Raw genomic sequence first — 53,850 nt, 5'->3', positions numbered from 1 at the left:
GATGCTTGAGTATCTGCTCTTTTCGGTCTCGGCTGGGGTTGTGATGGTGTCGACCAATCTCGACAATCTGGCCGTGTTGTTGGGGCTGATGCTGGTGATGGATCACCGCCGCTCGCTTATGGGGTTTGCCGTCGCGCATGGGCTTGTCCTGTGCCTGTCCTTGGCCGTCGCGACAGGTTTAAGCCAGAGCGGACTGCCGGAGTGGATCGGGTATCTTGGGATCGTTCCGCTGGCGCTTGGCCTGCGCGGTATCTGGCAGCAGATTTCAGGAGTTGAGCAGACAGACGACACGCCAAAGGGCGCTGTGACCTCGGTCGTGACACTGTTTCTCAGCCTATCGGTCGATACATTCGCCGTGATGACGCCTTTGCTGGCAGATTCCAGTCCCGCATACCGGCTAGCAGCACTGATTGGCGCGGCTTGTGCTTCGGCAAGTTTGGCAGCCGTTGCTGCATGGGGGGCGCCTCATGCGCAGAAACTAGGCCCGCGCGTCAACCGGCTAGAGAGGATCGCACCCTATATCATGGTCTGTGTCGGGCTCTACATTCTGCTGAACTCGCCGACCGATATACTCTGATCTGTTTCGGTGTTGTGAACGAAGTGGCGTTGCAGTTGGACCTGCAGCTTGCGATATCCGGCGGCAAAAAGGAGAGCCGCAATGACCCGTATTCCCGCCTTGACTGACGATGACATGACACCGGCCGCGCGTGCGGCGCATGCGGAATTGGGCGCCTATGGGCCGTTCGACAATTGGGCGCGGGTGGCGGCGCATTGCCCTCCGGTTCTGGAACATGTCAGCGGGATGCTCACCACCTTGCGCGCGCAGGCAACCCTTCCGCGCCGCGCGTTGGAGCTGGCGATGGTCACGGTCTCAAAGCTGAACGCCTGTGACTATTGCGTGTCGCATCACACGCCCTTGCTGACCGTTGCGGGTCTCAGCGCAGAAGGCGTGGCGCGGCTGCCGGAGGTCGAGGATCACCCCGAGCTGGACGCTTGTGACAGGGCGGTGGTCCGCTATGCCGAAGCAGTGACCACCCGATCAGGCAGGATGCGCGACGCCGAGATCTCGGACCTGAAAGAGTGGTTTACTGACGCGCAGATCGTTGAACTGACATGGCGCATTGCCCTTTGCGGGGCGTTCAACCGGTTCAACGACGCCCTTCAGATCCAGATCGAACCCGAGGTCACGCCGGTCTCGGCCTAGTAGCCGCGCCAAATCCAGCCGCCGCCAAAAATGCGACTGCTGTTTGGGTCGTAGAACACGCAGGCCTGACCGGGCGAAATGCCTTCCTCGGGTGTCAGCAATTCAACTTCGGCTGTAGTTTCAGACAATGATCGAATTATCGCCTCGCGCGGGGGGCGGGTCGAGCGGACTTTGACCGAAACATGCCATTCGTCGCGTGACGTGAAGGGTTCATCGCCTAGCCAGTTGATCTCGCGCACGGGAACAGTTCGCGTGGCCAGCATCTCTTTCGGGCCGACGACGACCTGCTTCTTGTCGACATCGAGTTTCACCACATAAAGCGGCTCGCTCAGGCCTCCGATACCCAGCCCGCGGCGCTGTCCGATCGTGTAGTGGATCACGCCGTTATGCTGCGCTAGAACGCGGCCATCGGCATGGACAATCTCACCCGGTTCAGCTGCACCGGGGCGCAGCTTTTCGATGACGCTGGCATAGTTGCCGTTGGGCACAAAGCAGATGTCCTGACTGTCGGGCTTGTCCGCCACCGCCAGCCCGTATTGCGCTGCCATTTCGCGGGTCGCATCCTTCGAGGGCAGGTGGCCCAGAGGGAAGCGCAGGAAATCCAGCTGCTCGGGCGTGGTCGAGAACAGGAAATAAGACTGATCGCGGTTCGCATCCTCGGCGCTGTGCAGCTCCGGCCCGTTGGGTCCCATCTTCCGCTGGATGTAGTGCCCGGTCGCCATGCAATCAGCTTCTAGGTCTTTGGCCGTTTCCAGCAGGTCTTTGAACTTCACCCGCTCATTGCAGCGAATGCAGGGCACAGGTGTCGCGCCCGCCAGATAACTGTCGGCGAATTCGTCAATCACCGCGTCCTTGAAGATGTTCTCATAGTCCAGAACGTAGTGCGGGAAACCACGCTCTTCGGCCACACGGCGCGCGTCGTGAATGTCGATCCCGGCACAGCAAGCGCCTTTCTTGGCCAGCGCCGCGCCATGGTCATAGAGCTGCAGCGTGACGCCCACCACGTCATAGCCCTGATCCGCCAGATAGGCGGCCACGACTGAGCTGTCGACGCCGCCCGACATGGCAACAACCACCCGCGTTTCCGAGGGCGGTTTGGCAAAGCCAAGCGAATTGAGTTGGGTCTCGGCGGCGAGGGCCATGGCGATTCCAGTCCGGGTTAAGAAAGACCGGCAGAATATAAGAAAATTCTAGACACTCTCAAGGGGCGGTTTCACGCAGCATTAAGTAGGCTGGTGTCAGCTTTGTCGCAGCAGAAAAGGGTTGAGAGATGTATTTGCACAAAGTTGAAGGTCCGCGGTCTGTAACCCTGCCGGATGGCACGATTTTGTCGCAGGCCGATCTGCCGCCGCCGGACACGCGGCGTTGGGTGGCGTCGCGCAAGATCCTGGTCGTGCGCGGGGTGTTGTATGGCCTGATCACCTTGTCCGAGGCCAAGAAACGCTACGGCATCAGCGATGAGGAATTCAACATCTGGGTCTCTGCCGTGGCAGAGCATGGCGTTGATGCTCTGAAAGTTACCGCGCTAAAAAATTATCGACAACCTAAAGGCGAAAGTGAATAAATGATTCAACGGTAACGCAAGATTAACCATTCTTGGTCAGGTGTATTTTTAATTGGAAGTTTTGACCCGAATTGGAGCAGTGAAATGAGAATACTTCTTGTCGAGGATGATCCTACCACGTCCAAAAGCATTGAATTGATGCTGACGCATGCCAATCTGAATGTGTATGCGACGGACCTTGGGGAAGAAGGGATCGACCTAGCGAAACTCTATGATTACGATCTCATTCTCTTGGACCTGAACCTGCCGGATATGAACGGCCATGAGGTTTTGCGCCAACTGCGTATCGCTCGGGTGGAAACGCCGATTTTGATCCTGTCCGGTGCCGATGACACCGAAAGCAAAATCAAGGGATTCGGGTTTGGGGCAGACGATTATCTGACCAAACCGTTCCACCGCGAAGAACTTGTGGCCCGTATTCACGCCATCATTCGCCGCTCTAAGGGCCATTCGCAATCAGTGATTCATACCGGTCGGGTGGCGGTCAATCTGGATGCGAAAACTGTCGAGGTTGATGGTCAGACGGTGCATCTGACCGGCAAGGAATACCAGATGCTCGAACTGTTGAGCTTGCGAAAGGGCACAACCCTTACGAAAGAGATGTTCCTCAACCACCTCTATGGCGGCATGGACGAACCTGAATTGAAGATCATCGACGTGTTTATTTGCAAGCTGCGCAAGAAGCTGAGCAACGCGACAGGCGGTGACAACTACATCGAAACCGTATGGGGACGCGGCTATGTGTTGCGGGACCCGCAAAGCAACTCCCTCAATGAGACGCGGATGGCGGTCAACGCCTGACGTTCGAAGACACTTGCCCCCTATGGTCCAGAGGGTCGCATTTCCACTCACGGCTCAGCACGTCTGGACCTAGCCATGACCTCGCCCTATCACTGAGGTCCAGAATAAAGTGACAGGGCGAGGCCATGAGCAATTCCATCTCGATAGCAGACCTGACAGAGGATGAGGCACGCGCCGAACTCGCGCGTCTTGCAGACCTGCTGTCGCGGGCCAACAGGCTGTATCACGGGGAAGACGCGCCCGAGATTTCGGATGCCGAATACGATGCGCTGAAACGGCGAAATGTCGAAATAGAAGAGAAGTTTCCGTATCTAAAACGCTCTGACAGTCCAAGTGATCAAGTTGGCGCGCGGCCAGCGGACGGGTTCTCCAAAGTCACGCATGCACAGCGCATGATGTCTTTGGGCAATGCCTTTGACGATGAGGATGTCGCGGATTTTGACCGCTCGATTCGGAAGTATTTGGGCCTGTCTGCAGATGCGCCTTTGGCCTATACGGCTGAGCCCAAGATCGATGGGCTTTCATTGTCCCTGCGGTATGAGCAGGGAAAACTGGTCCAAGCCGCCACACGGGGCGATGGAGAAGTGGGAGAGAACGTGACGGCGAATGCCCGAACGATCTCTGATATTCCGCACACAATCGAAGGAGCCCCCGATATTCTAGAAGTGCGCGGCGAGGTCTACATGTCTCACGCGGATTTCGAAGCGCTTAATGAACGTCAGGCAGAGGCTGGCGGCAAACACTTTGCCAACCCCAGAAATGCTGCGGCCGGTTCGTTGCGACAACTGGATGCCGAAATCACCCGCGCGCGACCGTTGAAGTTCTTTGCCTACGCGTGGGGAGAGCTGTCGGCCCCTCTGGCTGAGACGCAAGATGGGGCGATTGAGCGACTGAAAAGCTTAGGATTCTCGACCAATCCGCTGACACGTTTGTGCAAATCAACTCAGGACATGTTGGCGCACTACCGGTCGATCGAAGAACAGCGCGCGACGCTGGGTTATGATATCGACGGTGTGGTCTACAAAGTGGATGACCTTGGCCTGCAAGCCCGTCTCGGGTTTCGATCAACGACGCCCAGATGGGCCATCGCGCATAAATTCCCCGCCGAACTGGCTTGGACCCGGCTTGAAGCGATTGACATTCAGGTCGGCCGCACCGGCGCGCTCAGCCCTGTTGCGCGCTTGCATCCGGTCACAGTTGGCGGAGTTGTCGTGTCGAATGCAACGCTGCACAACGAAGACTATATCGCCGGGCGCGATGCCAAGGGTGGCACCATCCGGGATGGCAAGGACATCCGAGAGGGGGACTGGGTACAGGTCTACCGCGCCGGGGATGTGATCCCCAAGATTGCGGATGTCGACCTGTCGAAACGGCCCGAAGATGCAGTTCCTTATGAGTTCCCGCGTACGTGTGGGAAGTGTGGAAGTGCGGCGGTGCGCGAAGAAGGTGACGCGGTACGACGCTGTACGGGTGGCATGATCTGCCCGGCGCAAGCTGTTGAGAAGTTAAAGCATTTCGTATCTCGCAAGGCCTTCGATATCGAAGGCTTGGGCGCAAAACAGATCGAGATGTTCTATGAAGATCCGGTCCTGCCGATCAAAACGCCTGCTGATATTTTCGATCTGCAAGACCGGGACTCAAGCGCTCTGTCCCGTTTGACAAATCGCGAAGGATGGGGGGACACCTCAGCCAGTAATCTGTTTGCGGCCATTGATGAGAAACGGACTATTCCCTTTGCTCGCTTGCTGTTTGGCCTTGGCATCCGCCATGTAGGTGAGGTCGTCGCGCGTGATCTTGCGCTGCATTACCGCGACTGGGAGGCAATGTCCCAAGCTGTCGATGCCGCGCGCCCGGCGGCGCTTGCGTATCGAGCCGCGGATCAAGCGGAAGAGGCTGAACGGTTGGCCGCAGCCTCTCAAGGGCGTCGGGCGCGGATCAAGGAAAGCCGCACCGCCGCCATTGTGGAATTGTCCGTGCCCGAGGAGGCCTCGGCCGCGTGGTCGGATCTGATTGCGGTTGACGGGATCGGCGCGACGGTTGGTTTGGCTTTGTCCGACGCCTTCGCCAATGTTGAGGAACGACAGGCGTTTGATGCGCTCAAGGCGCATTTGACTGTCGTGCCACCAGATGCGCCGGCCTCAGAAAGCCCGGTGGCGGGCAAGACCGTGGTTTTCACAGGCACGCTGGAAAAGATGACACGCGCCGAAGCCAAGGCGCGGGCCGAGGCGTTGGGGGCCAAAGTCTCAGGGTCGGTCAGTAAGAAGACCGATATTCTTGTTGCGGGGCCGGGTGCTGGTTCCAAGGCTAAAAAGGCGGCAGAGCTGGGGATCGAAACCCTGGATGAGGATGGCTGGTTGCAGCTGATCGACGGCGCATGAGCGGACGGCCAGAATCCTTGTTTCCCCTGTTCGCAGGGGTTGAAACCTTGGAGGGGGTCGGCCCGAAGACCGCTCAGGCGATGGCGCAGGCCGGGATGGAAAGCCCGCGCGACGTTCTGTTTGGCTTGCCCTATGCCGTGATTGATCGACGCAGGCGTGACACGATCCAAGGGGTTGATCTGCCGTCGACGTTGACGGTTGAGGTGACGGTTGGCCCGCATCGCCCATCTCGGAATAGGGGCGGCGCGTATCGCGTTCATGTCGAGGACAGTCAGGCCGATTTCCAACTGGTGTTCTTTCACGCGCGTGGCGATTACCTGAAGAAAGTCCTGCCGGAGGGATCGCGCCGTGTGATCTCGGGCAAGTTGGAGCTGTTCGACGGCATGGCGCAGATGGTGCATCCCGATCACATGCTGCCGGTGGATCAGGCCTCGGACATTCCTGAATTCGAGCCGGTCTATCATCTGACGCAGGGGATCACGCAGAAGACCATGTTCAAGGCCGTCCGCAGCGCTTTGACGCGCGCACCGGTCCTGGCCGAATGGGCTGATCCGGCGCAGATCAGCAGTCAAAACTGGCCTTCATGGCACGCGGCAATTCAGGCCGCACATAATCCACAAGGTGCGGATGACGTGGCCTCATTCGCCCCGGCGCGAGAGCGTTTGGCCTATGATGAGCTGCTGGCGCATCAGTTGACGCTGGCTCTGGCGCGGCAGCGGGAACGCAAAGCACGCGGGATTGTCAGTGTTGGCACAGGCGCGTTGCAATCGAAGGTTCTGGCGAGCCTGCCTTATCGGCCAACTGGTGCGCAGACACGGGCGATAGATGAAATCGCGGGCGATATGGCCTCGGAGTCGCGCATGAACCGGTTGCTTCAGGGTGACGTGGGCGCAGGCAAAACTCTGGTGGCGTTTATGGCTCTGCTGGTCGCGGTCGAGGCCGGAGGGCAGGGGGTCATGATGGCTCCGACTGAGATTCTGGCGCGCCAGCATCTCGAGGGATTGCGTCCCTTGGCGGAAGAGGCTGGCGTCGTGTTGGAAATCCTGACCGGACGCGACAAGGGGGCAGAGCGGCGGGCCAAGCTGGCTGCTTTGGAGGCTGGCGATATTCAGATTCTCGTGGGTACCCATGCAGTGTTCCAGGGTGATGTGGCATTCAAGGCCTTGCGTTTGGCGATTGTCGACGAACAGCATCGCTTTGGCGTACGCCAACGGATGGAGCTTTCGGAAAAAGGGCAGGGTGCCGATGTTCTGGTCATGACGGCCACGCCGATTCCGCGCAGTCTCGCTTTGGCGCAATATGGCGATATGGATGTCTCGGTTCTGGACGAAAAACCGCCGGGGCGAAAACCGATCAAGACCGCGATTGTAAGCACGGGACGGATGGAAGAAGTCGTCGCCCATCTGCGCCGCGCCATTGAGGAAGGGCGGCAGTGTTACTGGGTCTGTCCGCTGGTCGACGAATCCGAGGTCTCCGACCTGACAGCGGCGGAAGAGCGGTTCAAACGGCTGCGCGCTATCTTGAGCGAGGGCACCGTTGGTTTGGTCCACGGGCAGATGCCGCCTGCCGAAAAAGATGCCGCCATGACCGCTTTCCAGACAGGTGAAACCAAGGTTCTGGTGGCGACGACTGTGATCGAGGTCGGCGTAAACGTCCCCAATGCCTCGATCATGGTGATCGAACGGGCTGAGATTTTTGGTCTGGCTCAACTGCACCAGTTGCGCGGACGCGTTGGCCGAGGGGATGCGGATTCGACCTGTCTTCTGATGTATCAGGCACCTCTCAGTGAGGGCGGCCGCAAACGGTTGGAGGTCCTGCGTGAGACCGAGGATGGCTTTCGCATTTCTGAGACCGATCTACAGATGCGCGGTGCGGGAGATCTGATTGGAACCGCCCAGTCGGGCCTGCCGAAGTTTCGTATTGCGGATCTGGAACGGCAGGCAGGATTGATGGCCGTGGCCCAGACCGATGCGCGGGCCTTGCTGAATACCGATCCCAAACTGACCTCGGACCGGGGAAAGGCCGCGCGTGTTCTGCTTTGGCTGATGAAACAGGATCAGGCGATCCGTTTGATTTCAGTAGGTTAGTACCAAAGTATCCATAAAGTTCGCAAATGTTCTCAAAAAGTTCTTTACCGACTCGGGGAAATATGAGAACAAAAGGTCAACAAAGGATTAAATCCCTGACCCGGAGGTGACCCATGCTGACCCAGATCAAGACCGTAATCACGCGCTCGCACTCGACCATCCTGCAGGATGCTGCGGGTGTTGCGTCTCTGGTCGTTATGCTGATGGTGGCTCTTCACCTTCCGGTTGGTTTCTAACCCTTTTTTGCCTGCGATCTCGTGCCGAATAGCCCGCGCCTGTCATCCCCAGTGAAATCAAGGGTGACCTGCCTGTCCCAAACCCCTTGAGGGGCCATGCCTCGGCCCCGCGCGGTGTCCCGGACCCCACACGAGAAACGCATTGCCTGCCGCCGCCCTTCCCGCCCGGAAGGAGCGGCGGTTTTTTTATAGCTGACCGGTTTTGATGATTTCCAACATGGCCGACAGAACGGAATTCACCGCGACCGAGGCCAGGATCATCCCCATCACCCGGCTGATGATTGCCGCGCCGGAATGGCCGATCAGGCGTATGATCGGTTCAGCCAACAGCATCAGAATAAAGGCGATAAGCACGACCGACAGCATGACCAACGCAGTAATCCCCTGGTCGGCGGCGCTGTAGCGGTGGTTGTCGGTCAGGATCACGATCGCTAGCATCGCACCGGGTGACGCCAGGGATGGTACAGCCAGAGGGAAGATCGCTGGGTTGTGCTTATGGACCTTATCTTCCTTGTCGTCTTCGGCGGCGCGTTGTTCGATCTCCTGTTTACTTTCGCCAAAGATCATTGTCAGCGCGAACAGGAACAGGATGATCCCTCCGGCAACCTGGAATGAGTTCAACCCGATATCCAGCGCCTCGATGAGCAATTGTCCGAAGACGAGGAAGAACAGCAGCACGCCGGCACTGATCAACGACGCGAGCATCGCCGTTTTGCGCCGTGCAGCGGCTTCGAGGCCCGCAGTGACGGCGATGAAAACAGGAATTGTGCCGATCGGGTCAATGACAACCCACAACGTCACGAAGTGTTCGAGCAGGTTGTTCAAGCCCATTCCTCCACCGAAGTTTGGGTGAAATTAAACAGGTTTGGTTTAGAACGCCAAGCTTAGGCGCAGTTCGACTGTTCGGCTTGTTCCATCGCTTCAGCTGTTGCCTCAAGCGCCAGCATGATTGAGGCATGGCGGTTTTTGTATTCACGGGCGGGGATCAGAACCTCAAGCCCGTCAAACGGGGCATCCGGGGCGGGGCCATCCTTTTTTAGCATGGTCTTCAGCTGATCGCGGGCGGTTTCAACTTGCGCCCGCGTGGCCCCAACCACGGCGTCACCCACCACCGAAGCGGCCGCTTGACCGAGGGCGCAGGCTTTGACGTCCTGCCCAAATTCAACAACGCGACCGTCTTTCATCGTCACGTCGACGGTTACAGTCGACCCGCAAAGGGGCGAGCGTTTCTTGACCGTCGCATCGGGCTGATCCAGCCGATCCAGATGCGGGATATCAGCCGCCAGCGCCAGAATGCGCCCGGAGTACAGCTTAATCAGGTCGTTCTCGCCGCTCATGACTTTCCCTCGTTCCGTGTTCCCCATACATAGTGGTCAGCCCTCGGGATGCAAAAGGTTTTTGTCATGTCTGACACAGTCACGTTCGATCCATCCAATCTCAAATATAACGAAGCCGGGCTGATCCCCGCCATCGCGCAGGATCACGCCTCGGGTGAGGTCCTGATGATGGCTTGGATGAATCAGCAAGCGGTTGAGCGCACGTTGGAGACGCGGCGCGTCACCTATTGGTCGCGCTCGCGCCAGGCGTTCTGGATCAAGGGCGAGACGTCCGGGCATATTCAGGAGCTGGTCGATTTCCGCTTTGATTGCGACCGGGATTGCATCTTGGTCGTGATCCGTCAGACTGGCGCGGCGTGTCACACAAATCGCCGGTCGTGCTTCTACACGGCCGCGCGCGACGGTGAAGAAGTCGAGTTGATGAAACCGATGGAGTGAGTGGCGCAGATGTCGCTACCTTCGGTTTGAGTATTTTTGAAACGACAAAGCGGTGTCAAAGGCCGACCATGGCGCGGATGTCCTGAGGGGTTGCGCCTTCGACCCTGTATTTTGCGATGGCGCGAGCGTCGTCTCGTTTGGCGAGGCGTTTGCCGTTCGGGTCGCGGATCAAGCGGTGGTGCAGGTATTCGGGCGTGGGTAAGCCCAGCAGAGCCTGCAACAGGACGTGGATACGCGTTGCCTCAAACAGATCCTGACCGCGAATGACATGGGTCACACCCTGCGCCGCATCGTCGAGGACGACGGACAGGTGGTAGGAGGTGCCCATACCTCGGCGGGAAAGGACGACATCACCGATCGTTGTTTCCAGTTCGGCCTTGTCGAAGGAAATCCGTCCAGTTTCCCCATTTGGTCCAGTGCCTAGCTCGAGAAAACTGCCGCTCCCATGTGACAGAACGGATTGTGCCGCCATAGCCATATCAAGCCTGAGGGGCGTGTCTTTAGGTCGTTCTACGCTGTTTCGGCTCGCTTTGTGCCGACAGGTGCCGGGATAGATGATCCCATCCGGCCCGTGCAGAGGTGCACCTTCCTGAGGGGCGCTGGCCGCTGCGGCGATATCCTTGCGATTGCAGGTGCAAGGGTACAAAAGACCTTTCAACCACAGGGTATCGAGGGCCTGTTCATAGATTTGGATGCGCTCAGATTGCCTCAGAACCGGTGTCGGCCAGCTGAGGCCCAGCCATTCGAGATCTACGTAGATCTGTTCTTCCCACTGTGGTCGTGCGCGGGATTGGTCGATATCCTCGATCCGCAGCAGGAATGTGCCTCCTTCAGAGGCAGCCATGTCACTGGCCAACATTGCCGAATAGGCGTGGCCTAGATGCAAGGGACCTGTTGGAGAAGGCGCAAAGCGGGTCTTAAAAGTCACGTCTTTTCGAGTATGTACACGTCAGATTTCATGTTCATTCCGGGCAGATGAGGTCCGTATTCCTTAAACAGCAACCGTGCGGCGCCCATGTCCAGCCAGTCGTTCAGACGCATGGTATAAGAGTGGTCTGCAAGTGTATGATCATTATAAGAGAATGCCAACAAGCCATCCTTTGGCAGCGCGTGCATGAGAAGGTCCAGAGTTTCAGGGGGGGCTGCTCCTGCACCGATTACTCCGATAGCTGAAATGGTTGAGTAGGTGCCGTGTTCAATGGGTTCGGGGTCCGATATGTCAAAGCCGATCAGCGCACGATAGACGTTCTTCGCTTTGGCCTCCTCAAGCATATTCGGCGTAGGGTCCATTCCGTCGATCACTTCAAACCCGACTGAGCGCAGCGCAACACCGGACAACCCCGTTCCACAGCCATAGTCGAGAATGGGCGTTTGTGCCTCAGGCCTCTTGGACCATATCGCTTTGGCAACCCTGCCCGGCGTGGCATATCCCTGTTCCGCGACAGAATCCTCATAGGTTGCTGCCCATTTCTGGTAGTGCGCTTGGGTGTCCTGCGGAGATTTCGATCCGTATGTGTCCTTGAAAAACTTGTCGCTCATAACCGCATGATAAGCCGCTGGATCTTCTATCGTCCAGTCAGCTTTGCGCGAGCCACTCCGTCCATTCAGCCTTTGCGCGGTCGGTATAGGCCTTGTAGCGGTCTTTGCGTCCCCGGCGGCCACCTTTCAGGCCATCTACAGGGCGGAACAGGCCGAAATTGACGTTCATGGGCTGAAACGTTTTGGCCTCTGCGCCGCCAGTGATGTGATGGATCAAGGCACCCATGGCGCTGTCCTGCGGTACCTTGGGCAGGGTGCGGCCCAGAATTTCAGCGGCTGCCAGTCGACCTGCCAGAAGCCCCATGGCCGCGCTTTCGACATAGCCTTCTACACCGGTGATCTGACCGGCGAACCGGATATTGGGCTTTGATTTCAAACGCATCTGCGCGTCCAGCAAAGTCGGAGAGTTGATGAACGTATTGCGGTGTATCCCGCCAAGGCGTGCGAAACTTGCGTTCTCCAGGCCGGGGATCATGCGGAACACCTCGGTCTGGGCGCCATATTTCATTTTGGTTTGGAAACCCACGATGTTGAACAGCGTGCCAAGAGCGTTGTCGCGGCGCAGCTGCACAACGGCATGAGGTTTCACGTCCGGCTGATGGGGGTTGGTCAGGCCGACAGGCTTCATCGGCCCGTGACGTAGGGTTTCACGACCCCGTTCAGACATCACCTCGATCGGCAGGCAGCCATCAAAGTAGCCTGCGGTTTCACCCTCGTGGAACTCAGTTTTGTCGGCGGCCAGAAGGGCATCGATGAAGGCCTCGTACTGATTGCGGTCCATGGGGCAGTTCAGATAGGCGGTGCGCTCTTCCTCGGTCTCGCCTTTGTCATAGCGGGACTGCATCCAGGCTTTGCTCATGTCGATGCTCTCGGCATAGACAATCGGCGCAATGGCATCAAAAAACGCCAGCGCGTCCGAACCGGTTTCGGCTTGGATGGCTTCACCCAGCTTGGCCGAGGTCAGAGGACCGGTGGCAAAGATCCACTGACCGTCGTCGGGCAGAGAGGTAACCTCTTCATCCGTCACCGTGATCCGGGGATGCGCGCGCAGTTTGGCAGTGACCGCCTCGGCAAACGGATCGCGGTCAACAGCCAGCGCCCCGCCTGCGGGCAGGCGGTGGGCATCGGCAGTCGTCATGATGAGGCCATTGGCGGCGCGCATTTCCCAATGCAACAGGCCCACGGCGTTCTGTTCATCGTCGTCCGAGCGGAACGAGTTGGAACACACCATCTCGGCCAGATTACCGGTCTGGTGCGCAAAGGTACCTACTGTGGGGCGCATTTCGTGGATCACGACATCCACGCCCATTTCCGCCGCCTGCCATGCGGCCTCGGACCCGGCCATGCCGCCGCCCACGATATGCAATGCTTGTGTCATGCGCTGCCACATAGGGCAGAGCCCAAGCAGGCGCAACTGAGCAACCGCCAAATGGTCCGGATTTTAGGGGGGTCTTGGGGTCGCCGCTGCGGGAATGTCAACGCCAGTGAGAGAAACCAGCTTGGAGGGACCTTCCGCCCACGGCGACCCAAAAGTGTACCTGAGGCCTTAGCCTCGTCCCAGCATTGCCACAGTATTGCCCTTTTGAAAAGTGCAAAAATGATGACAGTGATGAAAAATGTTCGGAATAATTGTCCTATTGAGACCAATTCGGGGGGCGTTTTTCGATAAACGCAGAAATGCCTTCTTCGGTATCGCGATGCAGCATATTCTGCACCATTACCTCTCCGGTATAGGCATAGGCTTGATCCAGCGGCATCTGAAGCTGTTGATAAAACGCCTCTTTTCCGATTTTGACTGCGACGCCCAGCTTGTCTGCGATCTGTTCAGCCAAGGCGATGGTTTGGTCGTTGAGTTGCGTTTCGGGGACAACCCGATTGATCAACCCCAGTTCCTGCGCGCGTTCGGCTGAGATGAACCCTCCGGTGGTCAGCATCTCAAATGCCTGCTTTCTGGGGATATTGCGGCTGAGTGCGACCATGGGGGTTGAGCAGAACAAGCCGATATTCACTCCGTTCACCCCAAAGCGCGTGCCTTCGGCGGCGACGGCCAGATCACAGGTGGCGACCAATTGACAACCCGCAGCTGTCGCAATGCCGTGGACCTGCGCAATAACGGGTTGGGGCAGGGACTGAATTGACATCATCATCCGCGCACAACGGTTAAAGAGGTCCTGGAAATAGGCCTTGCCGCCATCCTCAGACTGACGTCCGGCTGTCATCTGTTTTAGATCATGCCCGGCGCAGAAGGCCTTGCCTTCGCCGGACAGGACAACGGCCCGGATCGAACGGTCGACGCGCAGCGCATCGAACTCGGCCTGCAACGCGGCCAGCATCTCGTCGCTCAGCGCGTTCAGCCTTTCAGGTGCGTTCATGTGCAGCCGCGCGATGGCACCTGTGTCGTTACGTTCCAAAATTGCCATCTTGCCCTCCCGCTGGCTGTTGGGCCAACTCTAGGGTGAGAAGTGAAGGAGGGGAAGCATGGGATTGGCGTTAAGCAAAGACGAGCTGTCGCAGTACCTTAAGGAGGTATTCCCACAGGTTCATCGCGATTTCGTGGTTGAGAACCTGACCGAGGAGACGATTACCATGCGCCTCGTGGTCGAAGACCGTCATTTGCGCCCCGGCGGTACGGTTTCAGGACCGTCCATGTTCGGTCTGGCGGATGTTTGTGTCTATGCCATGGTGTTGGCGCGCAAGGGGCGTCAGTCCTTGGCGGTGACGACCAACAGCTCTCTGGACTTTTTGCGCAAACCTGAAGGTGGCAAAGATCTGATCGCTGAATGTCGCCTTCTGAAACTGGGGCGCACTCTGGCCGTTGGCGATGTATTGATTTACTCGGTTGGATCAGATCAGCCCGTGGCGCGGGCCAGTATGACCTATTCCATCCCGCCCGCCGGGTCTTCGGCTGCAAAATTCGGATAAAAAGGGCCGGGGCGAACCCCGGCCAGGGAAGAGGTCCCAAATGAATTTGGGACTGGGGATGGGTTAAAGCTGCCAGAAATAGCGCTTGATTTCGCGGTCGGCTTGCAGACGGGTCAGGCCTACGTCCTTGAGCAACCTGTCATCCAGCTTTCCCAGATTGACGCGACTGCGACGACGGCGTTCCCATTGAGTGACCGCCGCCGCAAACTGCACGGCCAGCACAGCGATCAGCGGCAGCCGGGGGCTGGCGTTGAGCAATGTAAGGGCGGGAGTGTGCATTGTGCGTGTCATCTCAGTATTCCTTTCAAATTGTATTGACACAAAGTAGCAATGTTCGGTACATGTGTTTGATACATTCGCAATTGTGTCAAATGCAAAGGAAGAATTGTAATGGATACAATTTGGCCGGAGACGCTGCCAAAATCCAAAGGGCCCAAGTACACCCTAGTGGCTGATACAATACGAAAAGCGATTGAAAGTAAGACGTTAGATATCGGGGTCAAACTGCCTCCTGTGCGCGAACTTGCGTATCGCCTGCAGATCACTCCGGGAACCGTTGCGCGGGCTTATACGATTCTGACCGAAGAGGGCTTGCTACAAGCTGAGGTCGGACGTGGTACATTTGTCGCCCCTCCGAAATCTCCGATTTTGGACGATGTCTGGTCTCGGCAGCTTCATCTGGCTGAAGCTCAGAATTCCAATCACGTCAGCCTGTTCAGCCCGAGGCTTGCGGATATGGGGCAGGTGTCTCTGATCCGCGAATGTCTACAGAAAGTCGCGCAGTCGGATCCGGCCTTGTTCATGAATTATCCGACACGCGATGCGTATAAACCTATGCGTCAGGCGGTTGTTGAATGGTTGTCGGACCTGCCGCTTGGCAAATTGAGCGACGACGACATTGTACTGACACACGGAGGTCAGAACGGCCTGTGCCTTGTATTCCAGACCATTCTGCAGGGTCCGAAACCGATCGTTATGGTCGAAGATCTTTCCTATGCCGGGTTCCGTCGCGCGGCAGAGTTGATGCGGGCCGATGTGGTTGGCATCCGAATGGACAAATGGGGCATCGACCCGGCAGCGATGGAGCATGTCTTGCGCCAGACGCCAGCGCAGGCAGTCTGTGTCTCGCCCGAGGTTCAGAACCCGACCGGGCTGCACACCCCTTTGGAGCGGCGCAAGGAAATCGTGGAAATTGCACGGAAATTCGATGTGCAGATCGTTGAGGACGACTGCTACCGGATGGGAGACGCGAAGGAACCAAGCTTCCGCGCGTTGGCCCCAGAGCGTGGGTGGCATGTGTCTTCGATCTCGAAAGTGCTGACTCCGTCCCTGCGCGTCGGCTTTGCCATTGCGCCTAGGGACCGGAGCGTGGATCTGCGCCGCTCAGCCGAATACGGATACTTTGGCTTGGCACAGCCGCTGGCTGAACTGACGCGGCTCCTGCTCTCTGACCCTCGCACGCGCCAAATTGCGCGGGATGTGCGCTCGCGGATGGGAGAGTATGTGCGGGTGACAGTGAATGCACTGGGCGGGTTCGATCTGAACTGGGCGCCTGATGTGCCGTTTGTTTGGTTGCTTTTGCCGTCGGGGTGGAGAGCTGCTGCGTTCAGCCGTGCCGCTGAGCGCGAAGGTATTCAGCTGCGGTCTGCAGATGAGTTCGCGCTGCGGGACGGGCGCGCCCCGAATGCGGTGCGCATTGCGATGAACGGGCATGTATCCCTGCAGAGGTTCGAGGACGCGATGCTCCGCCTGCGGGCTTTGCTGGACAATCCGCCTGAGCAAATCAGCGTGTAGTATGGGGTAAAATAATACCTATTTTATAAGCATATGAAAATGCTATATAAAAACTTGATTACGTGTGTTGACGTGCATTCTAAGCAGGTCTAAACCCCCTCCATCGAATTCGGACCGCTCTGTCTTGGGGCGGTCTTTCACATCAAACAGGACTATCCTGCCATGAAAACCTTTTCTGCAACACCTGCAGACATCGACAAGAAATGGATCCTGATCGACGCCGAGGGCGTTGTTCTGGGCCGTCTTGCCTCGATCGTCGCCATGCGCCTGCGTGGCAAGCACAAAGCGTCGTTCACCCCGAATATGGACATGGGCGACAACGTCATCGTGATCAACGCTGACAAAATCCAGATGACCGGCAAGAAGCGCGAAGAGAACTTCTACTGGCACACTGGCCACCCGGGCGGCATCAAGTCGCGCACCAAACAGCAGATCCTGGAAGGTGCACATCCTGAGCGCGTTGTCGTTCAGGCCGTCAAGCGCATGCTGCCGGGCAACCGTCTGGCGCGTCAGCAAATGACCAACCTGCGCGTTTACGCCGGTGCCGAGCACCCGCATGAAGCCCAGGCCCCCGAAGTTCTGGACGTTAAGTCCATGAACAAGAAGAACACCCGGAGCTAATGACCGATGGCTGATCAGATCAATACTCTCGAAGAGCTGAGCGCCGTCGCAGGCGTTGAAACCGTGGCCGAAGAAGTCATCGTACGTGAACCCGTACGTGACGAGCTGGGCCGTTCCTACGCCACCGGCAAGCGTAAAGACGCTGTTGCCCGCGTTTGGATCAAGCCGGGTTCCGGCAAGGTCACCGTGAACGGCAAAGACCAGGACAAGTACTTCGCTCGTCCGGTTCTGCAGCTGATCCTGCGCCAGCCGTTCCAGGTTGCTGGTGTTGAAGGTGAGTTCGACGTTGTTGCAACCGTCAAAGGCGGTGGCCTGACCGGTCAGGCCGGTGCGGTCAAGCACGGCATCTCGAAAGCGCTGCAGCTGTACGATCCGTCGCTGCGTGGTGCTCTGAAAGCCGCTGGCTTCCTGACCCGCGACAGCCGCGTTGTGGAACGTAAGAAATACGGTAAGCGCAAAGCGCGTCGTTCGTTCCAGTTCTCGAAGCGTTAATCGCTGCGAACAACGAAATTCAAAAGGGCTCGCAAGTGCGGGCCCTTTTTTCATAGGGTTAGGGCGTGATCATCACCTTCCCGTCACTCGTTTTCAAAGCGTCCGCCAGGTTGGCGATCAGATCGCCCAGCGCCAGACGCTCGGATACGTCCGTTTTCCAGCGCCCGTCGGCAAAGCGCGCCTGAACCTCGGTCACAACGCGCATCTGGTCGGCTGGAGGGGTGGTCATCATCCAGTTGGTCAGCCAGAACCCCTCGATCCGTTTGCCCATGAATATCAGCTGCCCGGTTTGGGTCAGGGTCGGGGCGTCGCTGCCGAGTTTGCCATAACAAATCCAGCGCGCGCGATTGGGCATGGCGCAGAATATCTGCTCGGACAGAGGGTCCATAACAGCGTCGAGAAAGACGCGGGGCTTCAGCTTGGCGCTCAGTTCGGCAAATTGGTGCGCAACGTCAGGGTCCGTTGTGACCAGAACTTCCGCAGCCCCAAGCTCTTTCAGCATCGGAGCGGCCTCAGCGCGCCGCACCATGGCGATGGGCTTTAATCCCAGATCCCGCCCAAGGCTGCACATCAGCTTACCCAACTGGCTGGTTGCGGCTGAAACAACAAACGCATCGCCGTCTTTCTTGGCTATATCGACCATGGCCATCGCTGTTAGCGGATTGACGATCTGCGCAGCCCCGTCATCGTCCGAGATGTCAGGGCGCAGAGGGATGCACATTTGCATCTGGGTCACGACATATTCGGCCCACGCCCCTGATCCGGCGGCAACAAAGGCGACGCGCAGGCCTTGTAGACCTTCCGCTCCTTTGCCCGTTGCCACAACATCTCCACACCCCTCAAAGCCCGCAGCGGCGCCTTTGACACGGGGTTGGCCGTACTCGCCTTTGATGAAGTGAATATCTGACGGATTGACCGAAGCGGTGCGCAGCCGGATCAGAACTTTTCCAGGGCCGGGGGTAGGGACGGGCAATTCGGCATCGACCAACCACTCAGACGCGTCTGTGATTGTGGGGCCAGTCATGGTGCCGGAATAGCCACCGTGTTTCAGGACAATGGCACGCATAGTAGAGGGCAAATCGGTCATTGGTCAGTCCTTGAGTGGCGCCAGGGTCACCGGATCAGCTTTCAGCCTGACGGCAAAGAAAATCGGCGCGGGGTTCTTGTTGGGTCAAGCCAAACAAAAGCTCCGCGCCGCGTCAATTCAGCCGCTGTCTAACGTCGCGGCATGTGGAGAAGGCCGCCCGTGGACGGCCTGATGCTTATTGGCTCATCGCATTTTGCAGGTCCTGAAGTTTGGTCAGAACCGCCTCGGGCGAGGCTTTGATCTCATCCAGGATCTTGATCACCTGATCTTTGACACCCTGTGCCATCTCGCTGTTCTGGACCGAGGCGACCATGGCGTCATAGTCGAAGTTCTGTGCTGTCAGCATGCCTTCTTGAACCCAGGAGTTGAACAGCTCCTGACCCTGATCCGCCAGCGAGGCAACCTGATCACCGGCTTGATCTGCCGCCTCGGACGCCTGATCCGCGATCGAATTGGCGGCCTCAGTGGCCTGATCCGCAACAGATGACGCGGCCTCAGAGGCCTGTTCGGTCAGAGATGACGCCGCTTCGCTGGCTTGTTCCGTAGCCGATTCCAGCGCTTCGCTTGCGGCCTCCTGCACGGCCGAGGCCGCTTCGCTGACCGCATCGCCTGCATCCTCGGCTGCAGCTTCAAGTTTTTCGGCCGGCGTCGGTTCGGGTTGGTTAAGATAGAAATACCCGCCCGCGCCAAGGCCGACGAGGACGATGATGATAAGAAGAGTACGCGACATTATGTGTCTCCTTTGGAAATTTGTGCCGCTGGGATGATCCAAATCTAGGACGACTCAAAGGGGAATTCTTGTGATTTCTCAGCAGAATACGGGTTTGGGCCAAGCTACGCTGATTGAGCGGCTTGATCCGGCGACAAAGCGCCCACCGCTTTGCGCTTTGCATTGAATTTCGATGATATCGCATTACCGCGTTGAGCCCGGCGTTTGAGGTATAGGCGTTGCGCGAGAACGTGGTGCCGAGCGAAACCTGCGACGATGCTCGCACTTTACTGCTCGGTCGAATTTTTGGTCTTATGTGAAGGACTTCACTGCCTTTGACCCCAAAATGACCGACACTGCAGTCAGACGGGGTAAAAGAGACATTGTGGGGGTCGCGCTCGGGTTCGGTCCCCAAATTAACGAGTAACGTCTTTTGTTTGAATAGGCCTATTGGGCCAAAAGGGGCACTGATCTCTCACTTTGTGGTTGAATGTGAGGGGCGGTGTGAGGGGGGCTGGATGAGGGGGTCTTGGCCAGCCCCTCTCTTTGCGCGAAAAGATAGACCTGTCGGCCTGAGAAAGCAAAGAAGCCAATTAGAATTTATGGCGGAGAGTCTTTTCGGTGCCCAAAAAAGTCAATGAGCTATCATCAGCCAAGGCTCGGAAACTCACTCATCCCGGCGACAGAGACTAGCCCTTCTTTCATGCGGTGGGCAGTGTTGGCCGTCCAATCTACGGATCAAACCTGAGAACGCCAAAAGCAGGATGGTTCGTTACGCCAGCCCATTGACGGGCAAGCGGCGTAAGACGCGCCTCGGTTCCCTTCCTGAAATTGGGTTTTCTGATGCTCGCAACGCCGCCCGCGAGGTCAAGGCGCAGGTCCGCGTCGGCATTGATCAAATAGATCAGGTGAACACGTGAGGGCGGAGGCCAAGGCAGAGGCGCAAGAATATGCGTTGCAGGCAATCGAAGTGCTAGGCGTAAGTGTCAGTGTCTTGACGCCAGAAGGCCGCCACGCCTCAAAACTACCATTAAATTTAGACCCTTATGTAGCCGCTGAGCGGACTAAGTTGCCTTTACTCTTGGTTCCACATAGCGGAAAGTTGAGATAGACCATTCAGTCGCGCGCGGCCTTGAAGGACACGCAACCGGCCAATAAAACACAGGCGTCAATGATCAACTTAGGCACATTCTGGCACAACGATTTCTACAGATACCGAAATGGCGCACACCCGCTGGTGCGCTCGTTTATCAAAGACGCCGAAAGGTTCAACACAGTAAAGATAGATGCGGTAGTACCAGGAAGAGTCAAAAGACTAATAAGAAAGCGCATGGAGCCTTTGACTGAATTGGGAAGGCAGAAGAAACGCTTGCACTCTCACCTCGAGCAATACGGCCTGGCATCATATTATGGGCAGTTTTCATATTATTTTGGTGAGTGTTTGGCGGATTTTGACGATTTTCCGGACGTTGTCACCTTTGATCATACAAGTCCTCCAGTTCTACGAAGTCGCCCCTATATTTTTCATTTTGAGAGTTTTCCTACACTTTTCACCCCGATACGCCCGACGGGAACACGCAGCATTCCAATAGAGTTGCAGCACAAAGTTATCTCCATGTTGGCGGATAGTTTTAGGCAGGAAACCTGCATCCTGATCTTCAGTCACCTGAAGTCATCAGTGGATATTTTTCATCGTGTTTTTCATGGTTATCCGGACATTTGCAGGAAATGCATATATATTCCACTTGGAATAGAAGCGCCGTCCATGACGCAAGACGAGCTTGATCAAAAGTTTTCGTCCGATCAAAAGACCCGGATTCTATTTACGAATTCCCTCCACAACCAACCAGCATCTTTTTTCAAGAGAGGTGGGCATTTATTACTGTCGGCGCTCGAAAATCTTGGGAACTGGCAAGATCGTTTTGAGCTGACAATCGTTTCTTCCATTGACGAAGAAATCAAAGACCGGTTTTCACCCGAGCTTTTGCGGCAAATCACCTGGTACGACACGTTTGTGCCCTTTGAGAAGATGAAAGCCCTCAAGGATCAGGCTCACATCTTTGCTATGCCAGCAATTGGCCTACACTCCTACAGCCTGCTTGAAGCAATACGTTCCTATAGCATCCCGATCATTTCGGACGCGCTTGGATACGAAGAGTTCTTTCGGGAAAAGGATGCGAATCTTTGGCTGTATCAGATGAAAGGGGTCCGCGATCGACACTATTTTGAGGAGGAAACCGGTTGGGTTAGTGAAGACTATACCTCATATGATCTACCCAATGACGAGTACATAGAACAGGTCAGTAGCTTCCTCGAATCGCTTTCGGGGGACGAGAGTCTACGATCGCACGCAGAGGCCAACGCGGAGGTAGTCCATCGCAATCACGACCTGAAATCATCTCAAACCACCTTTGCGAGAGCCCTCGAAGAAGCATTCAAGTGACCCACCGGGAAGGTATCGGTCGGGAACGGAGAATGCATCCAACTCAACTGTTCATATTTTTCAGGCCACCTATGTCGTGTACTGGATTGTCGCCGGTACCCAGGTGGACGGTATAAGAGCCTTGAAACCCTAACGGCTCGATCACTAGTGAACCGCGAGGGATACTGCTGAAACCCAGTCCTGCCGTAAATTGGGCGTGTTAGGGTCGCAGCAAAATCAGGACCAAGCGGACCGGGGCGTGTCGCCGTGCCTCAGGGTCTTCAGCTTGGGCAAAGCCGCCGAGCCGGTGCAATCCATGCCCCTGATACCCCAGCCAAAACCGCATCAAAACCGGTTGATAGGCGCGAAAAACAGGGCGAAAAATCACCGTTTTCACGTTGACACCTATTTTGGCGCATAGGGTCGAACTAGGGAAAGACTTAAAAATATAGGTTAATGGCGGAGAGACAGGGATTCGAACCCTGGGTGGGCTTGCACCCACAACGGTTTTCGAGACCGCCCCGTTCGACCACTCCGGCACCTCTCCGCGGGGGTCTGTGAGGGGGGGATTTAGTGAGGAACGCGCAGGGGTGCAAGCAGAAAATTCCCAGAAATCACATTCCTTGGATTTTCCATTGCCTGCCGCAACAAAACACCTAGGCTGATAGGCATGAAAAATCGAGTTGAGCGTTCTGTTGTCCCATTGCTCGCGCTGCTTGTCGCGCTTGTTTTGGTCCCCGTTTCTTCGGCTGCGGCCAATCGCGACCGGATCGAAGCCTTCCTCAATACCACCGGGTTTGATGTGGCGCTGGAAAGTATCGCGCTGGCGTCCGGCTCTGCCCCTGAAATGCTGGGCATTGACCCCGATGGGTTCGGATCAGACTGGACCCGCCTGACCGAAGAGGTCTTCGATACCGAGCTTATGCATGAAACCGCTGTCTCGATTCTCGAAGAGACGCTGAGCGATGAGGCGCTGGCGCATGCGGTGGAGTTCTATGCCTCGGATCTGGGGCAAAGGCTGGTTGAGGTCGAAAACGCGGCGCATCTGAATGAGGATGAAGAGGCCAAACAGCAGGAGGGACAGGAAATTGTTGCTGGCCTTGTGCAGGATGGCTCGCCCCGTGTGGAGCAGCTCAAGCGGATGAACAATGCGATTGATGCCAGCGGGACTTCGTTGCGTGCCCTGCAGGAGATCCAATTGCGGTTTCTTCTGGCGGCCAGCGCGTCTGGCGTGATCGACCTGCAGTTGGACGCGGATGAGTTGCGGTTGATGCTGCGGCAGAATGAGGCCGGGATGCGTCAAGCTCTGCAGCTTTCAGCGCTAGCAGGGGCGGCCTATACCTATCAGGATTTCTCGGACGAAGAGGTCGAGGCCTATGCCGAGGCGCTTGAACAGCCATTGATGCAAGAGGTCTATGAGCTTCTGAACGCGATCCAATATGAGATCATGGCGATGCGGTTCGAGGTTCTGGCAGCCCGGATGGCAGACCTTCATCCGGCTCAGGATATCTGATGCGTCTGGCACTTGCTTTTGTGGTGGCGTTTCTCTGCGCGCTGCCAGCTGTCGCGAATGAGCGGGCCAATCGGCTGGCGCATGCCATGAAGCTGGATCAGGTTGTAGGAATTCTGATCGACGAAGGCATGGTCCATCAGCAGGAACTCGAAGAGAGCCTACTGGACGGTGACGGAGGCCCTCTGTTTCACGATCAGGTTCAAGAGATCTATAACCATTCTTGGATGAAGTCTCGTCTGACCGAAGCCTTCGCCGAGGGCATGACGAAGGAGCAGATGGATCAGGCAATCGTTTTCTTCGAAAGCGATCTGGGGCAGACGATCGTGACGCTGGAGAACTCGGCCCGCAAAGCCTTTGCAGATGAGGCAATCGAAGAGACGGCGAACGAGGCCTATGAGGGCACGGAACCCGACTCGCCCCGGTTCGAACTGGTCGAGGAATATATCCGCGCGAACGACCTGATTGACCAGAATGTCCAAGGCTCGCTGAGTGCGGATTACAACTTTTTCCTAGGGCTCTACGGCGACAGTTTGGCCGAATACGAAGAGGTTCTGGATGGGTTGCTGGCGCAGAAAGACACTGTGACGGCCGAAACGACCACATGGTTGTACTCCTTTCTGCTTCTGGCCTATCAGCCGCTGAACGAGGTCGAGATGCGCGAGAATATTGCGTTTTCCAGAACCGAGACCGGGCAGGCCTTGAACGCGGCCCTTTTCAAAGGGTTTGACGAGATGTTTGATGGGATTTCGTACCGTCTGGGCGCGGCGGTGGCGCAGGTTTGGCAATCCTCTGATCTCTGACCAGTCTTGGGTGTTGACTTTGCCTTTCATTATGTGGATAAGCGCGCATCCCGGCCGGTTCTCCGCGCCGGGTGTCGTTATTATATGACCCTTTGAAACTTCTCGGGGTCTTCCACACAGCCCAAACAGGGCGCGCTGTTCGAGGTGGCTTTCAAGCCAAAAACGCCCGAAAGGGGACCACAGAACGCGGGTTAGAAAAGGAAAGAAGCATGTTTGCGGTCCTCAAGACTGGCGGCAAGCAGTACAAGGTTCAGGCGGGCGACGTGCTCCGCGTTGAAAAACTGGCTGCCGACGCAGGTGAAAAAGTTCAATTCAACGATGTTCTGATGCTGGGCGGTGACGCTCCGGTTGTTGGCGCACCTTTCGTTGAAGGCGCAGGCGTACAGGCGGAAGTGATCGAACAGATCAAAGGTGACAAGGTCATCAAATTCGTCAAGCGCCGTCGTAAGCACAGCTCGAAGCGTACCGTTGGCCACCGTCAGAAACTGACACTGGTCAAAATCACCGACATCCTGTCGTCGGGCGCTGACAAGTCGGGCATCAAGGCTGCAACCGGGTCTGCTCCGGCCGGCGAAGCGGCACCTGCTGCAAAGCCCGCCAAGAAAGCAGAAGCCAAAGCGGAGGCACCCGCCGCTGCTGCCGCTGACGATCTGACCAAGCTGAACGGTGTTGGCCCTGCCGCTGCCAAAAAGCTGGTTGAAGCCGGTATCGAGAGCTTTGCCGCTCTGGCCGCCTTGTCGGACGAGCAGATTGCTGCTATCGACACCATCAAAGTGAAGCCCGAATGGGTTGAGCAAGCCAAAGAGCTGGCTCAAGGCTAAGGAGAGAGAGAATGGCACATAAAAAAGCTGGCGGTTCCTCCCGTAACGGTCGCGACTCAGCTGGTCGCCGCCTTGGCGTGAAACTGTATGGTGGCCAGGCGGCCATCGCAGGCAACATCATCGTACGTCAGCGCGGCACCAAGTTCTGGCCGGGCGAAGGCGTAGGCATGGGCAAAGATCACACCATCTTTGCAACCGTTGATGGCGCTGTGAAGTTCCACAAGGGACTCAAAAACCGCACCTTTATTTCGGTCCTGCCAGTGGCGGAGGCCGCAGAGTAAGCCGAAACCCAGAAGGTTTAATAAAAAATTCATGGGGGACCGGCAGAAAATGCCGGTCCCTTTTTCGTTTTAACGCAGTCGTGATCCAGAACAGCAATGCCCGTCGCAACCACAAGCTTCCTCATCTTTGCCGCCTCACAGGTCGGCACGCCGGGACCGGCCAACATGGTCCTGATGGGAACAGGTGCGCGCTATGGCTTTCGCGCAGCGTTGCCCTTTGTGGCCGGGGTCGTTTTGGGCAAGCAGCTGATCATCTGGCCTGTGGGCTTTGGTCTAATGCAGGTTGCCGATCAGGCTCCGCTGGCGTTTGAGGTGCTGAAATACGCTTCTGCTGCCTATATTTGCTGGCTGGCATGGAAGATCGCCAATCTAAGGCTGTCTCGTGCAACTGCAGATGGAAAAGCACCGGGCTTTTTGTCTGGGCTCATAGTTCATCCGCTGAACCCCAAGGCCTGGGCAATGATCATTGCAGGGTTCACGGGGTTTGTTGCGGCGGGGACGTCCAGTTTTGAGGCGACGCTCACGATCGCTCTTTGTTTGTTGTTCTGCCAGGTCGTTTTGCACCCGATCTGGACATTTGCAGGGGACCGGATCGCCCATGTGGTTGAAGGTCGGCCTGCGGAAAAATATCTGATGTGGACGCTCGCCAGTCTGACTGTTGCGTCCGTACTTTTTGTGTTGTTCGGAGGAGGAACGCACTCATGAAACTTGAAGCAATCATAAATCAGCCGGTCATCGAAACCGAGCGGTTCGATCTGCGCCCTCTGCGTCGGTCGGACATGGGGCTTATCGAACATTACGCAGGCGATGAGCGTGTGGCGCGGATGACCACGTCGATCCCGCACCCGTTGCCGCCGGGCTCGATTGAAGCCTTCGTGACCCGCTCGATGGCGGAAGACCGGGATGAGGACGTCTGGGCGATGGATGCCACCAAGGACGGCGGGCCCGAGCTGATCGGCCTGATCTCTCTGCAGCGGCTTGATCGCAACCAGTCCGAGGTTGGCTATTGGGTTGCGCCTGTCTATTGGAACACGGGCATTGCCTCTATGGCTGTTGAGGCCTTGGTCGGTGCCAACCCCCTTGAGAACGCCAATATGTTCGCCAGCGTGTTTCAGGACAACCCAGCCTCGGCGCGGGTACTGACCCATTGCGGGTTCCAGTATCTGGGCGATGCAGAAAGCTATTCGGTGGCGCGCGACGCGAATGTGCCCACCTGGACCTATACAAAGAAACTCTGACTTGTGGCCGATGGGGCCTTTGCAGTAGGGGACAGACCATGAAATTTCTCGATCTAGCAAAGGTCTACATCCGGTCCGGGGCCGGAGGTAGCGGCTGCGTCAGCTTCCGACGCGAAAAGTACATTGAATACGGCGGCCCTGATGGCGGGGATGGCGGCAAGGGTGGGTCTGTCTGGGCCGAGGTCGTGGATGGGCTAAACACCCTGATCGACTTCCGCTATCAGCAGCACTTCTTTGCCAAGAACGGCCAACCGGGCCGCGGTCAGCAACGTACGGGTAAGGATGGTGACGACATCATTCTGCGGGTGCCGGTCGGGACTGAGATCCTCGATGAGGACGAAGAGACCGTGATCTGCGACCTGACCGAGGTCGGGCAGCGGGTTCTGCTGGCCAAGGGCGGCAATGGCGGTTTTGGGAACCTCCACTTCAAATCGGCCACCAACCAGGCACCGCGTCGGGCAAATCCGGGGCAGGCTGGTATTGACCGCACCATCTGGCTGCGGCTGAAACTGATCGCGGATGTTGGCCTGTTGGGCATGCCCAATGCCGGCAAATCGACCTTTCTGGCTGCAACCTCTAACGCGCGGCCCAAAATCGCGGATTATCCGTTTACCACGCTGCACCCCAATCTGGGCGTGGTCGGCGTGGACAATGTGGAATTTGTCGTGGCCGATATTCCCGGCCTGATCGAAGGCGCTCATGAAGGGCGCGGGATCGGAGACCGGTTCCTCGGCCACGTAGAACGCTGCGCGGTGTTGCTGCATCTGGTCGATGGCACTTCGGAAACCGTGGCCCAAGACTACCGCACCATCATCCATGAGCTTGAGGCTTATGGCGGAGAACTGGCCGAGAAACCTCGGATCACGGTTCTGAACAAGGTCGACGCTCTGGATGACGAAGAACGGGATTTGGCCAAGGCCGAACTGGAAGAGGCCGTGGGCGGACCCGTCATGACGATGTCAGGTGTCGCGCATCTGGGCGTGACCGAGGTGCTGCGCGCCCTGCGTGCCCAGATCGACGAAAATCGCCTACGCCAGAAACCCGCCGAGGAGGCCGCGCCGTGGCAACCCTGACCGCAGCCCGTCGGCTGGTGGTCAAGATCGGGTCCGCCTTGCTGGTGGATCGGAAGACGGGACAGCTACGCTCTGATTGGCTGAAATCACTGGCTCAGGACGTGGCCTGGCTGAAAGGGCAAGGCACGGATGTGATTCTGGTGTCTTCTGGCTCGATCGCTTTGGGGCGCGGTGTTTTGAGCCTGCCTGCGGCGGCGTTGGCTCTGGAGCAATCTCAAGCCGCAGCTGCTGTTGGTCAGATCCGTCTGGCGCGTGCTTACGAAGAGGCACTGACCCCGCACCAGATCACCACGGCCCAAGTGCTTGTGACGCTCGAGGATAGCGAGGATCGTCGCCGCTATCTGAACTCTCGCGCGACACTTGAGACGCTCTTGGGTCTGGGCGTTGTGCCTATTGTCAACGAAAATGACACCGTCGCCACGGATGAAATCCGCTATGGCGACAATGACCGGCTGGCTGCTCAGATCGCGGTGACCGTTGGTGCGGATCAATTGATCCTTCTGTCGGATGTGGACGGGTTCTATACCGGCAATCCAAACGAAGATGCCTCGGCCACCCGCTACGACACGATCGAACAGATTACACCCGAGATTGAGGCGATGGCCGGAGACGCCGGTTCAGGCCTCTCCAAAGGCGGTATGAAGACCAAGCTGATGGCGGCCAAGATGGCGACGGCTGCGGGCTGCGATATGGCGATCACCGAAGGATCGACACTCAACCCTTTGCAATCGCTTGAGAATGGCGCGAACAGCACGTGGTTCACGGCAACGCTTGATCCGCATGCGGCGCGCAAGCGCTGGATCTCGGCGATGAAACCGCGCGGAGAGATCACGATCGACGACGGCGCCGCAAAGGCGCTTTCAAATGGCAAAAGCCTGTTGCCTGCGGGTATCGTGGAAGTGACCGGTGATTTCGGACGCGGCGATCCGGTCGCCATTCTTGATCTGCAAGAGCGTCGATTGGCGCAGGGCATCAGCCGCTATACCGCGCAAGAGGCTGACGCAATCAAAGGACGAAAATCCTCAGAGATTGAGGCAACGCTGGGCTACCCTGGTCGCGCAGCGCTGATTCACAGGGACGATTTGGCGCTATAACGGCGCAGAAAGGCTAAGATTATGAAGGATCTCGACAATATTCCCGCTCTGATGGCTGATCTGGGTAAACGCGCCAAAGCTGCCGCGCGCGAGTTGGCCTTTGCCTCGGCCGAGCGTAAACATGCAGCCCTGATCGCAGCAGCTGAGGCCGTTTGGGTCAATCGCGTCCAGATTATCGAAGCCAACAAGAAGGATCTGGAGTTCGGACGCGAAAAGGGCCTGAGCCCTGCCATGATGGACCGTCTGATGCTGGATGAGGACCGTATTCAGGGCATGGTTGATGGGTTGCGCACGGTGGCTGATCAGACCGATCCAGTGGGCGAGGTGATGACCGAGTGGGACATGCCCTCGGGCCTCAACATTCAGCGTGTGCGCACGCCGTTGGGTGTCATTGGGGTGATTTACGAAAGCCGCCCCAATGTGACCGCTGATGCGGGGGCGTTATGCCTGAAGTCTGGCAACGCCGTAATTCTGCGAGGTGGGTCTGAGAGCTTTCATTCCTCCACCGCGATCCACGCCTGTCTGGTCGAAGGTCTGAAAGCCGCGAACTTGCCTGAGGACTCAATTCAACTCGTGCCAACCCGTGACCGCGCGGCGGTGCAGGAATTGCTGACCATGACCGACTATGTCGACGTCATCGTTCCGCGTGGGGGCAAAGGCCTGGTTGGGCTGGTTCAACGCGAGGCGCGCGTGCCGGTTTTCGCCCATCTTGAAGGCATCGTGCACATTTACATCGACAAGGCCGCTGACCCGCAAAAGACTCTGGACGTGGTGCTCAACGCCAAGACCCGTCGTACCGGTATTTGCGGCGCGGCAGAGTGTCTGCTGATCCATCAGGATGTGGCCGAAACCCTCGGGCGCGACGTGATTGCCGCGCTTATGGCCGCCGGGGTCGAGGTTCATGCCGAAGGTGTTCTGGCCGTCGACGGAACAAACCAAGCCACCTCTGAGGATTGGGGCAAAGAGTTTCTGGACAGCATCATTGCCGCCAAACCTGTCGCCGATATCGATGCCGCCATTGCGCATATCCAGCACTTTGGCTCGAACCACACCGATTGCATAATGACCGAGGATGACGCGGCTGCGGCCCGCTTCTTCCAGCGGTTGGACAGCGCCATCCTGATGCACAATGCGTCAACGCAGTTTGCGGATGGCAGTGAGTTTGGGATGGGCGCTGAGATCGGCATTGCCACGGGTAAAATGCACGCACGTGGTCCGGTCGGCGCGGCGCAGTTGACCAGCTTCCAATATCTGGTGCGCGGTAACGGAACGACCCGTACCTAAAACCTTAGGGCGACGCGGGTTGTGGCGGTTTCGACCGCAACCCGCCGCCCCATGGCCGCCGCCGTTTCCGGCAGCAAGGCAAACTGAACCTGCGCGGGGGTGAGTTTGTTGGCGAAGTTGCCCGTGGCAGCATTCTTCCACAAGTCATTGTCAATGTTCAGCTTATCGGCTGTGCCTGTTACCTGCCAACCGATGTCAGAGGTCGATATATCGACCTGCCCGCCAAACGGCATCGCGCTCTCGCAGCACATCAGGGCCAGAAAGGCCAGTTTGACCTGATTGCGTGGCACAGCCTCGGTCAGGTTCCAGTTGACCCGCACACGACCTGCTCGTTCCACGTCTTTTAGCAACTCGGCGACCTCGCTGCGCCCCAATGGCTGGTCGCTGGCCGAGCCAAAGGCCACGCGAAAAAACCGAATGCGCGCGCCAGCACTGCCGACACTGCCCGAGATAAGCTCCATCTCGGGGCCTTGTACCGCGCCAACCATATCCAACAGCTCCAGCCCGTTGGTGATGGCCCCGATCGGGCTGATCAGATCGTGACAGATGCGCGAGCCAATGAGCTCGGCCAGGTTGACGTCTGTGGCGCCCATGCGTACCTCCTGCTGTATCTGCCACCAGACCGGAGCCCCCATGACAGACCTCAATGCCATTCTTGCACCGGGCATGTTCGTCCGCCACCCCGATTTCCCCGATTGGGGCGTTGGACAGGTGCAATCCAATATCGGGGGCAAGATTACCGTGAACTTCCGCGAGCAGGGGAAAGTGGTAATCGACGGATCGCGTATCGCCTTGATGCCGGTCTTTGATCTGTGAAACTGGTTTAGGAAAGGTTAACGCCAGTCATCAGATGGGACCCGTATTGCCTTTGGGGGAACAGCTGCGCTATCAGCCGGAGGCAACTTCAAGGAACGACATGCCGGATTCAGGCCCTTCTTTCACCATCCGACTCGCTGAAACCGAACAGGACCTGCGCGCCGCGCAGCGCCTGCGCTATGACGTGTTTGTACGCGAGCTAGGTGGTGGCGGAGAGATGGTCGATCACGATGCAGGACTGGAGCGGGACAAGTTCGACCCGTATTTCGATCACATGCTGGCGGTAGATGATCAAACCGGGGAAACTGTCGGCGTTTACAGGCTGTTACCGGGTGAACGTGCAGCAGAGTTGGGCCAGTTCTATTCCGAAGATGAGTATGATCTGACCGTTCTTAAGCAGAGCGGTCGCAAGCTGCTGGAGCTTGGCCGATCCTGCCTGCATCCGGACTATCGCGGCGGCACGGCGATGTATCACCTGTGGAACGGTTTGGCGGCTTATGTCACCGAGCGTGAGATCGAGGTTCTGTTCGGCGTCGCCAGCTTTCACGGCACCGACGTTACCGCGCTCGCCCAACCCTTATCTATGCTGCATTACAACCATCTGGCGCCCGAAGATCTGCGGGTGCGCGCGCAGCCAGATGTGTTTCAATCCATGAACCTCGTGGCACCCGAAGACCTCGACCGCCGGGCGGCCATGGTGCAGGTGCCCGCGCTGATCAAAGCCTATCTGCGTTTGGGCGGGTTTGTGGGCGAGGGGGCCTTTATCGACCACAGCTTTAACACCACCGATGTCTGCTTGATCCTAGATACCGCGCGGATGAACGAGCGGCAAAAGCGCATCTATGGCGGAGCCTAAAGCCGTGAGTGATCCGCTTTGGAACAGTGACGACGCGCCGGATGCTATTCACCTTGGCGTTTTGGGGTGGGTATTGGTTTTCTTGCGTGGTGTACCTTTAGCACTGTTGGTCTTTGGTGGCTTGATCATCTTGTTGGCGATACGCCTGATCGAACTCCCCTTATTCGGTATTCGCCGACCCATAACCCCGTTCATCACCCAATTTGTTTGCCGCAACGCCTTTCGCATTCTGGGAATAGGTTTCCGAACGTCCGGAGATCTGATGGCGGAGCGTGGAGCAGTGGTGGCCAACCACACCTCTTGGTTGGATATCTTTGCGCTGAACGCGCGCAAACGGGTGTATTTCGTATCCAAGGCCGAGGTGGCGAAGTGGCCCGGTATCGGTTGGTTGGCGCGCGCGACTGGAACGGTTTTTATCGAGCGCGACCGGAAGAAGGCAAAAGAACAAACGCAGGTGTTCGAAACCCGCCTGAAAGCTGGGCACAAGCTGCTGTTTTTCCCGGAGGGAACCTCGACCGATGGCCTCAGGGTTTTGCCATTTAAAACAACACTTTTTGCGGCGTTCTTCGCGGATGAGCTGCGGGATTTCATGTATGTTCAGCCGGTCTCGGTGGTGTTTCACGCACCTGTGGGTGAACCGGAACGGTTTTATGGTTGGTGGGGCGACATGGAGTTCGGCCCGCATTTGCTGAAGACGCTCGGCGCGCGCAGGCAGGGGGCGGTCGAGCTGATTTATCATGCGCCGGCCAAGGTCAGCGACTTTGAAAACCGTAAGGCGCTGGCCGCGCATTGCGAAGAGGCCGTCCGTCATGCGCACAGCTTGGCGCGGCTTGATAAATAAGGGCGATTGGCCCTTGCGCTGCATCCAAACCTGCCGTATACGCGCGCCATTCAAACCCGCAGGCGGGGTTTGGGCTTTTTGAGGGAGACATCCTCATCAAGACCGCCGGTTGGAGCATCCGCTTCTTTCACCCCCGCCAAGGCGTAAACCGGAAAAGGAAAATAGCATGGCTCTTCCCGAGTTCTCCATGCGTCAGCTGCTGGAAGCTGGCGTTCACTTTGGTCACCAGACACAGCGTTGGAATCCCCGCATGGGCCCGTTCATCTACGGCTCGCGCAATGGCATCCACATCATGGACCTGACCCAGACCGTTCCAATGCTGGATCAGGCTCTGCAGGCTGTTCGTGACACCGTCGCAAAAGGTGGCCGCGTTCTGTTCGTTGGTACCAAGCGTCAGGCTGCTGGCCCGATCGCTGAAGCGGCTGAAAAGTCGGCTCAGTACTACATGAACCACCGCTGGCTGGGCGGCACTCTGACCAACTGGAAAACCGTTTCCCAGTCGATCAACCGTCTGAACCAGATCGACGAAGCCATGGAATCGGGCGCAGAAGGCCTGACCAAGAAAGAGCGTCTGGGCATGGAGCGTGACCAGCAGAAGCTGCAGGCATCGTTGGGCGGTATCCGCGAGATGGGCGGTGTTCCTGACCTGCTGTTCGTCATCGACGTCAAAAAAGAAGCACTGGCCATCGCAGAAGCCAACAAACTGGGTATCCCGGTTGTGGCTGTTGTCGACACCAACTGCTCGCCCGACGGCGTTGACTACATAATCCCAGGCAACGACGACGCAGCCCGTGCGATCTCGCTGTACTGTGACTTGGCCGCACGTGCCGCTCTGGACGGTATGACCGCTCAGATGGGTGCTGCAGGCGTTGACCTGGGTGCCTTCGAAGAAGCACCGGTTGAAGAAGTCGTTGCAGAAGAAGCCGCCGAAGCTCCGGCCGAAGCGTAAGCTGCCCGTCACGTAATTGACACATGGGGCAGGGTATGACCTGCCCCAATTCCGTTTGAATTGAGGAGAGCCAAAAGATGGCAATCACAGCAGCAATGGTTAAAGAACTGCGCGACGCAACCGGCGCAGGCATGATGGACGCGAAAAAAGCCCTGACCGAAACCGGCGGCAACATGGACGAGGCCGTTGACTGGCTGCGCACCAAAGGTCTGGCCAAAGCGGCCAAGAAATCGGGCCGTACCGCAGCAGAAGGTCTGGTTGCTGTTCACGTCAACGGTGGCAACGGTGTTGCTGTCGAAGTGAACTCGGAAACCGACTTCGTTGCGAAGAACGCTGAGTTCCAGGAAATGGTCGGCAAGATCACCTACGCTGCCGAAGGCGTCGACAATGTCGAAGCTCTCCTGGCTGCTGATCTGGGCGGAAAGTCCGTTGCAGACACCATCACCGACAAGATCGCCACCATCGGCGAAAACATGTCGGTGCGCCGCATGTCGAAATTGTCGGGCGACACCGTTGTGTCCTACGTTCACAACGCAGCTACCAACGGCATGGGCAAAATCGGCGTTCTGGTTGCTCTGACCGGTGGCGACGAAGCGATCGGCAAGCAGGTTGCGATGCACATCGCAGCTGTGAACCCGGCAGCTCTGTCCGAGGCCGACATGGATCCGGCTGTTGTCGAGAAAGAAAAGCAGGTTCAGATGGACATCGCCCGCGAATCCGGCAAGCCGGAGCAGGTGATCGAGAAGATGATCGAAGGCCGTATGAAGAAATTCGTGGCTGAATCGACTCTGCTCAACCAGTCCTTCGTTGTGAACCCTGACCTGACTGTTGAAGCAGCGGCAAAAGAAGCAGGCGCAACCATCACCGGCTTCATCCGTCTGGAAGTTGGCGAAGGCATCGTGGTCGAAAAAGAAGACTTCGCTGCAGAAGTTGCCAAAGCGGCACAAGGCTAAGTCTTTGCGCTAGGCCCCGGTTGCGGGGCCTAACGACATTCAGAACCGGTCACGTCGAACGTGGCCGGTTTTTTCGTGCCAGAGATAGATTTGTCTGTTCAAGCAGAAGGTGAATGGAGGGCCCCGCATGATGGGGATGGTCGGGACCCTCCAAAATTCCGACGTCGGTACGCGGACGAATAGGCGCTCCAAAAGTCAGAGTGATTGGAGAGCTCTGGTATTGCAAAGATCCAATCGAATGTTCCTTGGCTAAAGCCACCACTCACGGAACGGTATCAATCTGCAATTTTCCCGTGAAGATGGGAAGTCATGATTTCCTTACCTAAGGTAAATTGACGCGGTTTGGCGTCAATCTCTTGTGGTCAGGCTTCCATCACATACATCTGGTTGTGTAGGGCGGCTTTCAGAACGGCCTGGGCTGTCGTTTCGACTGAAAGCGATTCGCGTGCCAGCCTCAGGTGTTTTTCCACTGTCGCTGCCGTCAGCCCCATCAGCAGGGCTATATCCTGAGTCGTTTTGCCGTCACCGACCCATTGCAGCGCCTCTCGCTGGCGTTTGGTTAGCGACCGATTCGGAGGTGTATAGGGCAGCGTCAGGATCTTGAGATGAGCGATGTTGTTCATCAGAAGGATATCCTCGCCATGCTCTTCCCACATGGCATCAATCTCGTCCTGGTTGCGGTTTTCTTCGGCCGATAGCGAGATCGCGCCCTTGGACCGCACCGAGACCGAGTTGAAGCTGACAGTATATCCAGCAAGCACGTTGTGCGACTTGTTGAAATCCACAACTTTCTGCTGCTCGGGCGTGAGTTCCCCGTTCAAGGCCAAATCCTGAATCAACCCCCAGCTTGCCGCGCCATCGTTGTTCAAAGCCCATTGCAGCATCGGAGCGTTGGAATACCTGCTGTCACCAAGAAAACCATCAACATATTCCCGCCGATGATTACTGAGGATGACAAAATCCTCAGGGTCGCCCAAGGATGTGGCAGTAAGATATTGAGTGTAGCCATAAATTAGACGGTCAAACCCGTATATGGCCATCTGTCGGCAATGGGCATCCCAAAGCTCTTCCAAGGTTCTGGAATAGCTGACAAAGCGAAGATATTCCTTCAGCTTCATGCAACGTCCCCTGATTTCAGATGAGCCGCCAAGGCATCCAGCGCCAAAACATAGCTCTGCGCACCAAAACCGCAGATCTGCCCAAGGGCAACCGACGAGATGTAGGACTTGTGGCGGAAGCTTTCCCGCGCGTGGATGTTGGACAGGTGAACCTCGACCAGAGGCAGCTCCACCGAGGCAATCGCATCCATCAGGGCAATCGACGTATGGGTATAAGCGCCTGCGTTTAGAACCAAACCGTTCTGCGTGCCGCGGGCCTGATGGATGGCGTCAATCAGCGCGCCTTCGTGGTTGGACTGAAATGTCGAAACCTCAAGCCCGATAGACGTGCCATGAGCAACGCATTGCTCCTCCACCATTTTCAAGGTGGTGCTGCCGTAAACCTCAGGCTGTCGGGTGCCCAAAAGATTGAGGTTCGGGCCATTCAACACAAGAATTTTATTCATAAATCTCCGTCCCCATATTCGTTTCTTAAACGGCATTTGGTGGGGATGTCTACCAGACAATGCTCCAATGAGGCGAGTGGGCTGACAAAGATGCCTTTGATGCAACCCGTTCCAGTTAGGTTTCGTCCATTGTGACCACAACCTTTCCAAGAACGGAGCGCTGAGAAAGCAGCTCGATTGCCGCCGCGCCCTCGGAAAGGGGGAAGCGCGCCGTGATACGGGGTGTGACTTTACCTGCGGCGTATAAGTCAAACAATTCGCTTAGGTTTTCGGCGTGAGCGTCAGGCTCCCGAAAGACGGAGGCCCCCCAGAAGACGCCAACGATCTGGCACCCTTTCAGCAGCGCGAGATTGAGCGGTACGCTGGGGATGCCAGCCGGAAACCCGACAACCAGATATCGCCCCTTCCATGCAATGCTTCGCAACGCGGGTTCCGCATAGGCTCCGCCCACTGCATCATAGATGACATCGACACCCTCGGCGCCCGCCAGTGCCTTGATATCTTTCGAGAACGCCTTTTGCGCGTCTTTGTCCGGGTCTTTGGGGTACAGGATTGCCTCATCCGCTCCGATTGAGCGACAGAATTCAGCTTTGTCTGGCGTGGAAACCGCAGCGATGACTCGCGCGCCCATGGCTTTGCCCAACTCGATCGCCGCCGATCCGACACCACCTGCTGCCCCCAGAACCAACAGCGTCTCACCCGGTTGGAGGGCCGCTCGGTCCTTTAGGGCATGGTAGGACGTGCCGTAAGTGAAGATAAAACACGCCGCCTCATCAAAGGGCATGGTGTCGGGAAACTTGATTGCATCCTTGGCTTTTGTTGCAAGATGCGTGGCAAAGCCGCCATGACCGGTCAGCGCCAGAACGCGATCTCCGATCTCGAACCCTTTGACACCGTCGCCAAGCGCAAGTACCTCACCTGCGATTTCACCACCAGGGGCGAAGGGCCGCGGTGGCTTCATCTGATAGAGGTCTCGGATCATCAGCGTATCGGGAAAGTTCACCCCGGTGGCTTTTATTCCAACCAGAATCTCTCCGCGGCCCGGGGTCGGATCGGGCAGGGTGGTCAGTTCCAGAGTCTCCGGTCCACCCGCTGCGACGCTGAGTAATGCTTGCATGTTGCCCTCATTGTTCCTGTTATTCTTGCAGATGGAATTTTGGGGCGGGATCGCGCGCTGTCAACGGCGCACCCTCTTTCCCCTACGACAAGCAAGGAGTGCGGCATGACCCCGGAAACCCTGTTTTCTTTGGATGGAAAGGTGGCGCTGGTCACGGGCGGTGCCACCGGAATTGGCCGCATGGCCGCCGAAGCGCTTGTTCGGGCCGGAGCGCATGTACTGATCGCCTCCCGCAAAGGTGACGCCTGCGAAGCCGTCGCGGCGGAGCTGAACGCGTTGGATGCCACCGGCAGTGCCGAGGGGTTTGCCGGGGATCTGGGCAGCAAAGACGGAATCGACGAAGTCGTAGCCGAGATCAATAAACGGACGGAACGACTTGATATTTTGATGAATAATTCGGGCGTGTCCTGGGGTGCGCCTTTAGGTCAATTCCCTCATGATGCGTGGGACAAAGTGATGTCCGTCAACGTCGCGGGCGTGTTTGAACTGACGCAGAAACTGTTGCCCTTGCTCATGAAATCCGGCACCGCCGAAGACCCGGCGCGGGTGGTCAATGTGGGCTCGGTCATGGGTGAGGTTCCCATGGGCGACGGGGCATACAGCTATTCGGCCTCCAAGGCGGCCGTCCTGCATCTAACCAAAATCCTGGCCAAGGAACTGTCGCCTTACCACGTAACCGTCAACGCTCTGGCACCCGGCCCGTTCGTCTCGCGCATGACAGCCTTTGCAACTGCGGATGAGACAACGCGCGAGAAGGTCGGCAAATCGGTTCCTCTGGGCCGTGTGGGGCGTGATGATGACATCGCTGGCTGCATGCTGTTTCTCTGCGGGCGAGGGGGCAGCTATGTGACCGGAGCCGTCATCCCTGTGTCCGGAGGCATCAACGTGGTCACAGCAGGCAACATCTTTGCCGAAGCGTTTTGACGATGAATACGAATAGACCATTGGATCTGGACGCCGTTGATACCTACCTTGCCGCAAATCTCTCGGGGTATCGCGGCCCTTTGAAGGCCCACAAGTTCGATATCGGCCAATCCAACCCGACTTTTGCGTTGGAGACGCCGGGACGAACTTACGTTCTGCGCCGCAAGCCTATGGGAAAGCTTCTGAAATCTGCGCATGCAGTGGAGCGCGAATTTCGCGTGCAACAGGCGCTTGCAGGCAGCGATGTCCCTGTGCCTGAGATGTTTCTTCTATGCGAAGATACGTCAGTCATAGGGTCCGCTTTCTACGTGATGGAACACCTGGAGGGCCGTGTTTTCCTGGAACCAACCTTGACCGGTGAAAGCAACGAGACGCGCACCGCCGTCATGGATGAAATGAACCGGGTGCTGGCCGAGTTGCATTCCGTCGATATCGAAGCGGTCGGCCTCGCCGACTATGGTCCGAGCGGCAATTACTTCGAACGTCAGATCGCGCGCTGGACGAAGCAGTACCGAGCCTCCGAGACAAACAAGATTGCTCAAATGGATGCGCTGATCACAGGGTTGGAGGAGGCTTTGCCCGAAGACGATGGTCAGCGCAGTCTTGTGCATGGCGACTATCGGATCGACAACTTGATGTTTGAACGCAACGGCACCCGGTGCATCGGCGTGCTGGATTGGGAGTTGTCGACGATCGGCCACCCTTACGCTGACCTTGCTGCGGTGATCATGCAGTGGCAGCTGCCTCCGGGGCCAGAAGGGCGGGGGCTGGCCGGGATTGACCGCAAAACCCTCGGATTGCCCTGTGATAGAGACTATGTCGGTCAATATTGCGCGCGGCGCGGGCTGGCGGGAATCAAGGATTTTGGCTTCTATCTTGCCTTTAACTTCTTTCGAATGGCCGCCATTCTGCAGGGCGTCTACAAACGCGCGCTGGACGGCAACGCCTCGGACCCGGGCCGGGCGAAATTGTTCGGTGACTACGTGCCGCTCTTTGCACAGCATGGTTTGTCGGCATTGGACGCTTAGGGCGGAGGGATCTTTGGAATGCCGGTAACGTTGGATCAAGACAGGTTGAATCGCATTCGCCCGTGGATGCAACGCTATGTAGATCAACGAAAATATCCCGGCAGCTCAGTTCTTCTAAAACACAAAGGGCAGGAGGTCTTCTTCCACGCCTGCGGCCTGCGCAATATCGAAGCAGGACTCCCTTTCGAGCGTGACACGCTGGTCCGTATCTACTCGATGACCAAACCGATCACCTCAGTTGCCGTTATGATGCTGGTCGAGCGCGGATTGATCCACCTTGGCGCGCCATTGTCCGAGTATCTACCCGAATTTGCCGCGCCTCAGGCGTTGGTTCCAAATGCCGAACGGTTGGATCAGACCGAAGCTGCGCCGCCGCCGACTCTTCATCAGCTTCTGACCCACACGAGCGGGTTCAGTTACCCATTCAATCCCGGTGTTCTGCCATCGGCGATGGACGAGCGGGATATGATCTTCAAACCTAATCAAGGGCTTCTGAAGGATAGGGTAGATGATCTTTCAACGCTGCCTTTGGCGTTTCAACCGGGCAGCCGGTGGGAGTATTCGGTCAGTACCGACGTCCTTGGACGCGTAGTCGAAGTCGTCTCGGGAAAGACGTTGGACCAGTTCTTCCAACAGGAGATCTTTGAGCCGCTCGGCATGCAAGAGACCAGCTTTTCGGTCCCGAAACATGCTGGCGATAGATTTGCTTCGCTCTATACGCCTCTGGCCGGCGATGCGATGGATCTAAACTCGGCCGAACAGTCCGAGGATACGCTCAGGCTGGTGGATCAAGCGGGATCTTCTCCGTTCGAATCCACCACTACATTCTCGGGCGGTGGCGGCCTGGTCGGAACGATAGATGACTATAGCCGGTTTGCTGAAATGCTGCGGAACCGAGGGCAGGCCGGTGGCGAACGGCTATTGGGTCCGAAGACAGTAGATTTCATGATGATCAATCACTTACCCGGCGATATTGCCTCAATGGGCCCCAGTAGTTTTGCGGAACAACCGATGGAAGGTATGGGGTTTGGATTGGGCGGCTCAGTCGTGCTGAACCCGGGTCGTACCGGAGTGCCGGGATCTGTCGGGGACTTCAGCTGGGGCGGCATGGCCTCGACCTATTTCTGGATTGACCGGTCCTTGGATTTGACGGCTGTGTTCTTCACTCAATTGTCGCCGTCCAGCTCTTATCCGTCCCGCGCGGAACTTAAAGCTCTGGTCTTGGGTGCGGTGATTGATTGATGGCGCGGGTGTTGGTACCTCATCCCCCAAATGAACAAGATCGAGCAACCCATGACCGAAGCTGAGCGTATTCTTCTGGACCTTCTGAACATTGAACGGCTTGAGGTTGACCTGTTCAGGGGTACTGGGTCCGGCGGTGAGACACCGACGCGTATCTTTGGCGGTCAGGTCATCGCGCAGGCGCTAGCAGCGGCTTACAGAACGGTTGATGACAGGCTCTGCCATTCCTTGCATGCTTATTTCATTCGTCCGGGTGACCCCAGTATTCCCGTTGTTTATCAAGTGGATCGGGCCAGAGACGGCGGGTCGTTTACCACGCGGCGCGTGGTTGCGATCCAGCATGGCAAGCAGATCCTGAACATGTCCGCGTCCTTTCATGTTGAGGACGAGGGGTGGTCTCATCAGCATCCGATGCCGTCTTCTGAGAGCCCAGAAACCCATCCATCGCGTAGCGAATTGCGCCATAAGTATGTGGACCAAGTCCCTGAAAAGATGAAAAAAGAGCTGTTGCGCGAGCGGCCAATAGAAGTGCGCGAAGTAGACCATCTCGACCCATTTCGACCTGAAATTTCCGACGATCAGAACAATATCTGGTTCCGGATGCCCGGAGCGGCGTCAACTGATGCCCGAACGCAGCATCTGATCTTGGCCTACGCATCAGACATGAGCCTAATGAGTTCCGGCATGCGGCCGCATGGGCTGAGCTGGTTCACGGGTCAGGTAAATGCAGCGAGCCTGGATCACGCGCTGTGGTTTCATGCGCCGGTGCGTTTTGAAAACTGGCATCTCTATGTGATGGAATCACCGTGGACGGGGCAGGGGCGGTCTTTCAATCGCGGCTCCATCTATTCCGAAGATGGTGTTCTGGTGGCGTCAGTTGCGCAAGAAGGATTGATGCGACGGCCGAATGGTCGTTCTTAAGGATCGCCTATAAACTGTTGATTTAACTTGTTCATACCGATCAGCCATCGGTCATAGTCGGCTGTTTTGTGACGCATGTATTCAAGGACTTCGGGATGCGGCAGGATCAGGAATTGCTCGGCTCGTATGCCGTCCACACAGGCCTGTGCGACATCCTCCGGTTCGAGCATTCCGTCAATGGCCGCGACCGAGGTTTCATGACCGCGTGTCATCTCGGATCTGACAGCTTGCGGGCATAGTGCCGAAACTTTCAAACCCTTGTGGCCGTAGGTCAACGCCAACCATTCTGCAAAACCAATGGCCGCGTGTTTGGTGACGCCATACGGCGCCGCGCCGGGTTGGTTCAAAAGCCCGGCAGCAGACGCCGTGATCATGATGTAGCCGTGGCCGCGCTTGACGAACCGTGGAACAAGGTGACGCGCCATCCAAACATGAGACATCACGTTGATGTCCCAAATGCGGTTCCAGTCTTCGTCTGGCATGTCCAAACCGCCGAGTGTCAGAATTCCGGCATTTGCACAAAACAGATCGATCGGAGCAATCTCGTCCTCGACATGCTCGATAAGCGCTTTGATCTGCGCTTCGCTGGCGACGTCACATGGATACGCATGTCCACCGATTTCCTCCGCTATGGCTTGCGCAGATGCTCCGTCGATGTCGGAACAGACAACGTTCGCGCCATCTGCAGAGAACCTTTCAGCGAGACCTTTGCCGATTCCGCCAGCGGCGCCGGTTACGACAACTGTCTTTCCGCTGAGTTCCAATTCGTTAACCTCGGTGGTTGGGTTTGGTTAGTGGTCCACGTATTTAACATAATACCAATTACACGTATTAAGGGTTGGTGCCGTCCTTGATCAAACCCTACACCTAACCGCCTTTAAGGCCTAGAAAAAAGCCTGCAGCCCAGTTTGCGCACGTCCAAGGATAAGAGCGTGAACGTCATGCGTGCCCTCATAGGTGTTCACAGTCTCCAAATTGACCATGTGGCGGATAACCTGAAATTCCAGCGAGATACCGTTGCCGCCGTGCATGTCACGGGCCATGCGCGCGATGTCTAGCGCTTTGCCGCAGTTGTTGCGTTTGACGATTGAGACCATCTCGGGCGCCGCTTCAGCCTGATCCATCAGGCGACCGACGCGCAGGCTTGCTTGCAGAGCCAAGGCGATTTCGGTCTGCATGTCGGCCAGTTTGCGCTGGTACAGCTGTGTTTGCGCAAGCGGTTTGTTGAACTGCTTACGGTCCAAACCGTATTGCAGCGCTGCGTGCCAGCAATGTTCGGCTGCACCCATCACGCCCCAGCTAATTCCATACCGCGCGCGGTTCAGACAACCGAACGGGCCTTTTAGACCTTGCACGTGAGGCAGCAAAGCGCCCTCGCCTACCTCGACACCATCCAATACGATTTCCCCGGTGATCGAGGCCCGCAGGCTGAGCTTGTTTTCGATCTTCGGTGCAGACAGACCGGGCTGACCCTTGTCCAGAACGAAGCCTCGGATCTTTCCGTCGTGCGCGTCTGACTTTGCCCAGACCACGAAGACATCCGCGATCGGCGCGTTTGAAATCCACATCTTGGTGCCGGTCAGGCGGTACCCGCCGTCGATCTTTTCGGCCCGTGTTTTCATGCCCGCGGGGTCCGACCCGGCATCCGCCTCGGTCAAGCCGAAACAGCCAATCCATTCGCCAGAAGCAAGTTTCGGCAGGTATTTGCGGCGCTGCTCCTCGGAACCGTAGGCATAGATCGGGTACATCACAAGCGAGCTTTGGACCGACATCATCGAGCGATAGCCGGAGTCCACGCGCTCAACTTCGCGCGCGACCAGGCCGTAGGAAACGTAGCCGCTGCCGAGACCGCCATATTCTTCTGGGATCGTGGTGCCCAGAAGGCCCATCTCGCCCATTTCGCGGAAAATCTCGGGGTCGGTTTCTTCGTTCTGAAACGCGGCGGTGACGCGCGGCTGCAGCTTTTCCTGCGCGTACGCGCGTGCGCTGTCGGCGATCATGCGCTCGTCTTCTGACAACTGGTCGGACAGGCGGAACGGATCGTCCCAGGCAAACTTACCCAGATCCGGCGCATCTTTTGCGCGCAAAGTCGGTTTGGTGGCAGGGGCGTTCATCGGGTGTCTCCGGTCTGTCTGAAGTTGCTGCACAGTAACGTGGCACCTCAAGGAAAAACAGCAAGAGTTTGACACCCGATTATGAGTAAATGTCATAGGTCAGGGGATAAGCACCCCCTTCCCTTTTATCCCAAGGCGTATCCTGCCCCGCGCACGGTCCGTACCGGATCATTGCCGCCATGCTGGGTCAGCGCCTTGCGCAAACGGCCGATATGCACATCGACCGTACGGGTGTCGACATAGATGTCGCGGCCCCAGACCCGGTCCAGCAATTGTTCACGGCTCCAAACCCGGCCGGGTTTTTCCATGAAGGTACTGAGAAGGCGGAATTCGGTCGGACCCAGTTTCAGCGAATGACTGCCACGGCTAACTTTGTGAGTTTCGGAATCCAGCACAATATCGTCGAATTCAAGGCGAATACCCACCGTCGCTGGGCGTACACGGCGCAATTGGGTCCGCACCCGAGCCATGAGTTCCACGACTGAGTATGGCTTGACCACATAGTCATCTGCGCCAGTCTCAAGCCCGCGCACCTTGTCGACCTCTTCCGACCGCGCCGAGAGCATGATGATCGGAATAGAACGGGTGTCGGGCCGCGTTTTCAGGCGTCGGCAGACCTCGATCCCGCTGAGATTGGGCATCATCCAGTCCAGAACGATGATGTCGGGGCTGTCTTCGTCCACCAGCAACAGCGCCTCGTCTCCGCTGGCCGCCTTTGAGACGCGAAAGCCTTCGGCCTCAAGGTTGTAGGCCAGCACTTCACGCTGGGCGAGCTCATCTTCGACCACCAGAACTGTTGGTTGATCTGCAGACATAAGAGGCGTCTCCTAGACGGTTTGCGACGTTGTGTCGGCCTTGGGGCGCGACTCGGTCGGGCGCTCGCCGGTGACAAGGTACACCACCTGCTCGGCAATCGCGGTCACGTGGTCGCCCATGCGCTCGATGTTCTTGGCGATGAAATGCAGGTGCATGCAGGACGAAATGCTGCGCGGATCCTCGGCCATGAAGGTCAGGAATTCGCGGAACAGACCATTATACATCTGGTCCACCTCTTCATCGCGGTCGATGACATCGGCGGCCAGTTCGGCATCCCGTTGAATATAGGCGTCCAAAGCGTCGCGCAGCATGACCTCAACCTCGCGCGCCATCCGGCGCAGCGCCGAGGCACTGCCGTTGATCTCGCCCGAGTTCACAAGCACCGTGGTCCGCTTGGCGATATTCTTGGAATAGTCGCCAATCCGTTCCAGGTTGGCCGAGACCTTCAGTACCGACAGCACCAACCGCAGGTCGCTTGCCGTGGGTGCGCGCAGGGCGATCAGGCGGGCGGTTTCTTCGTTGATGATGTCCTCGAGCGCGTCGATGGCTTTGTCGCCCTGACGCACCTGCTGTGCCAGTTCCTCGTCCCGCGTCTCTAGCGAGCGGGCGGCACCCATGATCGCGGCTTCGACCAGACCGCCCATCTTCATGATATGTGCCTGGATCGCTTCGAGATCGCGGTCGAAGACAGAGGCAATATGTTGTTCTGAATCGTTCATGTCGGAATACCTGTACTCAGCCGATCCGGCCGGTGATGTAGCTTTCGGTGCGCGGGTCCACCGGGTTGGTGAAAATCTGTCCTGTTTCGCCGAACTCGACGAGGTTCCCTAAGTGGAAAAAGGCTGTTTTCTGGCTGACACGCGCGGCCTGTTGCATTGAGTGGGTCACGATGACCACCGAATACTGAGCGCGAAGTTCGTCAATCAACTCTTCGACCTGGGCAGTCGCAATCGGGTCCAGCGCCGAGCAAGGCTCGTCCATCAGCAGAACTTCGGGTTCTGTCGCCACGGCGCGGGCAATGCACAAGCGCTGCTGTTGACCGCCGGACAGGCCAGTGCCCGGAGCGTCCAGACGATCCTTGACCTCTTCCCAGATCGCACCGCGACGCAGGGATTTCTCGACGATCTCATCCAGTTCTGCTTTGTTCTTGGCAAGACCGTGGATGCGCGGGCCATAGGCGACATTGTCATAGATCGACTTCGGGAAGGGGTTGGGTTTCTGGAACACCATCCCGACCTTGGCGCGCAGCTGAACAGGATCAACGCGTTTGTCGTAGATGTCCTCGCCGTCCAGTTTGAAGCTGCCTTCAACCCGCGCGACATCAATTGTGTCGTTCATCCGGTTCAGACAGCGCAGGAACGTGGATTTACCGCAGCCCGACGGACCGATGAAGGCTGTGACCGTCTTGTCTTCGATATCGACATTCACATCTTTGATGGCGTGAGTGTCACCGTAAAAGACTTGGCAGTCCCGGCACTCCAGCTTGATTTCATTGGTATCCACTTGTCTCTCCACTCGTGACATGTCGTTCATGGGTCTGCCCTTCTTACCAGCGGCGTTCAAAGCGGCGGCGCAGAATGATTGCGATGATGTTCATTGTCAGCAGGAAAATCAAAAGGATGATGATCCCGCCCCAAGCTTTTTCGTAGAACCCAACGTCTGCGCGCGCAGCCCAAGTGTAAATCTGAGCAGGCATGGCTGAGTTTGGCTCCGTGAATCCGGCAAGGAATCCGTCTGGGTAGCCACGGGCAACAAAGCCCACCATCCCGATCAGCAAAAGCGGTGCGGTTTCCCCCAGCGCCTGCGCCAGACCAATGATTGTGCCGGTCAGGATACCGGGCGCGGCCAGCGGCAGAACGTGGTGGAAAACGGCTTGCATTTTGGAAGCCCCTACCCCAAGTGCGGCATCACGGATCGATGGCGGAACTGCTTTCAGCGACGCCCGGGTCGAAATGATGATCGTCGGCAAGGTCATCAAGGTCAGCACCAGACCACCGACCAGCGGGGCCGATTGCGGCAAGTGCATGAACTGAATGAAGACAGCCAGACCAAGGATACCAAACACGATCGAAGGAACCGCAGCCAGGTTCGAGATATTCACCTCAATGAGATCGGTGAACCTGTTTTGCGGCGCGAATTCTTCCAGATAGATCGACGCGGCTACGCCAATTGGCAGCGAAAGCGCCAGAACCACCAGCATCATGAAGAACGATCCAACAACCGAAGCACCAATGCCGGCGCCGCCAGGGTTGTCCACGCCCGAGTCTGCCCCGGTGATGAACGGCCAGTTGAAGACCTGTTTGATGATTCCAGCTTCCTTAAGTGCATCGACCAGATCCAGATCGCTTTTCTGGAGGAAGCGACTATCCTGTATGGTGTCACGCGACACCCGGCCCTTAAAGTATCCATCAACGCGGCTTGAGGCCGCTAGATCAAACTCGATGGGCTCTCCAAGTTTGTCCGGGTTGTCTGCATAGAAGGTCCGGATGGTTCCGCCAACCTTACCCAGCAGACGCTCGATTGCTGCTTCGTCGAAATCAACTTGGAGACCACTTTCATCGAGCTCTTTGTTCAGTGCCGCGATGAATAGGTCCGAATAGGCTTTGGTTTTGAACAGCGTGCCTTCGGCCTCTTCCTGCTCTTGCTGGGTCAGAGTGAACTCTACGCTGACAACGGTCCGGGTGAAGGCCGGAATACCCTCGGACAGGATCGATGCGAACAGGACGATCAGGAAGAACAGACCGGTCGCGATGGCAACGATACCATAGGCACGGAAGCGTTTTTCTGCCTTTGCGCGTTTTCGGGTCCGCGCATCATATGCAGTCAGGGAAACAGCTTGGCGACCCGTTTCTGGGTTTTGCATGCTTGCGTCGGTCATTCGTACTGCTCCCGGTACTTACGCACGATGTAAAGGGCAAAGACGTTCAGGCCCAGCGTGACAACGAACAGTGTCATGCCAAGCGCAAAGGCAACCAGCGCTTCTGGCGAGGCAAAGTCTGCGTCGCCGGTCAGTTGGCTTACAATTTTTGCGGTGACGGTTGTCATTGCCTCAAACGGGTTCAGGCTAAGCCGAGCGGCTGCCCCTGCCCCCAGAACCACGATCATGGTCTCACCAATAGCACGTGAGGCCGCCAGCAGGATCGCACCTACGATGCCCGGCAGCGCGGCAGGCAGAACCACCTGACGAATGGTCTCGGACTGCGTAGCGCCCAGGCCATAGGACCCGTCACGCATCGCTTGTGGCACGGCGTTGATGATGTCGTCGGATAGCGAAGACACAAAGGGGATTAGCATGATGCCCATCACCAGACCAGCTGTCATCACGGCCGTACCTGCCTTCATCCAGCCCAATCCGTTATCACCAAACACGTCCAACAAAAGAGGACCGACGGTCAGCAGGGCGAACAAGCCGTATACGATGGTTGGAATGCCCGCCAGAACCTCCAGCAACGGCTTGGCAACAGACCGCACGGCGGGCGATGCATATTCGCTGAGGTAAATCGCGGCAAACAGCCCAATCGGCACAGCCACCAGTAGAGCAACGATAGAGATATAGAGCGTGCCCCAAAGCAGTGGGATGATCCCAAGTTCCGACAACCCGCCCCGGCCCGAAAAGCTGGGCGACCAGGTCAGGCCAAAAAAGAACTCTGGCGCGGGGTAGAGCTTAAAAAACTCCCACGTATTGAAAACCAGCGACAAAACAATGCCAACGGTGGTCAGAATAGCAATCGAGGCCGCTGCTAGGAGTAGAAAGCGTACACCCTGCTCAACAACGTTGCGGGCGCGATAGTCCGCCTTGGTTTGCATCCAGCCTGCCCCGGCGCCAATCAGTGCCACCACCAGAACCGCGACGGTCATGATTCCATATCCAGTTGCATTTAACGCGCGATGGCTCTGCGCTGCGTTCAGCACCGGTTGGGTGATATCGGATGTAACCACCTGACCCGCATCTTTCAAATTCTGAGTCACTTCGATCAGATCGGCTTGGGGGTCACTAGCAGCTGCTTCGGTCATATTGCCCTGCGAAACAGCGGCTTGCAGGCCGCTTGCCGTGCGACGCACCTCGGCCATGACCAAGCTAAGGGAAGAACCCTCTTTGACACTTGTATCGGGGATCATGCCCGAGACCTTGGAATTAATGTACAACGGCTGAACGAGCAGCCAAATAATAAGAAGGCCAAAAGCCGGGACAATCGTTTTCAATAGAACATTTGCGCCGTAATAGGCTGGCAGCGAATGCAAGTCTCGCGGTTCGCCTCCTGCGCTTTGAATTGCGCGGGCCCGTCCCAGAACATAGCCGAGCACAGCGATCGCCAAAACGATCAGAACAAGCCAAAATATCGGCATCATATCCCCACTATTCTAGACTGGGCGAAAGTCGCAGAAAGGGACGGCGAATTCCGCCGCCCCAAACATTCATCCATAGATAGGCTTAGCTGCCCGAACCCATGGTCACTTCGTTGTTGATCGCTTCCTGAGTTTTTGCCAGCTCAGGGTCGGCAACCAGACCATAGTTGGCCAACGGGCTCGAGGGGCCAGCGATTTCGTCAGCGACGAAGAACTGAGCGTATTCTTTCAGACCAGGGATCACGCCGATGTGGGCTTTCTTCACGTAGAAGAACAGCGGACGCGATACAGGGTATTCACCGGTCGAGATGGTCTCGGTCGATGGTGCGATACCCGACATGGTCGCAACTTTCAGCTTGTCGGTGTTGTTCTCGTAGAACGCCAGACCGAAGACGCCGATGCCGTTCGGGTTGGTGTCGATACGGGCCAGGGTCTCGGTGTAGTCACCGTCGATGTCGACTGATTTGCCATCGGTACGAACAGCCAAGCATGCATCTTCCGCGTCATCTTCGCTCATGCCGCCAGCGATCATTGCTTCCATGGCGCCAGTTGCTTCACAGCCGATCAGCAGAACTTTTTCTTCGAACACTTCACGTGTGCCGTGCTTGGTGCCGGGGATGAAGCCCGCGATTTCAACGTCAGGCAGGTCGCCGTTGAATTCGGCCCAAGTATTGTATGGGTTGTCGACGATCTCGCCATCTTTCAGAACCTTCGCGCCCAGAGCGTTGAAGATGTCCGAAGGCTCAAATGCGTTGAAGGCCGGGCCGGTCTGCTGGCTGGCGAACACGATGCCGTCATAGCCGATGCGGACTTCCATGATGTCGGTCACGCCGTTTTCGGCACAGGCTTTGATCTCTTTTTCACGGATGGCGCGCGATGCGTTTGCAACGTCGATGGTGTTTTCGCCAACACCTTCACAGAAACGCTTCAGGCCAGCCGACGAACCGCCGGATTCAACAACAGGTGTCGGGAAGTCGGTGTTTTCACCAAACAGTTCCGCAACGATCGAGGCATAAGGCAGAACGGTCGACGAACCGGCAACCTGAACGTTGTCACGCGCAGCAGCAGCAGTGGCCGAGACAGCAGCGATAGCCAGCGCAGAAGCCGACAGTTTTACAAAGGACATTTCAGTCTCCCTGAGGATTGGGTTTTCGATCACCCCCATGATGATCTTGCGCGAACCACTAGGCCCCGTGCGTAAGGCTTTTGTGACAGGTACGTAACAGTTTTATGACAAGCGGGGTTTTTCTTGTGTCCTGCTGTCATAAATCTTTTGGCACGGCCATGTTGGCTTTGCGGAAACCCGCTCTCTAGCGTGGTAAAATCACCGTAAAAACAGTGCCTTTTCCTAAATCGCTTTCCACCCGAAGGCGCCCGCGGTGACGGTTGACGATATGCTTCACAATCGCGAGTCCAAGCCCGGTTCCGCCCAATTGGCGCGATCTGTGACTGTCGGCGCGATAGAACCGTTCGGTGAGTCGCGGCAGGTGAACGGAATCAATGCCAGGCCCCCGGTCGATGATTTGAACCCGAACTGCCGGACCGCGCATGGCTGTGTCCCTCTCTGAGGTGGTCACGCGCAATTCGACACTGCCGCCGCTGCCGCCATATTTGATGCCGTTCTCGACCAAGTTGGTAAACACCTGACGCAACTGATCGCTGTCACCGGTCATGGTCACCGGATCCTCAGGCGCATCAAGCGTCAGCACCACCTCAGCATCATCGGCCAGAGGGCGCATAGAGTTCAGTGTGGATTGCAGCAGGCCCGTCAGTTCCACTTCCTCTTTCGGGCGCACGCGTTCCTCGCTTTCGACCCGGTTGAGCGACAAAAGATCGCCTACAAGGCGGTTCATGCGGTTTGCCTCATCCGTCATGATTTGTAGAAAGCGCTCACGCGCAGCGTCGTCATCTCGAGCCGGACCCCGCAGGGTTTCGATGAAACCCATCAAAGCGGTCAGAGGGGTGCGGAGTTCATGACTGACATTGGCGACGAAATCGCGACGCATCTGGCTGGCTTGTTCCAGATGCGTGATGTCCTGAAAGATTGTCAGCACCGCCCCGCCCGACACCGCACCGATGCCGTTCATATAGCGGCAAATCACCTCGAAGGTCGTATCCTGCGCGCCATCATTTGAAAGGTGCCGCGTTTTGGCCGGACCCTTACTGCGGAGGCTTTGTTCAATCGCTTCAATGACCTGAGGCTGCCTGAGGATCGTCGCAAAATGACGGCCCGTGATGTTCTGGCTCAGCAGGGTTTTGGCGTCGGTATTGGCGGCGATGATCCGTTCGGTCTGGTCGACCAGAAGCGCGGGCATCGGAATGGCCGACACATATTCTTCCAGAAGGTTTTCAGCCATGTCCGATTGATTTCCTGCCGCTTAAGCCAACGGTTTCAGGGTGTCCCTGAATTTGCGCATGTTCTGCTGATAGTGCAGCGCGCTGAGTGTGTTCCGCTGGGCTGCGGCCTCATCAAGCTGACGAACCACCTTACCCGGAGACCCCATGACCAGCGAGTTGTCGGGGATCTCTTTGTTTTCCGTGATCAGCGCCCCTGCCCCGATCAGGCAGTTCTTGCCGATCTTCGCCCCGTTCAGAATGATCGCCCCCATCCCGATGAGAGAGTTCTCACCGATCGTGCAGCCATGCAGCATGACCTTGTGCCCGATTGTGCAGTTCGCCTCGATGGTCAGCGGAAAACCAGGGTCGACATGCATGACGCAGTGTTCTTGTACATTGCTACCCGCGCCGACGCGGATTTCTTCGTGTTCCGCCCGGATCGTGCAGCCAAACCAGACCGAGGCGCCCTCTTCCAGCACCACCTTGCCGATCAGATTGGCGTCCGGCGCAACCCAGGTGTCTTCGTGGATTTGGGGCGTGTGATCTCCTAGCGCGTAGATCGTCATGACTGCTCCTCGAATTCCATCTGCAGGGTTCGGACGTGGTTTTGCAGTTTCGGTTGCTGTATGCGACGCATCCGTTCGGCGCTGACTATGGTCTTCAGCTTTTCCTCTGTCGAATCCAGATCGTCATTCACCAATACATAGTCGTAGTAGCCCCAGTGGCTGATCTCATCCCAACTTTTTAGCATGCGCTTGCCGATCACATCGGCGCTGTCCTGAGCCCGGCTTTCCAACCGGCGGCGTAGCTCGGGGATCGAGGGCGGCAGGATGAAGATCGACAGCGCGTGTTTGCCCAGATCTGAGTTTCGGATCTGCACCTCGCCCTGCCAGTCCACGTCGAACAGGACATCCTTGCCGGATTCGATGGACTCGCGCACCGGTCCGGCGGGCGAGCCATAGAAGTTGCCGAAGACATGCGCGTGTTCCAGCATTTGCCCATCGGCCACCTGCTGTTTGAACTCGTCTTCCGACAAAAAGTAGTATTCGCGACCATGTTCCTCACCCGGGCGTGGTTCGCGGGTTGTGGCTGAGATCGAGAATTCGAGGTCGGTGTCCCAGGCCATCAATCTGCGGGCCAAGGTGGATTTACCCGCGCCCGAGGGGGAGGACAGGATGATAAGGAGGCCGCGGCGATCTGCCATGTCAGTTCTTCCTACTGTTATTCAACGTTTTGTACCTGCTCGCGCATCTGGTCGATCACCGCTTTCAACTCCAACCCGACCGAGGTCAGATCGGCGCTTTGCGCCTTGGAGCAGAGGGTATTGGCCTCGCGGTTGAACTCCTGCATCAGGAAATCCAGCTTGCGGCCAACGGCACCATCCTGCGTCAGAAGGTCTCGCGCGGCGGTGACATGGGCGCTGAGTCGGTCGATCTCTTCGGTGATGTCGGCCTTGACGGCGATCAGGGCGAGTTCCTGCGCCACTCTCTCTGGTTCGACCCCTTGGGCGTTGTCCAGCACGCGGGCGAGGTTTTCGCGCAGCGCCTCGGCCATCTTGTCCTTGCGCTGTTCGGCCAGTTCGGCGGCCTTCGACGTCAATGCCGCGACCTGATCCAGCTGAGACGCCAAGATCGCGGCCAGAGCTTCACCTTCTGTCTGACGCATGTCGAGAAACGCCGCCAAAAGCGGAGTGAACTCGGTGGTCATCTGCGCGACCAGCGGCGCCGGATCGTCGGCCTCGGCACCTGCATCCAGCATGCCTTTAAGGGTCAGTAGATCACTTGCTTTGGAGGGGGCCAGTGCAATCCCCCTTGCCTCGGCCATGGCCTGTGTCTGTTGCAAGGCATCCAAGGCCGCCGACATCGCAACCGTGTTCAAGGCCAGATCCGGCTGGGATTCGTCCCGGCTAATCCGCAATGATAAGGTCACATTGCCCCGGCTCAGCGATTTGGACAGAACGCCCCGCAACGCGGCCTCAAGGCCGGTCAACCAGTCGGGCACGCGGATGCGCATGTCCAGCCCTTTGCCGTTCACGCTGCGCAGCTCCCATGTCCAGCTATGGGGGCCGAACTCTCCCTTGCCCGAGGCGAACCCGGTCATGGATTTGATCATCACTGCCCTTTCCATCGCTGTCAGTCTTTGTGTCTGCCGCACCTAATGCCATTGCCCGGTGCAGAGCAAGAGTTTGCTGAGACCGCCTCTGTCCGACAGAAGTTAACCATTCGTTAAAGAATTACTCCAAAATTGACTCAACCCGTGTCAATCATGTCTCTAGCTCGGTCGTTTGGCCGAAAATGCCTCCGATATGTTGCATTTTATGAAAATGACGGTGATTAGGCGCTAGGGTGATGAAAATGAAAACCTTTTTTGGGACTGGCTCGAAGTCCAAACTTGGAAAGATTGTCGCAATGGATCGCTTTGACAGCGGGCGCAGCCTCTCACCGATCCGCCAGGCCGAGGCCTACTGGACCGCCTTGCTTGACGGCAATGGGGTGCCCATGCGGTCGCAGATTGATCCGCGCGGGCTTGAGAATATTCTGGAATACACCTTCATCCTTGAGCGGATTGCCCCCGGTCTGGCCCGGTTTCGCCTTGCGGGCAACCACCTGAACAAGCTGGCCGGCATGGAGGTGCGCGGCATGCCTCTGACCGCGTTTTTCGATCCCGAGGCGCGCAAGACAGCCACGAATGCTCTAGAGCAGGTCTTTGCCAACCCCGCCATTGCCGAATTGGATATGGTGTCGAGCGGTGCATTCGGACGCGCCCGGATGCAGGCGCGGATGCTGCTTTTGCCGCTGAAAAGCGATCTGGGGGATGTCAGCCGCGTCATGGGCGTCATGGTCAGTGACGGAGCGATCGGAGCGACACCGCGCCGCTTCTCGATCGAAGGCACTCGGATCAAGCCGGTTAGCGAGGTTCAGGCCCCGGCCAAGCCAAAGCTGGAAGTCACAGACGGTTTTGCTGAGGGCTTTGCTGAAGACAAGGCAGAGTTTAAGCGCCCCAAAGGGCACCTCAGGCTGGTTGCATCGCGCGACGACTGACCCAAAGAAAAACGGCGGGCCAAAGACCCGCCGTTTTCTTTGATTGTTCGAACCTTAGCTTGCTTCGCGCTTGGTGCGGTCGCGGCGCAGGTTGGTCAGTTCTTCGGCGACCAGGAAAGCCAGTTCCAGCGATTGCGACGCGTTCAGACGCGGGTCGCACGCCGTGTGGTACCGGTCCGAGAGGTCCTCTTCGGTCACGGCACGTACGCCACCGGTGCATTCAGTGACGTCCAGACCAGTCATCTCGAA

61 protein-coding genes and 1 tRNA gene (2 of these 62 cut by a window edge) are annotated in these 53,850 nt (G+C 57.4%); 34 read left to right on the top strand and 28 right to left on the bottom strand.

Features of this window, described 5'->3' with window-relative positions:
• The 3 genes from lpxB to ACR0I8_RS01125 form a co-directional block, all read left to right on the top strand.
• Positions 1–9, top strand: the 3' portion of a protein-coding gene (lpxB, locus tag ACR0I8_RS01135; RefSeq protein ID WP_170688691.1) for a lipid-A-disaccharide synthase. It extends 1,158 nt beyond the left edge of the window; the window shows 9 of its 1,167 coding nt (coding positions 1,159–1,167); its start codon lies beyond the left edge, outside the window; it ends in the stop codon at positions 7–9.
• On the top strand, positions 2–577 hold the full coding sequence (locus tag ACR0I8_RS01130) for a hypothetical protein (protein WP_170688690.1): 576 nt from the start codon (positions 2–4) through the stop codon (positions 575–577). Before lpxB ends, ACR0I8_RS01130 begins: the two co-directional genes overlap by 8 nt.
• A gap of 81 nt (positions 578–658) precedes the next feature.
• Positions 659–1,204, top strand: a complete 546-nt coding sequence (locus ACR0I8_RS01125) for a carboxymuconolactone decarboxylase family protein (RefSeq protein WP_170688689.1) — start codon at positions 659–661, stop codon at positions 1,202–1,204.
• Here ACR0I8_RS01125 and mnmA read toward each other — a convergent pair.
• Positions 1,201–2,346: a tRNA 2-thiouridine(34) synthase MnmA gene (gene mnmA, locus ACR0I8_RS01120; protein ID WP_170688688.1), complete on the bottom strand. Its 1,146-nt coding sequence runs from the start codon at positions 2,344–2,346 to the stop codon at positions 1,201–1,203. The two genes, ACR0I8_RS01125 and mnmA, sit on opposite strands and share 4 nt — an antisense overlap.
• 128 nt (positions 2,347–2,474) lie before the next feature.
• Between mnmA and sciP the strand changes: the two genes are divergently transcribed.
• The 5 genes from sciP (at position 2,475) to ACR0I8_RS01095 (ending at position 8,270) form a co-directional block, all read left to right on the top strand.
• A complete protein-coding gene (sciP, locus tag ACR0I8_RS01115) occupies positions 2,475–2,768 on the top strand; it encodes a CtrA inhibitor SciP (RefSeq protein WP_170688687.1) in 294 nt (97 codons plus the stop codon).
• Between the two features lie 84 nt (positions 2,769–2,852).
• Positions 2,853–3,569: a response regulator transcription factor CtrA gene (gene ctrA / locus ACR0I8_RS01110; protein WP_170373759.1), complete on the top strand. Its 717-nt coding sequence runs from the start codon at positions 2,853–2,855 to the stop codon at positions 3,567–3,569.
• A 125-nt stretch (positions 3,570–3,694) separates the two neighbouring features.
• Complete coding sequence (gene ligA, locus ACR0I8_RS01105) at positions 3,695–5,947, top strand: NAD-dependent DNA ligase LigA (RefSeq protein WP_480702645.1); 2,253 nt, start codon at positions 3,695–3,697, stop codon at positions 5,945–5,947.
• Entirely contained in the window at positions 5,944–8,034 is a 2,091-nt protein-coding gene (gene recG / locus ACR0I8_RS01100) for an ATP-dependent DNA helicase RecG (RefSeq protein WP_480702643.1), read from the top strand. Before ligA ends, recG begins: the two co-directional genes overlap by 4 nt.
• Before the next feature lie 113 nt (positions 8,035–8,147).
• A complete protein-coding gene (locus tag ACR0I8_RS01095) occupies positions 8,148–8,270 on the top strand; it encodes a hypothetical protein (protein WP_256439826.1) in 123 nt (40 codons plus the stop codon).
• A gap of 186 nt (positions 8,271–8,456) precedes the next feature.
• Here the strand turns inward: ACR0I8_RS01095 and ACR0I8_RS01090 are convergent, their stop codons facing one another.
• Both ACR0I8_RS01090 and ACR0I8_RS01085 read right to left on the bottom strand, forming a co-directional pair.
• Positions 8,457–9,095: a MarC family protein gene (locus ACR0I8_RS01090; protein ID WP_170373756.1), complete on the bottom strand. Its 639-nt coding sequence runs from the start codon at positions 9,093–9,095 to the stop codon at positions 8,457–8,459.
• Positions 9,096–9,154: 59 nt separating this feature from the next.
• Positions 9,155–9,607 (bottom strand): iron-sulfur cluster assembly scaffold protein, encoded by a 453-nt coding sequence (locus ACR0I8_RS01085; RefSeq protein ID WP_170466876.1) that lies wholly within the window; start codon positions 9,605–9,607, stop codon positions 9,155–9,157.
• A 48-nt stretch (positions 9,608–9,655) separates the two neighbouring features.
• On the opposite strand from ACR0I8_RS01085, the gene hisI reads away from it, so the two are divergent.
• Positions 9,656–10,045 (top strand): phosphoribosyl-AMP cyclohydrolase, encoded by a 390-nt coding sequence (hisI, locus tag ACR0I8_RS01080; protein ID WP_170659581.1) that lies wholly within the window; start codon positions 9,656–9,658, stop codon positions 10,043–10,045.
• Positions 10,046–10,100: 55 nt separating this feature from the next.
• Here the strand turns inward: hisI and gluQRS are convergent, their stop codons facing one another.
• The 4 genes from gluQRS to ACR0I8_RS01060 all read right to left on the bottom strand — a co-directional run bounded on the left by gluQRS (position 10,101) and on the right by ACR0I8_RS01060 (position 14,004).
• The gene (gene gluQRS, locus ACR0I8_RS01075) at positions 10,101–10,973 is read right to left on the bottom strand and encodes a tRNA glutamyl-Q(34) synthetase GluQRS (protein ID WP_170659580.1); all 873 of its coding nucleotides are present in this window, start codon (positions 10,971–10,973) and stop codon (positions 10,101–10,103) included.
• Positions 10,970–11,584: a class I SAM-dependent methyltransferase gene (locus ACR0I8_RS01070; RefSeq protein ID WP_170688684.1), complete on the bottom strand. Its 615-nt coding sequence runs from the start codon at positions 11,582–11,584 to the stop codon at positions 10,970–10,972. Before ACR0I8_RS01070 ends, gluQRS begins: the two co-directional genes overlap by 4 nt.
• Before the next feature lie 37 nt (positions 11,585–11,621).
• Positions 11,622–12,962, bottom strand: coding sequence for a methylenetetrahydrofolate--tRNA-(uracil(54)-C(5))-methyltransferase (FADH(2)-oxidizing) TrmFO (trmFO, locus tag ACR0I8_RS01065; protein ID WP_170688683.1), 1,341 nt, complete (start codon positions 12,960–12,962; stop codon positions 11,622–11,624).
• Positions 12,963–13,218: 256 nt separating this feature from the next.
• Entirely contained in the window at positions 13,219–14,004 is a 786-nt protein-coding gene (locus tag ACR0I8_RS01060; RefSeq protein ID WP_170688682.1) for an enoyl-CoA hydratase, read from the bottom strand.
• 58 nt (positions 14,005–14,062) lie between these two features.
• On the opposite strand from ACR0I8_RS01060, the gene ACR0I8_RS01055 reads away from it, so the two are divergent.
• On the top strand, positions 14,063–14,506 hold the full coding sequence (locus ACR0I8_RS01055) for a PaaI family thioesterase (protein ID WP_170373749.1): 444 nt from the start codon (positions 14,063–14,065) through the stop codon (positions 14,504–14,506).
• Positions 14,507–14,569: 63 nt separating this feature from the next.
• Here ACR0I8_RS01055 and ACR0I8_RS01050 read toward each other — a convergent pair whose 3' ends face one another.
• Positions 14,570–14,797 (bottom strand): DUF1127 domain-containing protein, encoded by a 228-nt coding sequence (locus tag ACR0I8_RS01050; protein ID WP_170373748.1) that lies wholly within the window; start codon positions 14,795–14,797, stop codon positions 14,570–14,572.
• 99 nt (positions 14,798–14,896) lie between these two features.
• Between ACR0I8_RS01050 and ACR0I8_RS01045 the strand changes: the two genes are divergently transcribed.
• The 3 genes from ACR0I8_RS01045 (at position 14,897) to rpsI (ending at position 17,413) form a co-directional block, all read left to right on the top strand.
• Positions 14,897–16,300: an aminotransferase-like domain-containing protein gene (locus ACR0I8_RS01045; RefSeq protein ID WP_170373747.1), complete on the top strand. Its 1,404-nt coding sequence runs from the start codon at positions 14,897–14,899 to the stop codon at positions 16,298–16,300.
• 162 nt (positions 16,301–16,462) lie between these two features.
• Complete coding sequence (gene rplM, locus ACR0I8_RS01040; protein WP_170373746.1) at positions 16,463–16,921, top strand: 50S ribosomal protein L13; 459 nt, start codon at positions 16,463–16,465, stop codon at positions 16,919–16,921.
• A gap of 6 nt (positions 16,922–16,927) precedes the next feature.
• Positions 16,928–17,413: a 30S ribosomal protein S9 gene (rpsI, locus tag ACR0I8_RS01035; RefSeq protein ID WP_039535473.1), complete on the top strand. Its 486-nt coding sequence runs from the start codon at positions 16,928–16,930 to the stop codon at positions 17,411–17,413.
• Positions 17,414–17,471: 58 nt separating this feature from the next.
• On the opposite strand, the gene ACR0I8_RS01030 is transcribed toward rpsI, so the two are convergent.
• A complete protein-coding gene (locus tag ACR0I8_RS01030; protein ID WP_170688681.1) occupies positions 17,472–18,500 on the bottom strand; it encodes an alcohol dehydrogenase catalytic domain-containing protein in 1,029 nt (342 codons plus the stop codon).
• 175 nt (positions 18,501–18,675) lie between these two features.
• Positions 18,676–19,230, bottom strand: coding sequence for a hypothetical protein (locus ACR0I8_RS01025; protein WP_170688680.1), 555 nt, complete (start codon positions 19,228–19,230; stop codon positions 18,676–18,678).
• Positions 19,231–19,853: 623 nt separating this feature from the next.
• Here ACR0I8_RS01025 and ACR0I8_RS01020 point away from each other — a divergent pair.
• A complete protein-coding gene (locus ACR0I8_RS01020; protein WP_480702748.1) occupies positions 19,854–20,129 on the top strand; it encodes an Arm DNA-binding domain-containing protein in 276 nt (91 codons plus the stop codon).
• A 212-nt stretch (positions 20,130–20,341) separates the two neighbouring features.
• Positions 20,342–21,652 (top strand): hypothetical protein, encoded by a 1,311-nt coding sequence (locus ACR0I8_RS01015; protein WP_170688678.1) that lies wholly within the window; start codon positions 20,342–20,344, stop codon positions 21,650–21,652.
• A gap of 436 nt (positions 21,653–22,088) precedes the next feature.
• On the opposite strand, the gene ACR0I8_RS01010 is transcribed toward ACR0I8_RS01015, so the two are convergent.
• Positions 22,089–22,178 (bottom strand) — tRNA-Ser (locus ACR0I8_RS01010).
• Between the two features lie 123 nt (positions 22,179–22,301).
• Between ACR0I8_RS01010 and ACR0I8_RS01005 the strand changes: the two genes are divergently transcribed.
• The 9 genes from ACR0I8_RS01005 (at position 22,302) to ACR0I8_RS00965 (ending at position 29,735) form a co-directional block, all read left to right on the top strand.
• Positions 22,302–23,144, top strand: a complete 843-nt coding sequence (locus tag ACR0I8_RS01005) for a DUF2059 domain-containing protein (protein WP_170688677.1) — start codon at positions 22,302–22,304, stop codon at positions 23,142–23,144.
• Positions 23,144–23,944 (top strand): DUF2059 domain-containing protein, encoded by an 801-nt coding sequence (locus ACR0I8_RS01000; RefSeq protein ID WP_170688676.1) that lies wholly within the window; start codon positions 23,144–23,146, stop codon positions 23,942–23,944. The genes ACR0I8_RS01005 and ACR0I8_RS01000 overlap by 1 nt, the downstream gene beginning before the upstream one ends.
• A 209-nt stretch (positions 23,945–24,153) precedes the next feature.
• Positions 24,154–24,765 carry a 50S ribosomal protein L21 gene (locus tag ACR0I8_RS00995; RefSeq protein ID WP_170373741.1) on the top strand — a complete coding sequence of 204 codons (612 nt, stop codon included), beginning with the start codon at positions 24,154–24,156 and terminating at the stop codon, positions 24,763–24,765.
• 11 nt (positions 24,766–24,776) lie between these two features.
• Positions 24,777–25,046, top strand: a complete 270-nt coding sequence (gene rpmA, locus ACR0I8_RS00990) for a 50S ribosomal protein L27 (protein ID WP_010440093.1) — start codon at positions 24,777–24,779, stop codon at positions 25,044–25,046.
• Positions 25,047–25,142: 96 nt separating this feature from the next.
• The gene (locus ACR0I8_RS00985; protein ID WP_170641631.1) at positions 25,143–25,751 is read left to right on the top strand and encodes a LysE family translocator; all 609 of its coding nucleotides are present in this window, start codon (positions 25,143–25,145) and stop codon (positions 25,749–25,751) included.
• On the top strand, positions 25,748–26,284 hold the full coding sequence (locus tag ACR0I8_RS00980; RefSeq protein ID WP_170458229.1) for a GNAT family N-acetyltransferase: 537 nt from the start codon (positions 25,748–25,750) through the stop codon (positions 26,282–26,284). The genes ACR0I8_RS00985 and ACR0I8_RS00980 overlap by 4 nt, the downstream gene beginning before the upstream one ends.
• Positions 26,285–26,322: 38 nt before the next feature.
• Complete coding sequence (obgE, locus tag ACR0I8_RS00975) at positions 26,323–27,357, top strand: GTPase ObgE (protein ID WP_170688675.1); 1,035 nt, start codon at positions 26,323–26,325, stop codon at positions 27,355–27,357.
• The gene (gene proB / locus ACR0I8_RS00970) at positions 27,345–28,451 is read left to right on the top strand and encodes a glutamate 5-kinase (RefSeq protein WP_170688674.1); all 1,107 of its coding nucleotides are present in this window, start codon (positions 27,345–27,347) and stop codon (positions 28,449–28,451) included. Before obgE ends, proB begins: the two co-directional genes overlap by 13 nt.
• A gap of 21 nt (positions 28,452–28,472) precedes the next feature.
• Complete coding sequence (locus ACR0I8_RS00965) at positions 28,473–29,735, top strand: glutamate-5-semialdehyde dehydrogenase (RefSeq protein ID WP_170688673.1); 1,263 nt, start codon at positions 28,473–28,475, stop codon at positions 29,733–29,735.
• On the opposite strand, the gene ACR0I8_RS00960 is transcribed toward ACR0I8_RS00965, so the two are convergent.
• On the bottom strand, positions 29,732–30,328 hold the full coding sequence (locus tag ACR0I8_RS00960) for a histidine phosphotransferase family protein (RefSeq protein ID WP_170688672.1): 597 nt from the start codon (positions 30,326–30,328) through the stop codon (positions 29,732–29,734). The two genes, ACR0I8_RS00965 and ACR0I8_RS00960, sit on opposite strands and share 4 nt — an antisense overlap.
• 40 nt (positions 30,329–30,368) lie before the next feature.
• Between ACR0I8_RS00960 and ACR0I8_RS00955 the strand changes: the two genes are divergently transcribed.
• The 5 genes from ACR0I8_RS00955 (at position 30,369) to tsf (ending at position 34,150) form a co-directional block, all read left to right on the top strand.
• A complete protein-coding gene (locus ACR0I8_RS00955) occupies positions 30,369–30,551 on the top strand; it encodes a DUF3553 domain-containing protein (protein WP_170688671.1) in 183 nt (60 codons plus the stop codon).
• 100 nt (positions 30,552–30,651) lie between these two features.
• Complete coding sequence (olsB, locus tag ACR0I8_RS00950; protein ID WP_170688670.1) at positions 30,652–31,407, top strand: L-ornithine N(alpha)-acyltransferase; 756 nt, start codon at positions 30,652–30,654, stop codon at positions 31,405–31,407.
• Entirely contained in the window at positions 31,394–32,248 is an 855-nt protein-coding gene (gene olsA / locus ACR0I8_RS00945) for a lyso-ornithine lipid O-acyltransferase (RefSeq protein ID WP_170688669.1), read from the top strand. Before olsB ends, olsA begins: the two co-directional genes overlap by 14 nt.
• Before the next feature lie 166 nt (positions 32,249–32,414).
• Positions 32,415–33,197, top strand: coding sequence for a 30S ribosomal protein S2 (rpsB, locus tag ACR0I8_RS00940; protein ID WP_170373731.1), 783 nt, complete (start codon positions 32,415–32,417; stop codon positions 33,195–33,197).
• Positions 33,198–33,274: 77 nt separating this feature from the next.
• Positions 33,275–34,150 (top strand): translation elongation factor Ts, encoded by an 876-nt coding sequence (gene tsf / locus ACR0I8_RS00935; RefSeq protein WP_170373730.1) that lies wholly within the window; start codon positions 33,275–33,277, stop codon positions 34,148–34,150.
• Between the two features lie 362 nt (positions 34,151–34,512).
• Here the strand turns inward: tsf and ACR0I8_RS00930 are convergent, their stop codons facing one another.
• The 3 genes from ACR0I8_RS00930 to ACR0I8_RS00920 all read right to left on the bottom strand — a co-directional run bounded on the left by ACR0I8_RS00930 (position 34,513) and on the right by ACR0I8_RS00920 (position 36,831).
• Positions 34,513–35,268 carry a LuxR family transcriptional regulator gene (locus ACR0I8_RS00930; RefSeq protein ID WP_170688668.1) on the bottom strand — a complete coding sequence of 252 codons (756 nt, stop codon included), beginning with the start codon at positions 35,266–35,268 and terminating at the stop codon, positions 34,513–34,515.
• The gene (gene aroQ, locus ACR0I8_RS00925) at positions 35,265–35,714 is read right to left on the bottom strand and encodes a type II 3-dehydroquinate dehydratase (RefSeq protein WP_170659561.1); all 450 of its coding nucleotides are present in this window, start codon (positions 35,712–35,714) and stop codon (positions 35,265–35,267) included. Before aroQ ends, ACR0I8_RS00930 begins: the two co-directional genes overlap by 4 nt.
• Positions 35,715–35,829: 115 nt before the next feature.
• Entirely contained in the window at positions 35,830–36,831 is a 1,002-nt protein-coding gene (locus ACR0I8_RS00920) for an NADPH:quinone oxidoreductase family protein (RefSeq protein ID WP_170688666.1), read from the bottom strand.
• 105 nt (positions 36,832–36,936) lie between these two features.
• On the opposite strand from ACR0I8_RS00920, the gene ACR0I8_RS00915 reads away from it, so the two are divergent.
• Genes ACR0I8_RS00915 through ACR0I8_RS00900 form a run of 4 tightly spaced genes read left to right on the top strand, consistent with a single transcriptional unit; the run spans position 36,937 to position 40,946 of the window.
• A complete protein-coding gene (locus ACR0I8_RS00915) occupies positions 36,937–37,755 on the top strand; it encodes an SDR family NAD(P)-dependent oxidoreductase (protein ID WP_170688665.1) in 819 nt (272 codons plus the stop codon).
• A gap of 2 nt (positions 37,756–37,757) precedes the next feature.
• Positions 37,758–38,783, top strand: a complete 1,026-nt coding sequence (locus ACR0I8_RS00910) for a phosphotransferase (RefSeq protein ID WP_170688664.1) — start codon at positions 37,758–37,760, stop codon at positions 38,781–38,783.
• Positions 38,784–38,801: 18 nt separating this feature from the next.
• Positions 38,802–40,025: a serine hydrolase domain-containing protein gene (locus tag ACR0I8_RS00905; RefSeq protein WP_480702635.1), complete on the top strand. Its 1,224-nt coding sequence runs from the start codon at positions 38,802–38,804 to the stop codon at positions 40,023–40,025.
• A 51-nt stretch (positions 40,026–40,076) separates the two neighbouring features.
• Complete coding sequence (locus ACR0I8_RS00900) at positions 40,077–40,946, top strand: acyl-CoA thioesterase (RefSeq protein ID WP_170688663.1); 870 nt, start codon at positions 40,077–40,079, stop codon at positions 40,944–40,946.
• Here ACR0I8_RS00900 and ACR0I8_RS00895 read toward each other — a convergent pair.
• The 12 genes from ACR0I8_RS00895 to ACR0I8_RS00840 form a co-directional block, all read right to left on the bottom strand.
• A complete protein-coding gene (locus tag ACR0I8_RS00895; RefSeq protein WP_170688662.1) occupies positions 40,943–41,710 on the bottom strand; it encodes an SDR family NAD(P)-dependent oxidoreductase in 768 nt (255 codons plus the stop codon). The two genes, ACR0I8_RS00900 and ACR0I8_RS00895, sit on opposite strands and share 4 nt — an antisense overlap.
• A gap of 120 nt (positions 41,711–41,830) precedes the next feature.
• A complete protein-coding gene (locus ACR0I8_RS00890) occupies positions 41,831–43,060 on the bottom strand; it encodes an acyl-CoA dehydrogenase (protein WP_170466946.1) in 1,230 nt (409 codons plus the stop codon).
• A 125-nt stretch (positions 43,061–43,185) separates the two neighbouring features.
• On the bottom strand, positions 43,186–43,875 hold the full coding sequence (gene phoB, locus ACR0I8_RS00885) for a phosphate regulon transcriptional regulator PhoB (protein ID WP_170458202.1): 690 nt from the start codon (positions 43,873–43,875) through the stop codon (positions 43,186–43,188).
• Between the two features lie 12 nt (positions 43,876–43,887).
• Entirely contained in the window at positions 43,888–44,595 is a 708-nt protein-coding gene (phoU, locus tag ACR0I8_RS00880; RefSeq protein ID WP_170373720.1) for a phosphate signaling complex protein PhoU, read from the bottom strand.
• 16 nt (positions 44,596–44,611) lie between these two features.
• Entirely contained in the window at positions 44,612–45,409 is a 798-nt protein-coding gene (gene pstB / locus ACR0I8_RS00875; protein WP_170373719.1) for a phosphate ABC transporter ATP-binding protein PstB, read from the bottom strand.
• A gap of 13 nt (positions 45,410–45,422) precedes the next feature.
• Positions 45,423–46,754 (bottom strand): phosphate ABC transporter permease PstA, encoded by a 1,332-nt coding sequence (pstA, locus tag ACR0I8_RS00870; RefSeq protein ID WP_170688661.1) that lies wholly within the window; start codon positions 46,752–46,754, stop codon positions 45,423–45,425.
• Positions 46,751–48,223 (bottom strand): phosphate ABC transporter permease subunit PstC, encoded by a 1,473-nt coding sequence (gene pstC, locus ACR0I8_RS00865; RefSeq protein ID WP_170688977.1) that lies wholly within the window; start codon positions 48,221–48,223, stop codon positions 46,751–46,753. Before pstC ends, pstA begins: the two co-directional genes overlap by 4 nt.
• Before the next feature lie 85 nt (positions 48,224–48,308).
• Positions 48,309–49,349: a substrate-binding domain-containing protein gene (locus tag ACR0I8_RS00860; protein ID WP_170676049.1), complete on the bottom strand. Its 1,041-nt coding sequence runs from the start codon at positions 49,347–49,349 to the stop codon at positions 48,309–48,311.
• A gap of 184 nt (positions 49,350–49,533) precedes the next feature.
• On the bottom strand, positions 49,534–50,580 hold the full coding sequence (locus tag ACR0I8_RS00855) for an ATP-binding protein (RefSeq protein ID WP_170641601.1): 1,047 nt from the start codon (positions 50,578–50,580) through the stop codon (positions 49,534–49,536).
• Between the two features lie 21 nt (positions 50,581–50,601).
• Positions 50,602–51,126, bottom strand: a complete 525-nt coding sequence (locus tag ACR0I8_RS00850; RefSeq protein WP_170688660.1) for a gamma carbonic anhydrase family protein — start codon at positions 51,124–51,126, stop codon at positions 50,602–50,604.
• Positions 51,123–51,764: a guanylate kinase gene (gene gmk, locus ACR0I8_RS00845; RefSeq protein WP_170487126.1), complete on the bottom strand. Its 642-nt coding sequence runs from the start codon at positions 51,762–51,764 to the stop codon at positions 51,123–51,125. The genes ACR0I8_RS00850 and gmk overlap by 4 nt, the downstream gene beginning before the upstream one ends.
• Positions 51,765–51,781: 17 nt before the next feature.
• Complete coding sequence (locus ACR0I8_RS00840) at positions 51,782–52,672, bottom strand: YicC/YloC family endoribonuclease (RefSeq protein WP_170688659.1); 891 nt, start codon at positions 52,670–52,672, stop codon at positions 51,782–51,784.
• A gap of 242 nt (positions 52,673–52,914) precedes the next feature.
• On the opposite strand from ACR0I8_RS00840, the gene ACR0I8_RS00835 reads away from it, so the two are divergent.
• Positions 52,915–53,601: a PAS domain-containing protein gene (locus ACR0I8_RS00835; protein ID WP_170688658.1), complete on the top strand. Its 687-nt coding sequence runs from the start codon at positions 52,915–52,917 to the stop codon at positions 53,599–53,601.
• Positions 53,602–53,655: 54 nt separating this feature from the next.
• Here the strand turns inward: ACR0I8_RS00835 and ACR0I8_RS00830 are convergent, their stop codons facing one another.
• Positions 53,656–53,850 carry the final stretch of a class II 3-deoxy-7-phosphoheptulonate synthase gene (locus tag ACR0I8_RS00830; RefSeq protein WP_170373710.1) on the bottom strand. Its footprint extends 1,176 nt past the window's final position, so 195 of the gene's 1,371 nt are visible here — the last part of the coding sequence; the start codon falls outside the window, past its right edge; its stop codon occupies positions 53,656–53,658.

The sequence above is a fragment of the Ruegeria sp. BG9 genome, assembly GCF_056538305.1.
The sequence above is the reverse complement of the archived record's forward strand: the minus strand, read 5'-3'. Positions and strand labels throughout refer to the sequence as shown.

What these genes read in the sequence shown, in the direction of transcription:
- ACR0I8_RS00955 (WP_170688671.1), top strand. Translation starts at nt 30,369, where the DNA reads ATGACAGACCTCAATGCCATTCTTGCACCGGGCATGTTCGTCCGCCAC.
- ACR0I8_RS00900 (WP_170688663.1), top strand. Translation starts at nt 40,077, where the DNA reads ATGACCGAAGCTGAGCGTATTCTTCTGGACCTTCTGAACATTGAACGG.
- ACR0I8_RS00840 (WP_170688659.1), bottom strand. Translation starts at nt 52,672, where the DNA reads ATGATCAAATCCATGACCGGGTTCGCCTCGGGCAAGGGAGAGTTCGGC.
- pstC (WP_170688977.1), bottom strand. Translation starts at nt 48,223, where the DNA reads ATGCCGATATTTTGGCTTGTTCTGATCGTTTTGGCGATCGCTGTGCTC.
- ACR0I8_RS00835 (WP_170688658.1), top strand. Translation starts at nt 52,915, where the DNA reads ATGAAAACCTTTTTTGGGACTGGCTCGAAGTCCAAACTTGGAAAGATT.
- gmk (WP_170487126.1), bottom strand. Translation starts at nt 51,764, where the DNA reads ATGGCAGATCGCCGCGGCCTCCTTATCATCCTGTCCTCCCCCTCGGGC.
- pstB (WP_170373719.1), bottom strand. Translation starts at nt 45,409, where the DNA reads ATGAACGACATGTCACGAGTGGAGAGACAAGTGGATACCAATGAAATC.
- obgE (WP_170688675.1), top strand. Translation starts at nt 26,323, where the DNA reads ATGAAATTTCTCGATCTAGCAAAGGTCTACATCCGGTCCGGGGCCGGA.
- ACR0I8_RS01130 (WP_170688690.1), top strand. Translation starts at nt 2, where the DNA reads ATGCTTGAGTATCTGCTCTTTTCGGTCTCGGCTGGGGTTGTGATGGTG.
- aroQ (WP_170659561.1), bottom strand. Translation starts at nt 35,714, where the DNA reads ATGAATAAAATTCTTGTGTTGAATGGCCCGAACCTCAATCTTTTGGGC.
- rpsI (WP_039535473.1), top strand. Translation starts at nt 16,928, where the DNA reads ATGGCTGATCAGATCAATACTCTCGAAGAGCTGAGCGCCGTCGCAGGC.
- ACR0I8_RS00995 (WP_170373741.1), top strand. Translation starts at nt 24,154, where the DNA reads ATGTTTGCGGTCCTCAAGACTGGCGGCAAGCAGTACAAGGTTCAGGCG.
- ligA (WP_480702645.1), top strand. Translation starts at nt 3,695, where the DNA reads ATGAGCAATTCCATCTCGATAGCAGACCTGACAGAGGATGAGGCACGC.
- olsB (WP_170688670.1), top strand. Translation starts at nt 30,652, where the DNA reads ATGCCGGATTCAGGCCCTTCTTTCACCATCCGACTCGCTGAAACCGAA.
- ACR0I8_RS01005 (WP_170688677.1), top strand. Translation starts at nt 22,302, where the DNA reads ATGAAAAATCGAGTTGAGCGTTCTGTTGTCCCATTGCTCGCGCTGCTT.
- ACR0I8_RS00890 (WP_170466946.1), bottom strand. Translation starts at nt 43,060, where the DNA reads ATGAACGCCCCTGCCACCAAACCGACTTTGCGCGCAAAAGATGCGCCG.
- trmFO (WP_170688683.1), bottom strand. Translation starts at nt 12,962, where the DNA reads ATGACACAAGCATTGCATATCGTGGGCGGCGGCATGGCCGGGTCCGAG.
- ACR0I8_RS00860 (WP_170676049.1), bottom strand. Translation starts at nt 49,349, where the DNA reads ATGTCCTTTGTAAAACTGTCGGCTTCTGCGCTGGCTATCGCTGCTGTC.
- tsf (WP_170373730.1), top strand. Translation starts at nt 33,275, where the DNA reads ATGGCAATCACAGCAGCAATGGTTAAAGAACTGCGCGACGCAACCGGC.
- ACR0I8_RS01055 (WP_170373749.1), top strand. Translation starts at nt 14,063, where the DNA reads ATGGGATTGGCGTTAAGCAAAGACGAGCTGTCGCAGTACCTTAAGGAG.
- rplM (WP_170373746.1), top strand. Translation starts at nt 16,463, where the DNA reads ATGAAAACCTTTTCTGCAACACCTGCAGACATCGACAAGAAATGGATC.
- ACR0I8_RS01085 (WP_170466876.1), bottom strand. Translation starts at nt 9,607, where the DNA reads ATGAGCGGCGAGAACGACCTGATTAAGCTGTACTCCGGGCGCATTCTG.
- ACR0I8_RS01060 (WP_170688682.1), bottom strand. Translation starts at nt 14,004, where the DNA reads ATGGCAATTTTGGAACGTAACGACACAGGTGCCATCGCGCGGCTGCAC.
- ACR0I8_RS00985 (WP_170641631.1), top strand. Translation starts at nt 25,143, where the DNA reads ATGCCCGTCGCAACCACAAGCTTCCTCATCTTTGCCGCCTCACAGGTC.
- sciP (WP_170688687.1), top strand. Translation starts at nt 2,475, where the DNA reads ATGTATTTGCACAAAGTTGAAGGTCCGCGGTCTGTAACCCTGCCGGAT.
- ACR0I8_RS00960 (WP_170688672.1), bottom strand. Translation starts at nt 30,328, where the DNA reads ATGGGCGCCACAGACGTCAACCTGGCCGAGCTCATTGGCTCGCGCATC.
- ACR0I8_RS00915 (WP_170688665.1), top strand. Translation starts at nt 36,937, where the DNA reads ATGACCCCGGAAACCCTGTTTTCTTTGGATGGAAAGGTGGCGCTGGTC.
- ACR0I8_RS01025 (WP_170688680.1), bottom strand. Translation starts at nt 19,230, where the DNA reads ATGTCGCGTACTCTTCTTATCATCATCGTCCTCGTCGGCCTTGGCGCG.
- phoU (WP_170373720.1), bottom strand. Translation starts at nt 44,595, where the DNA reads ATGAACGATTCAGAACAACATATTGCCTCTGTCTTCGACCGCGATCTC.
- ACR0I8_RS01125 (WP_170688689.1), top strand. Translation starts at nt 659, where the DNA reads ATGACCCGTATTCCCGCCTTGACTGACGATGACATGACACCGGCCGCG.
- ACR0I8_RS00850 (WP_170688660.1), bottom strand. Translation starts at nt 51,126, where the DNA reads ATGACGATCTACGCGCTAGGAGATCACACGCCCCAAATCCACGAAGAC.
- rpsB (WP_170373731.1), top strand. Translation starts at nt 32,415, where the DNA reads ATGGCTCTTCCCGAGTTCTCCATGCGTCAGCTGCTGGAAGCTGGCGTT.
- ACR0I8_RS00855 (WP_170641601.1), bottom strand. Translation starts at nt 50,580, where the DNA reads ATGGCTGAAAACCTTCTGGAAGAATATGTGTCGGCCATTCCGATGCCC.
- olsA (WP_170688669.1), top strand. Translation starts at nt 31,394, where the DNA reads ATGGCGGAGCCTAAAGCCGTGAGTGATCCGCTTTGGAACAGTGACGAC.
- ACR0I8_RS01095 (WP_256439826.1), top strand. Translation starts at nt 8,148, where the DNA reads ATGCTGACCCAGATCAAGACCGTAATCACGCGCTCGCACTCGACCATC.
- ACR0I8_RS01050 (WP_170373748.1), bottom strand. Translation starts at nt 14,797, where the DNA reads ATGACACGCACAATGCACACTCCCGCCCTTACATTGCTCAACGCCAGC.
- ACR0I8_RS01000 (WP_170688676.1), top strand. Translation starts at nt 23,144, where the DNA reads ATGCGTCTGGCACTTGCTTTTGTGGTGGCGTTTCTCTGCGCGCTGCCA.
- recG (WP_480702643.1), top strand. Translation starts at nt 5,944, where the DNA reads ATGAGCGGACGGCCAGAATCCTTGTTTCCCCTGTTCGCAGGGGTTGAA.
- phoB (WP_170458202.1), bottom strand. Translation starts at nt 43,875, where the DNA reads ATGTCTGCAGATCAACCAACAGTTCTGGTGGTCGAAGATGAGCTCGCC.
- ACR0I8_RS00920 (WP_170688666.1), bottom strand. Translation starts at nt 36,831, where the DNA reads ATGCAAGCATTACTCAGCGTCGCAGCGGGTGGACCGGAGACTCTGGAA.
- ACR0I8_RS00930 (WP_170688668.1), bottom strand. Translation starts at nt 35,268, where the DNA reads ATGAAGCTGAAGGAATATCTTCGCTTTGTCAGCTATTCCAGAACCTTG.
- ACR0I8_RS01030 (WP_170688681.1), bottom strand. Translation starts at nt 18,500, where the DNA reads ATGACCGATTTGCCCTCTACTATGCGTGCCATTGTCCTGAAACACGGT.
- ACR0I8_RS00910 (WP_170688664.1), top strand. Translation starts at nt 37,758, where the DNA reads ATGAATACGAATAGACCATTGGATCTGGACGCCGTTGATACCTACCTT.
- hisI (WP_170659581.1), top strand. Translation starts at nt 9,656, where the DNA reads ATGCAAAAGGTTTTTGTCATGTCTGACACAGTCACGTTCGATCCATCC.
- mnmA (WP_170688688.1), bottom strand. Translation starts at nt 2,346, where the DNA reads ATGGCCCTCGCCGCCGAGACCCAACTCAATTCGCTTGGCTTTGCCAAA.
- ACR0I8_RS00980 (WP_170458229.1), top strand. Translation starts at nt 25,748, where the DNA reads ATGAAACTTGAAGCAATCATAAATCAGCCGGTCATCGAAACCGAGCGG.
- ACR0I8_RS01070 (WP_170688684.1), bottom strand. Translation starts at nt 11,584, where the DNA reads ATGAGCGACAAGTTTTTCAAGGACACATACGGATCGAAATCTCCGCAG.
- pstA (WP_170688661.1), bottom strand. Translation starts at nt 46,754, where the DNA reads ATGACCGACGCAAGCATGCAAAACCCAGAAACGGGTCGCCAAGCTGTT.
- rpmA (WP_010440093.1), top strand. Translation starts at nt 24,777, where the DNA reads ATGGCACATAAAAAAGCTGGCGGTTCCTCCCGTAACGGTCGCGACTCA.
- ACR0I8_RS00905 (WP_480702635.1), top strand. Translation starts at nt 38,802, where the DNA reads ATGCCGGTAACGTTGGATCAAGACAGGTTGAATCGCATTCGCCCGTGG.
- ACR0I8_RS00965 (WP_170688673.1), top strand. Translation starts at nt 28,473, where the DNA reads ATGAAGGATCTCGACAATATTCCCGCTCTGATGGCTGATCTGGGTAAA.
- ctrA (WP_170373759.1), top strand. Translation starts at nt 2,853, where the DNA reads ATGAGAATACTTCTTGTCGAGGATGATCCTACCACGTCCAAAAGCATT.
- ACR0I8_RS01045 (WP_170373747.1), top strand. Translation starts at nt 14,897, where the DNA reads ATGGATACAATTTGGCCGGAGACGCTGCCAAAATCCAAAGGGCCCAAG.